This window comes from Psychromicrobium silvestre, from assembly GCF_013408295.1.
Classification (GTDB): domain Bacteria; phylum Actinomycetota; class Actinomycetes; order Actinomycetales; family Micrococcaceae; genus Renibacterium; species Renibacterium silvestre.
This window is the reverse complement of record NZ_JACBYQ010000001.1, coordinates 980,416-1,036,449: the sequence shown is the minus strand read 5'-3', so window position 1 is coordinate 1,036,449 and position 56,034 is coordinate 980,416. Positions and strand designations below refer to the sequence as shown.

52 protein-coding genes (2 of these 52 cut by a window edge) are annotated in these 56,034 nt (G+C 59.7%); 20 read left to right on the top strand and 32 right to left on the bottom strand.

All coding sequences use genetic code 11. The features are described 5' to 3' along the window. Both FHU41_RS04860 and FHU41_RS04855 read right to left on the bottom strand, forming a co-directional pair. Positions 1–1,716 carry the 5' portion of a primary-amine oxidase gene (locus FHU41_RS04860; protein WP_179388474.1) on the bottom strand. Its footprint begins 273 nt before the window's first position, so only the first 1,716 of its 1,989 coding nucleotides appear in the window; the start codon lies at positions 1,714–1,716; its stop codon lies beyond the left edge, outside the window. Between the two features lie 10 nt (positions 1,717–1,726). Beyond that, complete coding sequence (locus tag FHU41_RS04855; RefSeq protein ID WP_179388473.1) at positions 1,727–3,172, bottom strand: aldehyde dehydrogenase family protein; 1,446 nt, start codon at positions 3,170–3,172, stop codon at positions 1,727–1,729. Positions 3,173–3,426: 254 nt separating this feature from the next. Between FHU41_RS04855 and FHU41_RS04850 the strand changes: the two genes are divergently transcribed. Next, on the top strand, positions 3,427–4,947 hold the full coding sequence (locus FHU41_RS04850; RefSeq protein WP_179388472.1) for an APC family permease: 1,521 nt from the start codon (positions 3,427–3,429) through the stop codon (positions 4,945–4,947). A gap of 4 nt (positions 4,948–4,951) precedes the next feature. On the opposite strand, the gene FHU41_RS04845 is transcribed toward FHU41_RS04850, so the two are convergent. From FHU41_RS04845 to FHU41_RS04830, 4 genes are read right to left on the bottom strand one after another with little or no spacing between them, the layout of a single operon-like run. Next, on the bottom strand, positions 4,952–5,602 hold the full coding sequence (locus tag FHU41_RS04845) for a class I SAM-dependent DNA methyltransferase (RefSeq protein ID WP_179388471.1): 651 nt from the start codon (positions 5,600–5,602) through the stop codon (positions 4,952–4,954). Positions 5,603–5,616: 14 nt separating this feature from the next. Then, entirely contained in the window at positions 5,617–6,204 is a 588-nt protein-coding gene (locus FHU41_RS04840; RefSeq protein ID WP_179388470.1) for a GrpB family protein, read from the bottom strand. A 39-nt stretch (positions 6,205–6,243) separates the two neighbouring features. Further along, a complete protein-coding gene (locus tag FHU41_RS04835; protein ID WP_179388469.1) occupies positions 6,244–7,890 on the bottom strand; it encodes an amidohydrolase family protein in 1,647 nt (548 codons plus the stop codon). Continuing rightward, entirely contained in the window at positions 7,887–8,702 is an 816-nt protein-coding gene (locus FHU41_RS04830; protein WP_179388468.1) for a MoaF C-terminal domain-containing protein, read from the bottom strand. The genes FHU41_RS04835 and FHU41_RS04830 overlap by 4 nt, the downstream gene beginning before the upstream one ends. A 219-nt stretch (positions 8,703–8,921) precedes the next feature. On the opposite strand from FHU41_RS04830, the gene FHU41_RS04825 reads away from it, so the two are divergent. The 4 genes from FHU41_RS04825 to FHU41_RS04810 all read left to right on the top strand — a co-directional run bounded on the left by FHU41_RS04825 (position 8,922) and on the right by FHU41_RS04810 (position 13,158). Further along, positions 8,922–10,448, top strand: coding sequence for a GMC family oxidoreductase (locus FHU41_RS04825; RefSeq protein WP_179388467.1), 1,527 nt, complete (start codon positions 8,922–8,924; stop codon positions 10,446–10,448). 768 nt (positions 10,449–11,216) lie between these two features. Beyond that, entirely contained in the window at positions 11,217–11,672 is a 456-nt protein-coding gene (locus tag FHU41_RS04820) for a hypothetical protein (RefSeq protein ID WP_179388466.1), read from the top strand. Between the two features lie 769 nt (positions 11,673–12,441). Continuing rightward, entirely contained in the window at positions 12,442–12,744 is a 303-nt protein-coding gene (locus FHU41_RS04815) for a hypothetical protein (protein ID WP_179388465.1), read from the top strand. 3 nt (positions 12,745–12,747) lie between these two features. Further along, on the top strand, positions 12,748–13,158 hold the full coding sequence (locus FHU41_RS04810; RefSeq protein ID WP_343046244.1) for a MauE/DoxX family redox-associated membrane protein: 411 nt from the start codon (positions 12,748–12,750) through the stop codon (positions 13,156–13,158). A 340-nt stretch (positions 13,159–13,498) separates the two neighbouring features. Here FHU41_RS04810 and FHU41_RS04805 read toward each other — a convergent pair whose 3' ends face one another. The 7 genes from FHU41_RS04805 to FHU41_RS04775 all read right to left on the bottom strand — a co-directional run bounded on the left by FHU41_RS04805 (position 13,499) and on the right by FHU41_RS04775 (position 21,464). Beyond that, a complete protein-coding gene (locus tag FHU41_RS04805; RefSeq protein WP_218846940.1) occupies positions 13,499–13,990 on the bottom strand; it encodes a hypothetical protein in 492 nt (163 codons plus the stop codon). Next, positions 13,990–14,382 (bottom strand): hypothetical protein, encoded by a 393-nt coding sequence (locus FHU41_RS04800; RefSeq protein ID WP_179388462.1) that lies wholly within the window; start codon positions 14,380–14,382, stop codon positions 13,990–13,992. The genes FHU41_RS04805 and FHU41_RS04800 overlap by 1 nt, the downstream gene beginning before the upstream one ends. A 179-nt stretch (positions 14,383–14,561) precedes the next feature. Next, on the bottom strand, positions 14,562–16,442 hold the full coding sequence (locus FHU41_RS04795; RefSeq protein ID WP_179388461.1) for an alpha/beta hydrolase: 1,881 nt from the start codon (positions 16,440–16,442) through the stop codon (positions 14,562–14,564). A gap of 477 nt (positions 16,443–16,919) precedes the next feature. Continuing rightward, positions 16,920–17,621, bottom strand: coding sequence for an ABC transporter ATP-binding protein (locus FHU41_RS04790; RefSeq protein ID WP_179388460.1), 702 nt, complete (start codon positions 17,619–17,621; stop codon positions 16,920–16,922). Continuing rightward, positions 17,618–19,393, bottom strand: coding sequence for a branched-chain amino acid ABC transporter ATP-binding protein/permease (locus FHU41_RS04785; protein ID WP_179388459.1), 1,776 nt, complete (start codon positions 19,391–19,393; stop codon positions 17,618–17,620). Before FHU41_RS04785 ends, FHU41_RS04790 begins: the two co-directional genes overlap by 4 nt. Next, on the bottom strand, positions 19,380–20,237 hold the full coding sequence (locus tag FHU41_RS04780) for an ABC transporter permease subunit (protein ID WP_179388458.1): 858 nt from the start codon (positions 20,235–20,237) through the stop codon (positions 19,380–19,382). Before FHU41_RS04780 ends, FHU41_RS04785 begins: the two co-directional genes overlap by 14 nt. Positions 20,238–20,270: 33 nt before the next feature. Further along, a complete protein-coding gene (locus FHU41_RS04775; protein WP_179388457.1) occupies positions 20,271–21,464 on the bottom strand; it encodes an ABC transporter substrate-binding protein in 1,194 nt (397 codons plus the stop codon). 307 nt (positions 21,465–21,771) lie between these two features. On the opposite strand from FHU41_RS04775, the gene FHU41_RS04770 reads away from it, so the two are divergent. Both FHU41_RS04770 and FHU41_RS04765 read left to right on the top strand, forming a co-directional pair. Then, positions 21,772–22,548: a MoaF C-terminal domain-containing protein gene (locus FHU41_RS04770; RefSeq protein WP_179388456.1), complete on the top strand. Its 777-nt coding sequence runs from the start codon at positions 21,772–21,774 to the stop codon at positions 22,546–22,548. A 33-nt stretch (positions 22,549–22,581) separates the two neighbouring features. Further along, on the top strand, positions 22,582–22,986 hold the full coding sequence (locus FHU41_RS04765) for a nuclear transport factor 2 family protein (RefSeq protein ID WP_179388455.1): 405 nt from the start codon (positions 22,582–22,584) through the stop codon (positions 22,984–22,986). On the opposite strand, the gene FHU41_RS04760 is transcribed toward FHU41_RS04765, so the two are convergent. After that, the gene (locus FHU41_RS04760) at positions 22,965–23,930 is read right to left on the bottom strand and encodes an AraC-like ligand-binding domain-containing protein (RefSeq protein ID WP_179389132.1); all 966 of its coding nucleotides are present in this window, start codon (positions 23,928–23,930) and stop codon (positions 22,965–22,967) included. The genes FHU41_RS04765 and FHU41_RS04760 overlap by 22 nt on opposite strands. A gap of 254 nt (positions 23,931–24,184) precedes the next feature. Between FHU41_RS04760 and FHU41_RS04755 the strand changes: the two genes are divergently transcribed. Together FHU41_RS04755 and FHU41_RS04750 are read left to right on the top strand one after the other, a co-directional pair. Further along, positions 24,185–24,946 (top strand): SDR family oxidoreductase, encoded by a 762-nt coding sequence (locus tag FHU41_RS04755; protein ID WP_179388454.1) that lies wholly within the window; start codon positions 24,185–24,187, stop codon positions 24,944–24,946. A gap of 35 nt (positions 24,947–24,981) precedes the next feature. Beyond that, complete coding sequence (locus tag FHU41_RS04750; protein ID WP_179388453.1) at positions 24,982–25,809, top strand: SDR family NAD(P)-dependent oxidoreductase; 828 nt, start codon at positions 24,982–24,984, stop codon at positions 25,807–25,809. Between the two features lie 16 nt (positions 25,810–25,825). On the opposite strand, the gene FHU41_RS04745 is transcribed toward FHU41_RS04750, so the two are convergent. The 7 genes from FHU41_RS04745 to FHU41_RS04715 all read right to left on the bottom strand — a co-directional run bounded on the left by FHU41_RS04745 (position 25,826) and on the right by FHU41_RS04715 (position 34,032). Beyond that, positions 25,826–27,139, bottom strand: a complete 1,314-nt coding sequence (locus FHU41_RS04745) for an MFS transporter (protein WP_179388452.1) — start codon at positions 27,137–27,139, stop codon at positions 25,826–25,828. 76 nt (positions 27,140–27,215) lie between these two features. Further along, positions 27,216–28,301, bottom strand: a complete 1,086-nt coding sequence (gene hpaD, locus FHU41_RS04740) for a 3,4-dihydroxyphenylacetate 2,3-dioxygenase (protein WP_179388451.1) — start codon at positions 28,299–28,301, stop codon at positions 27,216–27,218. Continuing rightward, entirely contained in the window at positions 28,298–29,824 is a 1,527-nt protein-coding gene (hpaE, locus tag FHU41_RS04735) for a 5-carboxymethyl-2-hydroxymuconate semialdehyde dehydrogenase (RefSeq protein ID WP_179388450.1), read from the bottom strand. Before hpaE ends, hpaD begins: the two co-directional genes overlap by 4 nt. Next, positions 29,821–30,831: a 4-hydroxy-tetrahydrodipicolinate synthase gene (gene dapA, locus FHU41_RS04730; protein WP_179388449.1), complete on the bottom strand. Its 1,011-nt coding sequence runs from the start codon at positions 30,829–30,831 to the stop codon at positions 29,821–29,823. Before dapA ends, hpaE begins: the two co-directional genes overlap by 4 nt. Beyond that, positions 30,831–31,553 (bottom strand): GntR family transcriptional regulator, encoded by a 723-nt coding sequence (locus FHU41_RS04725; protein ID WP_179388448.1) that lies wholly within the window; start codon positions 31,551–31,553, stop codon positions 30,831–30,833. Before FHU41_RS04725 ends, dapA begins: the two co-directional genes overlap by 1 nt. Beyond that, the gene (locus FHU41_RS04720) at positions 31,526–32,998 is read right to left on the bottom strand and encodes a fumarylacetoacetate hydrolase family protein (protein ID WP_179389131.1); all 1,473 of its coding nucleotides are present in this window, start codon (positions 32,996–32,998) and stop codon (positions 31,526–31,528) included. The genes FHU41_RS04725 and FHU41_RS04720 overlap by 28 nt, the downstream gene beginning before the upstream one ends. A gap of 206 nt (positions 32,999–33,204) precedes the next feature. Then, positions 33,205–34,032, bottom strand: coding sequence for a serine/threonine-protein kinase (locus FHU41_RS04715; RefSeq protein WP_179388447.1), 828 nt, complete (start codon positions 34,030–34,032; stop codon positions 33,205–33,207). A gap of 197 nt (positions 34,033–34,229) precedes the next feature. On the opposite strand from FHU41_RS04715, the gene FHU41_RS04710 reads away from it, so the two are divergent. Then, positions 34,230–35,849: an alpha/beta hydrolase gene (locus tag FHU41_RS04710; protein WP_179388446.1), complete on the top strand. Its 1,620-nt coding sequence runs from the start codon at positions 34,230–34,232 to the stop codon at positions 35,847–35,849. A gap of 89 nt (positions 35,850–35,938) precedes the next feature. Then, on the top strand, positions 35,939–36,370 hold the full coding sequence (locus FHU41_RS04705; RefSeq protein ID WP_179388445.1) for an LppA family lipoprotein: 432 nt from the start codon (positions 35,939–35,941) through the stop codon (positions 36,368–36,370). Between the two features lie 30 nt (positions 36,371–36,400). Here FHU41_RS04705 and FHU41_RS04700 read toward each other — a convergent pair whose 3' ends face one another. The 5 genes from FHU41_RS04700 to FHU41_RS04680 all read right to left on the bottom strand — a co-directional run bounded on the left by FHU41_RS04700 (position 36,401) and on the right by FHU41_RS04680 (position 41,097). Beyond that, positions 36,401–37,198, bottom strand: coding sequence for an alpha/beta fold hydrolase (locus tag FHU41_RS04700; protein WP_179388444.1), 798 nt, complete (start codon positions 37,196–37,198; stop codon positions 36,401–36,403). Beyond that, complete coding sequence (locus FHU41_RS04695) at positions 37,198–37,527, bottom strand: biotin/lipoyl-containing protein (protein WP_179388443.1); 330 nt, start codon at positions 37,525–37,527, stop codon at positions 37,198–37,200. The genes FHU41_RS04700 and FHU41_RS04695 overlap by 1 nt, the downstream gene beginning before the upstream one ends. A 2-nt stretch (positions 37,528–37,529) precedes the next feature. Beyond that, positions 37,530–38,534 carry an alpha-ketoacid dehydrogenase subunit beta gene (locus tag FHU41_RS04690; protein ID WP_246279430.1) on the bottom strand — a complete coding sequence of 335 codons (1,005 nt, stop codon included), beginning with the start codon at positions 38,532–38,534 and terminating at the stop codon, positions 37,530–37,532. Further along, on the bottom strand, positions 38,527–39,609 hold the full coding sequence (locus tag FHU41_RS04685; protein ID WP_179388441.1) for a thiamine pyrophosphate-dependent enzyme: 1,083 nt from the start codon (positions 39,607–39,609) through the stop codon (positions 38,527–38,529). The genes FHU41_RS04690 and FHU41_RS04685 overlap by 8 nt, the downstream gene beginning before the upstream one ends. 87 nt (positions 39,610–39,696) lie before the next feature. Continuing rightward, positions 39,697–41,097: an amino acid permease gene (locus FHU41_RS04680; protein WP_179388440.1), complete on the bottom strand. Its 1,401-nt coding sequence runs from the start codon at positions 41,095–41,097 to the stop codon at positions 39,697–39,699. A 95-nt stretch (positions 41,098–41,192) separates the two neighbouring features. On the opposite strand from FHU41_RS04680, the gene FHU41_RS04675 reads away from it, so the two are divergent. The 6 genes from FHU41_RS04675 to FHU41_RS04650 all read left to right on the top strand — a co-directional run bounded on the left by FHU41_RS04675 (position 41,193) and on the right by FHU41_RS04650 (position 47,589). Beyond that, complete coding sequence (locus FHU41_RS04675) at positions 41,193–41,657, top strand: Lrp/AsnC ligand binding domain-containing protein (RefSeq protein ID WP_179388439.1); 465 nt, start codon at positions 41,193–41,195, stop codon at positions 41,655–41,657. 181 nt (positions 41,658–41,838) lie between these two features. After that, entirely contained in the window at positions 41,839–42,591 is a 753-nt protein-coding gene (locus FHU41_RS04670; RefSeq protein WP_179388438.1) for an NUDIX hydrolase, read from the top strand. Between the two features lie 51 nt (positions 42,592–42,642). Beyond that, positions 42,643–43,935: a quinolinate synthase NadA gene (gene nadA, locus FHU41_RS04665; protein ID WP_179388437.1), complete on the top strand. Its 1,293-nt coding sequence runs from the start codon at positions 42,643–42,645 to the stop codon at positions 43,933–43,935. Further along, on the top strand, positions 43,932–45,557 hold the full coding sequence (gene nadB / locus FHU41_RS04660) for an L-aspartate oxidase (RefSeq protein ID WP_179388436.1): 1,626 nt from the start codon (positions 43,932–43,934) through the stop codon (positions 45,555–45,557). Before nadA ends, nadB begins: the two co-directional genes overlap by 4 nt. Beyond that, positions 45,554–46,435 carry a carboxylating nicotinate-nucleotide diphosphorylase gene (nadC, locus tag FHU41_RS04655; RefSeq protein ID WP_179388435.1) on the top strand — a complete coding sequence of 294 codons (882 nt, stop codon included), beginning with the start codon at positions 45,554–45,556 and terminating at the stop codon, positions 46,433–46,435. The genes nadB and nadC overlap by 4 nt, the downstream gene beginning before the upstream one ends. Beyond that, a complete protein-coding gene (locus FHU41_RS04650; RefSeq protein ID WP_179388434.1) occupies positions 46,432–47,589 on the top strand; it encodes an aminotransferase class V-fold PLP-dependent enzyme in 1,158 nt (385 codons plus the stop codon). The genes nadC and FHU41_RS04650 overlap by 4 nt, the downstream gene beginning before the upstream one ends. Positions 47,590–47,622: 33 nt before the next feature. On the opposite strand, the gene FHU41_RS04645 is transcribed toward FHU41_RS04650, so the two are convergent. From FHU41_RS04645 to FHU41_RS04635, 3 genes are read right to left on the bottom strand one after another with little or no spacing between them, the layout of a single operon-like run. Then, positions 47,623–48,117: a GtrA family protein gene (locus FHU41_RS04645; RefSeq protein ID WP_179388433.1), complete on the bottom strand. Its 495-nt coding sequence runs from the start codon at positions 48,115–48,117 to the stop codon at positions 47,623–47,625. Positions 48,118–48,165: 48 nt separating this feature from the next. Beyond that, positions 48,166–48,807, bottom strand: a complete 642-nt coding sequence (locus FHU41_RS04640; RefSeq protein ID WP_179388432.1) for a DUF1684 domain-containing protein — start codon at positions 48,805–48,807, stop codon at positions 48,166–48,168. Beyond that, a complete protein-coding gene (locus FHU41_RS04635) occupies positions 48,800–49,726 on the bottom strand; it encodes a metallophosphoesterase (protein WP_179388431.1) in 927 nt (308 codons plus the stop codon). The genes FHU41_RS04640 and FHU41_RS04635 overlap by 8 nt, the downstream gene beginning before the upstream one ends. Positions 49,727–49,833: 107 nt before the next feature. On the opposite strand from FHU41_RS04635, the gene FHU41_RS04630 reads away from it, so the two are divergent. Then, on the top strand, positions 49,834–51,213 hold the full coding sequence (locus FHU41_RS04630; RefSeq protein WP_246279429.1) for a M20/M25/M40 family metallo-hydrolase: 1,380 nt from the start codon (positions 49,834–49,836) through the stop codon (positions 51,211–51,213). 10 nt (positions 51,214–51,223) lie between these two features. Beyond that, complete coding sequence (locus FHU41_RS04625) at positions 51,224–52,027, top strand: transglutaminase domain-containing protein (RefSeq protein WP_179388430.1); 804 nt, start codon at positions 51,224–51,226, stop codon at positions 52,025–52,027. A gap of 121 nt (positions 52,028–52,148) precedes the next feature. On the opposite strand, the gene FHU41_RS04620 is transcribed toward FHU41_RS04625, so the two are convergent. Both FHU41_RS04620 and FHU41_RS04615 read right to left on the bottom strand, forming a co-directional pair. Further along, positions 52,149–52,595, bottom strand: a complete 447-nt coding sequence (locus FHU41_RS04620) for a MarR family winged helix-turn-helix transcriptional regulator (protein ID WP_179388429.1) — start codon at positions 52,593–52,595, stop codon at positions 52,149–52,151. Next, positions 52,592–53,686 carry a CE1758 family FMN-dependent luciferase-like monooxygenase gene (locus FHU41_RS04615; RefSeq protein ID WP_179388428.1) on the bottom strand — a complete coding sequence of 365 codons (1,095 nt, stop codon included), beginning with the start codon at positions 53,684–53,686 and terminating at the stop codon, positions 52,592–52,594. Before FHU41_RS04615 ends, FHU41_RS04620 begins: the two co-directional genes overlap by 4 nt. Before the next feature lie 135 nt (positions 53,687–53,821). Here FHU41_RS04615 and FHU41_RS04610 point away from each other — a divergent pair, with 135 nt between their 5' ends. Next, positions 53,822–55,285: an MFS transporter gene (locus FHU41_RS04610; RefSeq protein WP_179388427.1), complete on the top strand. Its 1,464-nt coding sequence runs from the start codon at positions 53,822–53,824 to the stop codon at positions 55,283–55,285. A 35-nt stretch (positions 55,286–55,320) separates the two neighbouring features. On the opposite strand, the gene FHU41_RS04605 is transcribed toward FHU41_RS04610, so the two are convergent. Continuing rightward, positions 55,321–56,034, bottom strand: partial view of an efflux RND transporter permease subunit gene (locus FHU41_RS04605; RefSeq protein ID WP_179388426.1) — the 3' portion only. Its footprint extends 2,475 nt past the window's final position; 714 of the gene's 3,189 nt are visible here — the last part of the coding sequence; the start codon falls outside the window, past its right edge — the gene reads right to left on this strand; its stop codon occupies positions 55,321–55,323.

Here is a 56,034-nt window from a genome sequence, read left to right as displayed (position 1 = left end):
GCGTTCGGCCGGGTCGAATGGAGTCACCCAGAGGTGCTTGGTAGCGAAGGCGGCACGCTCGGCCACCGAAGAACCCGGCTGAGCCATCAGGGTAGGTCCGGGCTGCGGAATCAGATGGTACGACGTCGGCTGGCCAACTCGGTTGAGTCGGTTCGGGTTGGTCACGTACCAGGACCGGCCGACGGCGGTATCGGCCAGCCGGGACGCCTCGGACTCCCGGGCTAAAACGGTGCGCCGATGGGTGAAGGCATTGCCATAAGGATTCTCGGGCCCCATCGGAATTCCTACCACCTCGCCTTCCTCCACCGTGTTCTCCAAACCGTCGATAGCGACATCAAGTCGGGCGCAGAACAAGTGCTGATGCACCGGGGCAATCACGCCGGGAGCGACCTCCGGGGCGTGCCGATTGGGAACGCCTGGAAGGGTGGCTCCGGCGAAAACAATGCCGGTGGCCTTGGCTTCTACCTGAATAGTTCCATCCAGGTAGAAGTACCAGAAAAAGCCGTAATCGTAGTTTCCAATGGTGGCAAAGTAGGAGATCACCAATCGCCGGGACCGCCGCACCACGGAGTCTTGGCCCGGTTCGGTGTGCTTCCAGAGAATGCCGTAATCCTCCTCGTGCATGCAGATCACCTGCGGGATTTTCACCGGATTGCCGTGATCATCGGCGACAAAACCGTCGAAGTAGTGAATCACGCCCAGGCAATCACATCCCAGTTTGAGCGAATTCGCATTCTTGCCCAGCAGGTACTCACCGGCGTCGAAATAACTGATCCAGAACCGGGTATTAGTGGTGTCACCGTAAGGCACTACCATCTCCGGCACCGAGGCTCGGTAAAGCACCGAGCGATCTTCCTCGCCATCACGGAAGGTCACGGTGTTCAGCACCAAGCCTTCCTTGGCGTTGAAGCCGACGCGCAGTTTCCAGTTCTCCCAGCTGACCTGATTCCCATCCACCTGGAAGCTCGGGCCCTCCGGTTGGCTGATTTCGATCGGTTTGAGTGAGGTTCTGGCCGGGCCAGTGAATTCCGGGGTGTAATTCCCCTCGGCCGCAGGCACAGGAATATCACCGTCGTCCTCCACCCGAATCACCCGCCGCTCGGTGAGGTCAATATGCACAATGAGGCCCTCGACGGGATGCGCCCAGGGACTATCCCCTGGAAAGTTACGCATAAACGTTAGCGAGCGGACCACCCGCCGGCCCACCTCGTCTGCCCGGCCAAAGGAGCCCGGAGCCAGCGGGGCGGCAAAAGCATTCTCCAGCTCGGTCAACCCGCGCCGGGCCATCGCTGCCTGCCACTGCGGATCGGCCTTGACGATTTCGGCAGCCAGATCATATTCCTCGAAGAGGTATTGCGGCTGTCCATAAGGGTGTTCATGACTGTTCAGCGGAATCCAGGAAATCAGTTCCGCGGCGCTGACCGAGACCACGGCTTCGGCTGCGGCCCCGGTTGCGGTGTCCAGCACAGTCAGTACCAAACGGCGTTCGACGGCGTCTCCCGCGCGGTGGGAGAGTACCGTCGCCTTTTCCGGTTCCACCGGAAGTACCTGCGGGAAGCGACTGGTCTCGGTGAGCTTCCCGGCGTCTTGCAAGATTTGGCGCGCAGCCGAGATCTCGACCGCGCTCAGTGGATCGAGCGGATGCGGATGAGCCGAGGGATGCGCAACCGTTCCGGGCTGAACCGAAGTGGCGGAGTGACAGTGACAGTTTTCCATAGCGGTTCGCTCAGTATCCGTAGTGTAGCCAGACGGCCTTGGTCTCAGTGTAGGCATCGATGGCCTGCGGTCCCATTTCCCGGCCCCAGCCGCTGGCCTTGTAGCCGCCCCAAGGAGCGGCCATATCGGGAATGGGGGGCATATTGACGAACACAGCACCCGCTCGGATGCCATTGGCCAGGCGCTGGGAGGTGGCGATGTCCTTGGTCCATACCGTGGCGGCCAAGCCGTATTCGGTGTCATTGGCACGCGCGATCAGCGAATCCAACTCATCCGGTCCATCGTAGGAAAGTACCGAGAGAACTGGACCAAAGATTTCCTCGTGCACAATAGACATCTCATCGCTTACCCCGGCAAAAACCGTGGGCTGGAAGAAATAACCATCCCGGTCCGCGCGCTGCCCACCTGTGACAAGTTCGGCACCTTCCTTCCGGCCGGTTTCTACCAGGCGCTGAACATGACCCAGATGCTTTTCGGAGACCAGGGGACCAAGTTCGGTGCCCGCATCCAGGCCGGAACCGAGCTTCATACCGGATACCCCGCGAGCCAGTTTCTCGACGAATTCCTGTTCACGTTTCTTATCCACGTAAAAGCGGGTGTAAGCGGCGCAGACCTGGCCGCTATTGAGAAGGCCGCCGGCGAGATTCCCCGCCACCGCAGCATCAATATCGGCATCCGCAGCGATAATGCTGGGGGCCTTTCCACCCAGTTCCAGGGTGAGCCGCTTGAGATTGGACTCCGCGCTAGCCTTGGCAATCAACTTGCCGACCGCCGTCGAACCCGTATAGGAGAGGTGATCCACTCCGGGGTGAGCACTCAGCAATGCTCCGGTTTCACCGCCACCGGTCACCAGATTGATCACCCCGGGCGGGAAGCCAGCTTCTGCGGCCAGTTCAACCAGCCGAACGCTGCTCAACGAGGTGACCTCGGAGGGCTTGATCACCACGGTGTTCCCGGTGGCCAGAGCCGGTGCGAGCTTCCAGGCCAGGATCATCAGCGGGAAATTCCACGGCGTAATGAGGGCATTGACGCCGATCGGTTCCTTACGGGTGTAATGCAAGGTCTGCGGGAACGAGATGGGTGAGGTGGTGCCTTCGATCTTGGTCACCCAACCGGCGTAGTAACGGAAGTGCTCGGCCGAGCCGCGCACGCTCACCTCACGGGACACCCCCAGCGGCTGACCTTGATCGCGGGTTTCTAAGATAGCGAGTTCCTCGGCGTGGGCATCGATCAGATCCGCCAGCCGGAAGAGCAACGCTGCCCGCTGCACCGGCAGCAGATCCCGCCACTCGGATCCATTGAAGGCGCTGCGAGCCGCGGTCACGGCATCATTGACTTGCCCAGTCGAGGCCTGGGCTACCTGCTCAAAAACCTTGCCCTGAGCTGGATCATAACTTTCGAAGGCTGCTGAGTCGCCATCGACCCATTCGCCGCTGATGTAGAGCTTCGTTGCCACCTGACACTCCTCGTCTGATGCCGTACTTTCGGATGTCCTCCTTCAGTATTGTCGGCTCCGGCGCGGATGCTGTTGTCTGCTGGCGAAGGTGCCTTGACTGTGCGTGAACACCTCCTGAGGCGAAACTGCGCTTTGGGTCAAGAGTTCTTCGCCCTGTGGCAACAATTCTGGCTTCAAGCACCTAAGACTTGAGGCAGATGGAGGGCTTGCCTTTGCGCCGTTCATCGACAGACCCCTTTGGAGAATGGACGACGATGACAATTTCCACCGGTTCAGCCAGCCCCTCGAGCGGCACCGAGCCCGGCGGCACCTTGGCACGCAATTCACTCGGCGTTGCGGGCATCGTGTTCTTGGTGTTGGCCGCCGTCGCCCCGTTGACCGGCATTGTGGTGATCGCGACCTTGGGCATTGCGCTCGGCAACGGTGGCGGAATGCCGGTTTCGTTTCTGATTGTCACGGTCATTCTGTTGCTTTTCGCGGTGGGTTACGCACAAATGTCTAAGCAATTGGTCAGTGCCGGGGGCTTTTATGCCTTTGTGCTGAAGGGACTGGGCAGACCGGCAGCCATTATTGCCGGTTATATCGCGCTTCTGGGATACAACTGTTTCGTTGCCGGGGCAGTGGGTACCTCGGGCTTTTTTACCGCGAGCGTGTTGAAGGACCTCACCGGCTGGGATACTCCCTGGATTCTCTGGAGCCTGGTTTCCGCCGTTGCGGTGTTCTTGCTCAGCCGCCGGGGGATCGACGTTTCCGCCAAAATACTAGGTGTTTGTTTGGTGCTGGAGGTGACAATCTTGCTGGTCTTCGACCTGCGAGTCTTATCCAGTACCGGATTCAGCTTCGAAGTCTTCGCACCCGAGGTAGTCTTCTCCGGCTCGGCGGCTCTTGGTCTGTTGTTCGCAGCCAATGTCTTTATTGGCTTTGAGGCAACCGGGCTGTTCAGCGAGGAAGCTCGGAAGCCGTTGACCACCATTCCGCGGGCTACCTTTGTGGCGATTAGTTTTATTGGTGTTTTCGCGGCCCTCACCAGCTGGGCGATTGTGAGTGCCACCGGGGTGAAAGCAGCCCAAGGTGCAGCCCTGGATCATCTGGCTACCGGAGATCTGGTCTTCAGCCTGGCGCATGATTATTTGGGGGATGCGCTTACGAAAACCATGATGGTGTTGCTTTTGGTCTCGCTTTTTGCGGCGCTGTTGGCGCTGCACAACTCCACCACCAGGTATCTATTTGCCTTCGGCCGAGTTGGAATTCTGCCCAGATCGCTAGGCCGGACCCGGGGCAATTCCGGGGTTCCGCAACTGGCTAGCCTGGTGCAGATCTGTTTTGCGGTAGCAGTGGCCTTGCTCTACTTTGTGCTCGGACTCGATCCGATCGCGGCACTGACCGCCTCGATGACGGGGCTGGGCACCCTGGGGATTCTGACCCTGCAACTGCTGGCCGCCGTCGCTATTGTGGTCAGTTTCCGGCGGCAGGGCGATCGGCGGATCTGGCGCACCTTGGTGGCTCCGGGACTTGGCGCCCTGGGCTTATTCGGCATCGTTTTCCTGGTGGTGCAAAACTTTGGTTTAGTAGCCGGTTCGGACAGCGCGCTGGTGGCACTCCTGCCGCTACTGCTTCCGCTGTTGGCGATTGCTGGTGCGGTGGCCAGCTGGTGGCTGAGGCGCCATCGCCCCGAACTTTATGCGCAGCTGAATCGAGATCTCGATCGCGTCGCCGAGAGCCGCGTTGCCGAGGACCCGGCCGCGGACTCGGCCGCCGAGCAGCCACTGAGCTGAGCGGCTAAGCAGTAGGTAGCGTGGCGATCATAAAGCCCTGGGCTTCCTTGTCGATATTGCGGGCGGCCCGAAACACCTCGACGTCGAGGCTGAAGCCGGAGGCAAGCAGAGCCTTCCGGACCGAGTCCAATGTATGCAGCTGGACGCAATAGGAAACGTCGTGACCATAGGCGTGCGTAATGGCTCTTTGGCCCTGCCCAACCTTGAAACCTAGAAGCAGCGAGCCACCCGGACGCAGGACGCGTCGGAACTCTTGCATCATGGCGGCCAAGCCCTCGGCGGGAGTGTGGATGATGGAGTACCAGGAGAGGACTCCGTCGAAGGACCGATCCGGATAGGGCAGGTCATTGAGGTTCCCCACCTGGTATTGCTGGCTGGGGAAGCTCCGCCGCGCGATGCGGATCATTTCCGCGGACAGATCGATGCCGCTTAGATTCAGATCAAATCTCTCCAAGATGGCGGCCATCCTGCCGGCACCGCAGCCCGCGTCAAGGACGCTGCGATTCGTGGTTGAGCTCATCCGCTGGGCGAATTCTTCGAGCACCGCTAAGTCCAGAGCTGCCTCGTAACGCGCGTCCGGTAGCAGCTCGGCATAACTTTCCGCCACGGTGTTGTAGGCGTTCTCTACCGATGCATATGCTGGCGGGTTTCCCATCGCCCCAGGCTATGTCAGGCCTGCGAGTCAGCCGATGAGGGTAACCGGCGTGCCCGGTTTTTGATTGCCGTGATCACCTTGGTCTTAGCGTCGGCGTAGGCGTTCATATCCGCCCACTCCTGGCTAACTAGCTCGCGTTTGACCCGCTCGTACAGCGCCCGGTCTGTTTCATCGCTCCGAAGCCGGTGGCGCAGCAGCAGGTAGTCCTCCACCGCCGGATCGCCCGTGGGGAGCAGATGGACGTGCACGTCGCGTTCCGGGGTTCGAAGCATCCGGTGCCCTGGTTCACGGACTCGTAGTTGATAGCCAAGGGCCAGGAGCTGATCCAGATAGTTCTCTTCGGCGGTAATGTCCGCCACCGTGACGAGTACGTCAATAATCGGCTTAGCTCCAAGCCCCGGAACCGAGGTCGAGCCAATATGCTCAATCAGCTTCGCGGTACCCCCGAGCGCAGTGGCGATGCGATCCCGATGCTCCTGATATTGGACGGGCCAGGCAGGATTGTAGTCTTCGATGATCAGGGCACGCTTTTCAATACCGCCAATCAGCTCGGTCTCCGTAACATCGGGGCGTCGCTGGTTTTGCAGAGGTTCTTGAGGCATCAGAGCATCATAAGCAGCAAGTGTCCCGATTCTAAAGCCTCAACCCGCTTGAAACACCAGCTCCCCGGCAAACCAGGTCTGCAGGGTCTTGGTCTGTACCAGCTGCTCGGCAACCGTTTCGAAGGGATTGCGATCCAGCACCACGAAGTCCGCCGATTTACCCGGCTCCAGGGACCCGGTCAGTTCCTCTAAGTGCATCGCGTGAGCGGCTGCCGTGGTGTACACGGTAAGGGCTTCACTAAGATCCAGAGCCTGTTCCGGCCAGAGCGTGTCGGGAAAAACACCGCTCGGATCGGCGCGGGTCACCAGCCCCTGGATTCCCTCCCAGGGGTTCGGCGAGACGCTCACCGGCCAATCGGAGCCCCCGGCGAGTAGTGCTCCGGCATTGAGCAGGTCCCGGTTAGGTTGCATCCGAACGGCGCGTTCGGCCGGCAGCACGGTTTTGATCGCCTCCGCGATCACGCCCGGGAACCAGAGCGGAGGCGAGATATCCGCATGTACCCCCAAGGCGGCAAAACGGGGAATATCGTCGGGGTGTACAAACTGACCGTGCGCTATCTGATAGCTGGTCTCGGTAAAGCCCTCCGCACGCAGAACCTCGACGGCGTCCAGTACCAGACGTACCGCGGCGTCACCGGTGCAGTGGATCTTTGCGGAAAGGCCTTGTTCACCGGTGCGGCGTAACCAATCCAAGAGCTCCCCAGGCCCGAGTGTGGGGTGGCCTAAGAAGTGGTCGCCATGTTGCTGATCCGGAAGATAGGGTTCCAAGAAGGCGGCGGTACGTGAGGGCGGCACCCCGTCTAAGAAGATCTTCACAAAATCGGGCCGATGATGCAGGGAACGGAACTCTTCGCCGTGTTTGATCAGTTCGTTGCCCACCGGATCAGCCCCGAAAATGAAGTCATTGATCAACATCGAACTGACCACCCAGGCCTTGAGGCCCCCGGCCTCGTCCAACTGCTTGAGCGCGCGCATGGTGGGCAAAGAAGCCGCCGCGTCCTGAAAAGCGGTGATGCCGTGGGAGTGCAGGATCTCGATGCCGCGAGCGCTCGCCCTGGCCGAATCCTCCTGACTGAGTTGATCCACCGCAGCCCGGGCCTGTTCTACTAGCACTCCGGCGGCTTCAATCAGCACCCCGGTGGGGTTGCCTTGGGGGTCGCGGAGAATCTGGCCGCCGATGGGGTCGCTGGTGCTGCTATCGATGCCAGCCAAACGCAGCGCCGTCGAATTGGCCCAGCGGTTGTGCTTGCTGTCATCCGTTAGTAGTACCGGATGGCCTAGGCTGGCTGCATCCAATTGACTCAGCACTTCCGCGGAGGACAATTCGTTGAGCAGTCCGCTGCCCACGCTGCCGCCGAAGACCCAGGCGCCCTCGGGCAGTTGTTCGGCCCAAGCGGAAACGGCCGTCAGGACTTCCGGCAGGCTTGCGGTGGGTAGGAAGCTGCAATCGAAGAGGTCGGCGGCACCGGCCAGGAAATGGTGATTGTGGACATCGTGTAAGCCGGGCATCACAAAGGCGCCGTGTAGATCAATTCGCTCCGCCTCGCCGTCGTACCTTGCCTCACCGTCCAGGGACGCCTCATCTAGGCCAATAATCCGGCCCGCCGAAACGGTCAGTGAACTGGCCCAAGGTCGCCGGGGGTCCTGAGTCCAAATCCGGGCGTTGCCGAAGATCTGTACGCTCACGAGGCGTCCCACTGGGCGGGTTCGTAGGGCTCCGGATGTGAGGTAACTGAGATCAACTTGCCATAGGCTCCGAAGCTAAAATGCACGGCAACGGTGCCTGACTCATCCCAGCCGAAGAGCGCACCGTGCGATCTAATGTTGTTGACGTCGCGGTGATCGGCCACCGTAATGGAACCGCAGGGAATCACCTTCTCGCGCCAGCTGAACAAGTAAATGCCTGGGCGGATTTCGTAGACTGTGTTCTGGTCGGTGTCGGCTAGGCCGCGCTCCGGCCCGGCCAGGCATTGCCAGGTGTACCACTGCTCACTGAGGTAAATGTGTTCATAGGCATGAGTTTCGCTATAGACCCACTGCACCCGGCGACCGATTAAGGCACGGCTAGGGGCGATTTCCGCTCCGCTCGGTTGCCGTCCAGAAATCACTCCGGGCACAAACTTATGATCGACGGCGGTCTGCCCGGCAACTGTTTGGTCCGGGTAGACCAGTCGAGCGGCAACGAAAAGAGCTCGGCCGGTCTCCAGGTCCAGGAGCAGCGAACCGGAGAACTGCAGGGCATCGTGTTGCTGCCACTGCACGTAATAGAGTTCCGGTGCCACCGCAAAGACCTCGTGTTCATCGAGGCCACCCTGCTCACCGGCCTGCCAGCGCAGCCCCTCGGTGGTGAACTCGAAGTTCTGGATTCCCTGCGCTGAATCGATCTGGTAGCTTTGGCCGTTGAGGTCCGTCACCGGGCTTGCCTTATTGGCGTCGAAGCCGGGGGCCAAGCCATCCAGGGGTAACCAGGTTGAGGTATCGGAGACATTGAGAGTCATGCTCCGAGTCTGCCCCTTCAAGAACAAGCAGTCTTGTCTGTTACGGCAATCGCTTTGACGAGTAGCGAAGAGAATTCTGCTGCCGGCCCGGTGGCTGTTCACTCCCGGACAATAGCCATGCAGCAAGGGTCAATCCGGGAGGGTGGAAGGCATGCGAGGCTGTTAGGAGGATCGGCCGCCGGGTGGTGAGATGGCTAAACAGAAAGGTCAACGAGGACTATGACGCAGACAGTGCCACAACGGGTAATCGTGATCGGGGCGGGCTCCGCCGGATCGGTGCTGACCAGGCGGTTAGTGGACGCCGGTCATCGAGTGACCCTGCTGGAGGCAGGCGGGCCGGACAACAACCCAGCGATTCACGATCCTTCTCGGGCCGGTGAACTGTGGCATAGCGCGGAGGATTGGGATTACTACACCGTGCCGCAGCAACATGCGGCGGGCAGGCGATTGCATCTGCCCCGCGGCAAGGTGCTCGGTGGCTCGCATTCGCTCAATGCAATGATCTACGTCCGCTGCGCTCCGCAGGACTTTGACCATTGGGCGGCGCTTGGTAATGCGGGCTGGTCTTGGCAGGAAGTGCTGCCGATTTACCGGAAGATAGAGAATTTCGACGGCGGAGACTCGGCTTTGCGGGCCCGCGGCGGCTTACTAGACGTACGGGCCGATTATCCACTCAACCCCATCCAACAGTCGATTATCGAAGCGGCTGTACAGTTCGGCTTAGAACACAATCAGGATTACAACGGCGATCATCTCGACGGCGTTTCTCAGGTTCAGGTGACCATGCGGAATGGTCAGCGACTCAATACCTATCTGGCTTATCTGCAACCGGTCTTAGCGGCCGAGAACCTGGTGATCCGCACCGGCGCCCGCGCCTCCCGACTACTCCTGGACAAGGGACGAATCCGTGGGGTCGAGTATCTGCTCGACGGTGAGTTGCTGGTCGAGGAAGCCGATCAGGTGTTCCTCTGCGCCGGTGCCATTGATTCGCCCGCATTATTGATGCGTTCGGGGATTGGTCCGGCAGATGAACTTCGTGCGGTGGGCATTGAGCCCGTACAAGACTTGCCGGGCGTTGGCGAAAACCTCCATGACCACTTCCTCTCGCCGGTGATTTTTAGCACCGCTCGGCAGATCATCCCGCCGCAGCCGGGGGAGTCTCCGGCGCAGAGCCATCTATTCTGGCGAAGCCAGCCCGAACTGGAGGTGCCGGATACTCAGCCGATTAATTTCAGTGTGCCGATGTATCAGGAGGGGATGAGCGGGCCGGAGGCTGGGTTCTCTCTGATGGCCGGGCTGATTGGAACCAAGAGCCGGGGGAGCATCAAGCTCTCCGGACCGGCTTTGGACGATGAGCTGTTGATTGATCCCGCCGCGCTCGCCGATCCCGAGGATCTAAGCGTTTTGGTGGCTTCGGTGCGGCAATGCCGCGAGATTGGTCAGGCGGAGGCACTCGCGGAGGATTGGGGTGCGGTCGAGCTCTACCCGGGGCCGGATACCTCCGATGCAGAGCTTGAGCAGTACGTGCGCAGCACCGTGGTGACCTATCACCACCAAGTTGGCAGCTGCAAGATGGGCGTTGATCAACTCGCCGTGGTGGATCCGCAGTTACGGGTTTACGGCGTCGAAGGGCTACGGATCGCCGATGCCTCGATCATGCCGCAGGTGACCAGCGGGAACACCAATGCACCCGTGGTGATGATCGCGGAGAAGGCGGCTGAGTTGTTCTTAGGGTCTTTGGACTAAACAGCTGTCTGTGCATGAGTTTTCCTCGCTAGTAAATTATATCGGCGCTTCGCGTTTCCTCCGAGTTACCCACAAAATAGCTGGAAACGACCTATGACTGGCGCTGCTTTTCTGTGTGTTTGAATTTCCTATGGATAAGCATTGATCATGCTTTGAACTGGTGATATCTCAGTTGATTAGCAAAGAAGATTTAGAGATTGGGGTAGCTGCCATGCGAAGGTCTCTGAATGTATTGCTACTTATCGGTGCTGTGGGTGCAGCAGGAGCTGGGATTACAGCTGCAACAATAAACGCCCCTCACCCCATATCGACTGTGTCTGACGTGGTGCCCGCCTTCTCTGCGGCACAAGCGGCGACCGACAAGATTCCAAGTTCTGTTGTGGCAGCATTCACTGGAACTGGCGCTGATCTAGCCAGTGCGAGGCTTCTAGGATCCGGGGCCAACGCAAAATACTAGGAGGTTCCTCATGGTGCTGACGAAATCTGTATCCTCACGGTTAGCTCTGCAGGTGAGCCGCTGGGGCTTGGCTGCACTAAGATCAAAGGCTTTGAAACCTACGGTCTACGCGCGACGAATAAAGATCACTCCGAGCAGGCGTGGCTCGTCTCACCCAATGGCGTCGATAAAGCACTGAAGAGCAACGACGCAGTCTCAGCAAGTGGTGCCGGCGGCGAATGGAAGCAGCTCGCACCAAACTTCCTGATTCTCAGCCCAATACAAACTAAGAAGCTTCTCAGAACAATCCATTCAAAATATTGGGGGAATCTATGAAACTGACCAAGCGATTCAGCGTTCTCGTCATCACTGTGCTTTTCGCTCTGTTCGTTGTAGCCCCGACCGCGCAGGCTTACGGCGGCGGCACATGGCAGGCGCAACCAATCAATTGCAACATGGGTACGTTCAGCGGTTCGAGCAGTTGGTATTCAGGCAATCTTGCCCAGGCAGAAACCTCTGAGAGCGGCAATTTTTGCTGGACCGGCAACCAGCAAGTCTCTGCGGCGATCCACGACAACTACCGCAAGGGCTACAACTATTCCTACGGAGCTAATTACGTCTCCACGACCTATCCTGGTGTCGCTTACTACTCAACGTGGGCGGTTTTCATCAATGGGGCAACGCTCCAGCCAAGACCACATAGCTTGTCGCCAGATATCACCGGAGCTTCCAACGTCCCTGCTACTGATTGGTCTAATGACATGCGAAAAGGGTCACTGGCGGTCTAACCGCCGTCATTGCGTGCCTATTCTTCCTAGTGATGAGTTCCCCATCAGCGGGTGCGATGGGCACAAATACCTGGCAGATGACACCCTCGGACTGCAACACGGGCACAGTGAATGGCAGCAGCACCTAGGTTGCGACAACGGTCAATCACGGCAACATCAAGGCACAAACGACCGAGAGTGGCAATTTCTGCTGGAACGGCAACCACCAAGTGTATGCGGCTGTGCGGGACAACTACCGAAATGCCTATAGCCAGACCTACGGCGCAAACTCCGTCACAAGCTACTACCCCGTTGACACCTTCAACTCCACCTGGGGCGGCTTCCATGCTTGGGGAAATGCCCCCTCACAATCCACCTGAATCTCGGCCCGCGTCTAGCGACGCAACATGTCTTCTTTATTAATCAGTAGGTTGAAGAACTAGAGGAGAAGTAGATGAGCAAAGAAAAAATACCCGCATCGAGGCCGAGCCCCCGCCGTACCTTCATCAAAGGAATGGCTGGAACCTTGGGGGTAGGCGCAATCGCAGCTGCTGGGCTTGCCTCTGGCGCGGGATCAGCTGCTGCAGACCCAGCGCACCAGCACTGTGTGAGTACGAAGATGAAACTCATTAGGATGAGTTGCATCAAAGGTGTCTGGATCGAATATTACAAGTATTACTGCACAGTCTGCCTCGATACCTGCGGTGGTGAGCTCGCAGTTAACACTTGCGTTCGCTGCTAGTAGGTTCCTGGCTTATTCGACGACTAACTAAGACTTGGAGTGCATGTCATGAAACACGAAGTATTTCTTGAATACGTTGGTGACTCGCCGTCGGGAGTATCGCCTGATCCCTCAGACCCAACGATCACGAGCCTTGAGTTCGTCCTGGACCACCACGGCGGATATACCTTTGACTTTGAGTTCGCACACGGTGTCTCGATCCCTGTCTCACTTGAGCTGTTTAGGGGCAAGGACCCCAAAACTACCTTCATCCGTCTCGGTGTGAAATCTCAAGCAGAGAGTTCAACAGACCAGGCTAAGTGGGATGCCAAGATTCTGGCACAGCCTGGAAAATCCAGCAGACACAGCTAGCAAATGATTTTCGTTAGGGCTGGGCAGACAATCTATCTCGTTGTGACTCTGCTCTTTCCTGCGATTCAAAAGTTTCGTGCCCGACAGAAGCTATCGTTCTACTACGCGGCTTTGCTGAGAATGAACGAACGTCTTGCCCTCACGTTACTGAGTGCGCTGTGCGTGGTTGAAGGACTTCTTGCGGTACTGACGGCATTCTCAGCGCTACCCCTGCTGACAGGCAGCGCCCTTATCTGCCTGTTCCTGGGCTTCATCGGCTACAGACTGTATCTGATACGACGTTTCAGCGGAACCGCATCCTGTGGATGCAGCGCCGAGGTTGCAGAGACAACACGAGCAGAAAGCTTTGGCGGACTGGCTGCTATTGGCATCATGACTATGGGTGCCATTAGCTGGACGGTTATTTCGATGTAGAGATTAAGATTTATCGGAACTGGAGGAATTCCTTTGCCGAAGGCCAGGAGTCATCGGGATTCTGTGATAGCAACCAGAAGTGGAAAACTTCCTTCAGGAGGGACAAGGAAGATTCCCTAAGAATTGATCTACCTAACTATGAAAATTTGGGACTTATATCGCTGAGTACTCACCCTCAAGTGTTGTTGAGGTTTTCGGTGGTGGATAACAGAGGATTCATGCGGATGGGACTAGTTGCTTCCGGCGGGGTTGGGGACGCAGCGGCTGCGACCATCGACGGATGTCTTGAGGTCTCCGGTGTATAGGCCAATGGTGAGTCCATTTGGTCCCTGGGCGACCGTCATAACGAGTTCGCTGGTTGTGGTGGATTGGTCGAAGGTTTGCACGGTGTAGCCGTGGGATGTATAGAGTGCTTCAACTTTTTCGCGGAGTTTTTGTCGTTCGGCGAGACTGAGCGGGCTTCTGGATCGGTAACCGCCAAACTGTTTCCCGCTACCGGTGCCTTGGAAGTTGCAGTAGCCTCCGGCTGGAACGTCTTTGTTTTCCAGTCTCCTGGTGCGAGGGCTTGGATGGTGTCGAGGAGTCCGTAGAATTCCTTGCTGGCTTCTTCGGGCGTCATGGTTGCTCCCTTTCCATCATCAGGTTTCTCGGTGCTCGGAGTGGTCGAAGACATCGGATTGTTCTCGCTGGCGGGGGTTGAAATACACCCCGTGATCAGAGCCAGGGCGGCAAGAATCGAAAGAACAGCGGGTACCCATCGCCGGGGATTTGATGGTGTTGAGGTTTTCATTCGTGATGCACCGCAGCCCTCCTTCTGCTGGGAGAGGCTCATCATTGTCCTGTTGGGTTCGGGACGCAGCGACTTTGACCGTCGACGGAGGTGTTTTGGTCTCCGGTGTGTAGGCCGATGGTGAGTCCGTTTGGTCCCTGAGCGATGGTGAGGATGAGATTGTTTGAAGCGGTTGTTTGGTTGAAGGTTTGCACGGTGTAGCCGTGGGACGTGTAGAGTGCTTCGACTTTTTCGCGGAGGATTTGTCGTTCGGCGAGACTGAGCGGGCTTCTAGATCGGTAACCTGCGAACTGTTTTCCATCGGGGTCGCCGTGTCCTTGGTAGTCGCAGTAGCCTCCGGGTCGGTAGTCTTCGCTTTTCCAGTCTCCTGGTGCCATTGCTTGAATGGTGTCGAGGAGTCCGTAAAATTCCTTGCTGGCTTCTTCGGGTGTCATGGTTGCTCCCTTTCCATCATCGGGTTTCCCGGTGCTCGGATTTGTTTGAGAGTTTGAAGGAACTGGTGGGTTGTTTTCGCTGGGCGGGGCCGAGGCACATCCCGTGATCAGGGTCAGGGCGGCAAGAATCGAAAGAGCAGCGGGTACCCATCGCCGGGGGTTTGATGGTGCTGAGGTTTTCATTCGTGATCCACCACAGGCTTCCCGGAGTTTGTTAGCTTATCGGTCAGGCCCAGAGAGACATTGGCTTGATTGATGCTGGACTCGGTGTTGTAGGAGGCGTACCCGAGGTTGCCTCCGCTTTGGAGCCAGCCGTGGTTCTCGGTAGGTAGCCTAGCCGGCCCGCTACTACTGGAGGGTGTGCCCTCGGCGCCGATTTGGGTTGCTCCGTAGCTGGGCACCGGAACGCTGAAGGAGGGGCCTGAAGGAAGTTGTACCGTTCGATAATGCGTGCCCTCGATGTGGTCCCTGCCCTGGTTGCCGATCTCGGCCACGTTATCCGTAGCGAACTTTGTCCTATACACCTCGGCTCCGGGATTTAGGTGGAAGTCTTTGACACCTGTCACGCCGTGTAGAACACCGATATCAGCGTTCAGGTTGATGCTATCCACCGGCAAGCCCTGCACCGCTGCTGCCTGAGCTGTCAACGTACCGTAGGAGAGCGCGGAGATATTATTGCTTGCAGAGTTCCCCAGATTGCTTTGCACTGCGGCCAGGGCTTTGAGGTCTTTGCTGAGGAAGTCCCCGCCGGTCTGAGCATTGGAATCGTCAAAAACAGCTATCGCCGGTGCTGGCTCGAACGCTAACCATCCCACCACCGCTAATCGCGGCGGGACACCCGCCTTGGTCGGGATAGTGGCGTCTTTCGCCGCACCATACTGCTGACGATATTGGGTATCGGCGGCTTGGGTGAGAGAGAGCATGCTCTTAGCGACCGTGGTATCAACACCGGGGATTTGGTAGGTCGTGACCTTGGCCGCATCAAGATCACCCACACTAATAGCGGCTCCTGGCTGGTCAAGGTTCAAACTAATCAACTGCTTGACGCCGCCACTTTGCCCAGGTTTCATCGCTTCCCACAATTTCTGAATCCGATCCACATAGCCCGGTTTATCAAGCCAGGCTGGTCCGACCGGATTCAAGCCCTTCGCCAGATCACGTACATAGGTGTCGAGTTCTTTCTTCATCTTGGTCAGTATTGTTTGATTGGCTTTGTCTCTGGCAGTGTAGGAAACGCCTTGTAGGTTGCCGATGATTTCGGGGTAGGCATTGATAAGGAGTTGTTGGGTTTCCCCGACCGTGACTTTCCCAGTTTTCGGGTCCACTGTTTGGCCGAGTTTCGCCCACCACTTGGCAGTATCGGCAGGGTTATAGCCTTGTTTGCTCAGAAGGTCGTAGAGTTGGGTCTTGTTGGCCGGGTTGGTGAGCCAGGTACTGAGTTGGGTGGCGTTCATCGCCGTGATGTCGTTCAACCCGATCTGGCCTGGCAGTTTAGTGAACACGGCCATACCCGCCAGGATTGGGTGGGGTTTGACCACCAGCAACGCTTTTGCACTTGCGAGGACTTCCTCGAAAGCTTTATCTGTGTTGGTGCGGGTTTGGCTCAGTTCGTCCCATCCAGCCTCAATCCGGCGAAAGAGCACCTCAGCCTGACCCGCAAGATTCGTCATCGCCGCAGAAGCCATGTCTATTTCCGGATCGGCAGCACCTGCGGCCAACTGAGACATCACGTCCTGATGATCAGCTGTCATGACCCGAAGTTTCCGGGCCTCAGTTTCGATCTCAGATAACCCGTAGTCATAGACCCGCACCCCGGTCGCTGTCTCCCGGCAAGCCTGAGCTGGGTGCTCCAGATCAGGCAATACCGCGGCAATGCCTTCATGCAAAGCATTCGCGGCAGCACCTTCCCACACCCCGTGGGCTGGAACATCCCCAGCAACTCGTTGCAAATCAAAACGCCGAGCATCCCATTCCTCGGCTTGAGACATCAGCCGCTGAGCCAGTGTGGCCAGTCCTTCTTGGTCGCCATGTTCGGGATTCAACCGGTCCCACTGACTCATTCAGAACGCCTCCACGTTCATCAGCCTAGGACCAGTCAGTGATCCGGTGAGTGCTTGGTCCGCTGCTTCAAGCTCAGCCCCAGCAACATCAGTAAAAGACGCCAGTCCCCTCAAATTCGACCCCACCATTTCGGAACATGAGTGCAAGCTGTTCAGCAACCCAGCTAACTCGGAGTCAACAGAACCATCGCCCGCATCGACGGCCGACCCACCAACAGGTAACCCGGACGCTACAGTCACCATGACAGTACGCGCCGACCAAGCGGCGTGAGTGCTGAAAACCAACCCACCCATCGAATTATCCCTTCTAAATATTCCACACAGTGTACGAAATATTCGAGGAGTGCACAAGGGCTTCCAGCAGGGGCGAAGCCCGTTGCCGTAGCCTACTTGGGCTTTGGATCGGTGAGTACGCACGCAAAACGGGCGGGGTGTCGAGCGGTTTTCTCGCCCATCTACTTGCTCAAGAACATGCTGTCAGGAGCTGACGCCGAGATACGCACCATGCAGGAGCTTAGGATCGTCAAGCAGCGCCTTGGCAGCCCCCTGATAGGTGACCCTGCCGCCGGAGACCACCAGGGCGCCGTCGGCGATCTCTAGGGAGAGCTGAGCGAATTGCTCCACCATCAGCACCCCAACACCGGCTTCCGCGATATTCCGGATGATCGGAAGTAGCCGGAGGAACACCACGGGGGCGAGGCCCAGTGACATCTCGTCGATCAGCAGATACTTCGGCTTGGCCGCAAAAGCCCTGGCCAACACCACCATTTGTTGCTCTCCGCCGGAGAGCAAGCCGCTCGCGGAGTGCCGTCGTTTGGCCAATTCGGGGAAGAGCCCCAGCGCATTTTCCAGCTCCTCTGGCGACTTCGCGGTAAGTTCCAGGTTCTCCTGCACCGTGAGCGAGGGAAACACCGTGCGTCCTTGCTCCACGTGGACCAGGCCCAAGCGAGCCCGCTTAATCCGGGATAGCTTGCTCAACGGCACCTCATCGAGGGTGATACTCCCGGCGCTGTTCGTCACCACGCCGGAGACCGATTCCAGCAGACTGGTCTTACCGGCTCCGTTCGGCCCCACCAAGGCAAGTAGCTTGCCCGGCTCAACTCGGAGCGAAACTCCCGAGATCACCGGGCCGGAACCCCGGCTGACGGCAAGATTGTCCAGTATTAGCGCCTGTGTCATGTCGTCTCCAATTCACCCATATACGCGGCCATCACGGCAGGGTCGGAGAGCACCGACTCCTGATCGCCCGAGGCGATCACTTCGCCAAAGTTCAACACCACGAGCCGGCTACAGACCGCCCTGACCAGATCCAGATCGTGTTCGATCACGAGCAGGGAAGTGCCAAAGCGTTCGGGAACTCGGAGCAATTGCTGCCCGAAGGCTAGATGCTCCTCATGGGATAGACCCGCGGCCGGTTCGTCGAGCAGCAGGAGCTTAGGTTTGGCGGCAATATTGGCCGCCACCTCGATCAGCCTTCGGGTACCAACGTCCACCCGGGAAAGCTGCACACCGGGTGCAGGACAGCCGAAGAAATCCAGGATCTCTGCGATTTCCGATTCATTGGAACCGCCCCTGCTAATGAATCTGAGGTAGGCTCCCACGGTCAGGGTCGGGGGTACCCGATCCTGCTGGAAAGTTCGCCGCAAACCTCGCCGGGAACGCTGCACCGGTGATAGCCCGACGAGCGGGCTGCCGTCCAGCGAGATGCTGCCCTCGTGCTGCGGCAGGAAGCCGCTCAGCGCGTCCACCAAGGTGGACTTCCCGGCGCCATTGGGACCCATTAGCCCCGTGATTGAGCCGGCCGTCAAGCTCAACTGAACATCCTTGAGCGCGGAAACCTGACCAAAGGTGACGGAAAGGCCTTGCACGCTCAGCAAAGGTTTGGAATCTGGATCGACGACGACGGCCATCACCGGAGCACTTGGTCCGGTGAGGTTTGGGATGGGAGAGGATTCCGGAACAGACACCTTGTCGGTGAGCTTGGCCGGGAGCTTGCGTTGTTTGCGACGCCACCACCAGGAACGCAGGTCCTCACCCAGATTCGAGCCGGTGGTGAGTGACTGGATTCCGAGCAAGCCAAAGACCACAAACCCCCAATCCTGCGAAATGCCGAACTTCTTGAGCAGCTCCGGTACCAATACCCAGAGGATTCCGCCCAACACGGCCATATCGATCAAATAGGAGCCGGAAACAATGGCCAGAACATAGAGGGCCAGCGACTGGATGGTGGTGAAGCTAGTGGGGTAGACCAAGCCCACCTGACCGGAGAGCAAGGCTCCGCCAATACCGGCTAAGAAGGCGCTGGCCGCGAAGGCCGTCAGCTTGGCCACCGTCACGCTGGACCCAGCCGAGGCGGTGCCGCGTTCCGAAAAAGCTACTGATTTCCAGGCGCTACCCCAGGAACTCTTCTGCAGGAAAAAGACCAGCAGCGCGCACAACACCAGCACGATAATGGAGAAGAACAAATAACCGCGGTCACCATAAAAAGCGGCAGGCCTGGGTACCTGGACTCCACTGAGGGTGCCAGGAAACTGAATCTTACCCAGGGTGAGATCCGCGGCAGCGGCAAAACCGAGGGTCACCACGGCCAGGTTTACGCCACGCAAACGCAAGGCCGGTAGCCCGACGACGAGCCCGGCCACCGCTGCTGCCAAACCACCCAGCGGCAGCCAGAGAATGAGACCACCGGGGACTCCTGCCGTATTGAGCCAGGAGACCACCCAGGCGCCGATCGCCGCGAAGCTGAGTTGGCACAGCGCCATCATCCCGGCGCTTCCGGTCACCACGCCCAAGCCGAGCAGCGAGATCATCGCTACTACCGCCGTCGTACCTAAAAAGACTAGATAGCCGGGCAGGACATAGCTTAGTAGCCAGCCCAGCAGCACGCTGGCCACGGCGAACAGGATGGTCCGGCGTGGCCCGGCACGGAAGAGAACATTAGCGCGCAACATCCCAGACCTCCTTTCGTTGGGTCCACAGCAAGAAGGCAACAATGATCAGGAAAGGTACCCAGTTGCGCAGGATGGAAAGCTGTTCAAACTGCGCTAAAGCGCCCTGCAAGACGCCCAGAAGTAAACCGCCGAGCACCGCGAGGTCCAGCCTCTTGAAGCCACCCAGCAGTGCCGCAGCCGAGGCCGGGACGATGATAAAAGAAAGCGAGATCGGATCATTGGTCTGAGTAGGAGCCACGATGGAGATGGCCACCGTGCAGATCAGACCGGTGGCCACCCAGACAGCAACAGAGAGGCTTTTGGCCGGGACACCCAGGAGCTCTGCGGTAGTGGGTCGTTCGGAGAGCGCCCGCAGCCGGATTCCGATGCTGCTCTTGGTGAGCAGCAGCCGACAAGCCACCGCCACCACGACGGCCAGGATTACCATCACCACGGTGACCTGGGTGATCACCACCTCGCCAACCGAGAAGGCTGGACCGGCCAGCAAGGGCCGGAAATTCTTCGGCTTACTGCCGAAGACAATGAACGACAACGAGATCAGCAACAGCAGAGAGGCCACCGAAACCGCCGAACGGCGGCTGGTATCGGCTTCCGGAAGCCAGAGCGCTATTATCCAGCCGATTAGGCCGGAGAGTAGCGCGCCGACGGCGATCCCGCAGAGCGTCGCGGCCCATTGAGGTAGCCCCCATTCGGCGATCAGCACGGCGGAGTATGCACCGAACATGCCGATCGCCACCTGGGAAAAATTCACTACCCGGACCAGCCGGGACATCAAGGTCAGACAGACCGCGATGACCGCGTAGAGGCCTCCGGCGGCCAATCCGGCCAGGGCGCCTTGAAGCATGGGACTCCTTAGGGTGTGGCGGTGAGCTTCGGTCTATTTCTGTAAGAGCCAGTTATTCGCGGCTTTGACCCAGGCTCCGTTCTCCAGCTTGACCGGCCAAACCCCGGTGCTGGAGTTGTGCTTATCGGCGGTGCCGAAAACATAGGGAGTGCCCACCATGGGGTTGCTAATCGGCTTCATATCCTTGAGCGCCTGGGTCACCGAGGCTCGGGTGATATCACCGGAGATGCCCTGCAATACCTCGACAAAGTACTTCGCGGCTAGGTAACCACCCTGCGCGAAGGAGGTCAGCGGGATGTTCTTCGAGGTCATCAACTCGCGCCAGTCCTTATTGGCCGATTCATTCGGGTCTGTGTACGGCGCGAATTCGGCCGGAACATAGACTCCGTTGCCTACCTTGCCAGCGGCTTGTGCGAACTGCTCACTGTAGGTCGAGGTGAGGAACAGCCAGGTGACATCCGTGAAGCCTTGAGCCTCGGCAGCCTTGAGCATGCCCAGACCGTCCGGCTCGGTGGCGTTGATGTAGACAGCCTTGCAACCGGCGTTCTTCGCCTTGATCACTTGCGGGGTGTAGTCGGGGCTGCCGTAGGGCACGCTGTCATCGAGGAAGAGTAGGTCCTTGCCGGTCTTTTTCTTCCAGTTGTCGATGGCTGCCTTATAGGCAGGTCCGGTGGCTCCGGCGATCTCCAGGAAACCGCAGATCTTATCCAGGCCCAGAGTCTCTGAACCGTAGGTCAAGGTCATCTCGGTGTCCAAGAAGGGGCCGACGTTGACCGGGGAAACTGCGGGGGAGCTGAAGCAGGCCTGGTCCACTCCGGTGCCCTGAATGGAGAGGATCCCGTTCTGCTGGTAGTACTTGGCGTTCACATCGCAGTCCAAAAGACTAGCCGAACCGACAAGAGCAACCGCATTTTTGGATTCCACCACATCCCGTGCGGACTGCGCGGCCGTGGCCGGATCTCCCTTGTCATCGGTGATGGTGTAGTTGATTTTCCTACCCTTAATGCCGCCGGCGGCGTTCACCTGATCGAAGACGGCCTGTGCGGCCTGAGAGGCCTCGGGGAAGGTAGCTCCGCCGCTGAGCGCGTTCACCGAGCCGACCACAATGTCGCCACCGCTTGAGGTGTTATTGGCGGAATTATTGCTATTGGTATCCTCGCCGCAGGCGGCAAGCAAAAGGACGCCTGCCGCTGCCAAGGCGGCGAGCTGAATGGTGCGATTCTTCATCATCTAACCTCTCGAAGTTCGATGGAGCGTGGAGTGCGAAAGCTGGTGCCGCCGCCATGACTGTCACCCCCCCAGGGATAGTCACGGTCATAGCGAATACGACTCAGCGTAGGGTTACTGCGCTATGGAGCTCTTGTCTGCGGGTGAACAGCAGTTGTCCCTCCCGGCACATGTGTCCTCGATCACACCGTTCTTCCAAAATCGTCAACAGCTGTGCGCAGTTGACCAAGAAGACCGCTCACGATCGCTCCTAAGCTCGATTGAAGAAGAAGTGGTCTGGACTCGGAAAGCGAAGAAGGAGTAAAGGATGCAAGACGAAGAGTGGAAGAGCTACGAAGAGTTCGCCGACGGCATTGACACCTTTCGCTTGGCGAACGCCGATCTGAGCGGTAGCAGGCTCGACGTCGAGCTAGATTCGACCGGCTCGGTAGAGATTGATTTCCTCGACGCCAGCCGGGCTCGTTGGAAAGCGAGTCTTGGCGGGAACAGTTATCAGGCCGAGGCCGGAGACTACGACGCGGTGGAGGTCCGCTCCGGGGTGCTCTTCGTGAATCTGCCACTGGGCCTGAGTAGCGTCACCTTGGTGTTCTCGCGAAATACCGGCCGGGTGATTGTTACCGAGTCCAGAATCGGCGAGCGGCAAGAAGCCGGCGTTCCCCGAGTGCTGCAGAGCTTCCATGCCGCACAGTTGCGCGGGGTGGAAATCAGCGGAGCAGCCCCAGAACCGTCCCGGGATTTGATCGGGCAGCGAAATGTCTATCGTTACAGCCCCAGTCACCTCTATGAACACGTCTATATCTCCTCGCAGCGCTACGCTTGGCAGTGCCTGGAAGGTGTGCAACGTGGGCACGGAGATATGGATCTTTCCACGGTGTGGAAGCTGGAGGAGGGCCTTTACCTGTTCTGTTTCCGCGAGTTCCGGATCCCGGTGGCGAGCGTTTGGCTACATGATCTGGGCTATCAACTCCGCACCACCGGGGTATTCCTTGGGCTCAATGTCGAGGGCGGCGCTGAGCACTCGCGCGGTGGCGGACATATCTACCCGCTAGGCTCGGTACGCTATCCCGACGCCCAACCGGTTTAGACCCGTCCCTTCAACAACAGTAAAGGAAGAATAATGACAAGCAATCTGGAGATCGTCAGCGCACACTATGCGGCTTCGGCTCGCGGAGACTTGGCCGGTATGCTGGCCCCGCTTGCTGCGGATACCGCCTGGACGGAGGCAGCCGGGTTCCCCTGCGCAGGAACCTATATCGGTCCGGAAGCGGTGGCAGAGAATGTGTTTGCCGCGCTCGCCAAGGACTGGGACGGTTATGCCTTTGATCTGGAGCGATTGCTCGACGCCGGGGAACGGATTGTTGGGGTCGGCACCTATCGCGGTACGCACCGGGTGACCGGGAAGTCCTTTACCGCCAGGGTGGTACACCTGTGGTATCTGGAGGACGGCGTGGTGCGAACCTTCGAACAGGTGGTAGATAGCGTGCCGGTGGTCGAGGCCGCTCAGACGTTGCCGTTGCGGTAATTACTCGGGGATTCCCCGAAGGCCGTCCGGAAGATCCGGCTGAAATGTGCGGCATCGATAAACCCCCAGCGGGAAGCGATAGCCGCTACCGGACGGTGCTGATGAATGGGATCCCGCAGATCCCGGCGGCAGTGCTCCAGCCTCCGGGTGCGGATCCAATGTGCCACCGTTGTTCCTTCGGACTGGAACAAGTTATGCAGATGCCGGGTGGAGATGAAATGCTCCGTGGCGATGGCGGCCGGACTGAGCTCGGGATCGCCCAGGTGCACTTCGATGAAGTCCCGAATCTTGTTCACCAATGCGCGGTGTGGATTGTCCGAAGTCTCTCGACCGAGGTTGAGCTCGGCCGCGAACATCGTGGTGACCAGATCCAAGGCATTGTGCGCCATCCGCAGCCCACTGGCTCCGGAGAGCTGGTCGAGGTTCTCGGTGAGCTGCACCAAGAAGGGGCTAATCATCTTGCCTAGGCCGCTGTTCCCGGCCATTCGCACCGCCGTGAGCTGGCCCACGGTATCGACCGGTAACTCGATCAGATCGTGCGGGAACATCAGCACCATGGAGCGGAAGTCGTCGTCGAAAATCAGCGAATAGGGCCGGTGCGTATCGTAAACGGCAAGATCGCCCGGCACCAGAACTGCTTCCCGATTATCCTGGATCAGCATTCCGGTGCCAGAGATCTGCAGGGAGAGTTTGAAGTACATCCGATCCGAGCGAGAGATCAGGTGCGGAGTGCGGAAAACGGTATGACCCTTGGCCGTGACCTCGACAATGGACACCTCGTCGAGCACCCGAGAGCGCATTCTGCCCTGGAATTGATCCGGATTCTCGGTAGTTACATCCAACGGCACAAAGGATTCGGTGACCAGACGTTGCCACTGTGGAAAGTCTCGGGCGATGGAGGTGTGCACTCCGGATCCGCGCGAATCGGCCGGGCCAGCGGCCATCGGAGTTTCGGCAATCGAGGTCATGGCCTACCTTTCGGACAAAAGGGCAAAGCGCTGATCTGTTCCCGTGATCAGCATTCCCACACCCCAGTTCTGTAACGCAGATCACCTATCCATCAAAACTACTCCCTTCGGAGCCGCGGCTCCACTTCTTTGAGCCGCTGTGCCGGGATAGTCAACTGCTGTTCCCTCACGGGCAAAGCGCACTTCCGAGTCATTGGCAGGATGAAGGGACGTCTTGGGAAGGAGCAAAGGTGGAATTGGGTCTCACCGGGAAAACGGTGATCGTCTCTGGTGCCGCGTCCGGGATCGGCCGGGCTTGCGCCCGCGCCTTTGCCGAGGAAGGGGCAAATCTTGCCCTGATCGATATCGACGAGCGGGCCGGAAGCGCACTGGAGCGGGAACTGGCGGCCGCGGTGCCGTGCATCTTCATCTCCGCTGATATGACCAACGATATCGAGGTGGCGGCGGCAGTGGACTCGATTGCGGGTTCCTTTGGCGGCATCGATATAGCCATCGGATCTGCCGGTATCTCCGGCCCTTTCGGGCTGGGCTTCGAGGATATTTCCGCCGCCGAGTTTTCTCGGGTGATGGAGGTCAATGTGCTCGGTCAGTTTCTTTTGGCACGGCAGACCGCCAAGTACTTGCGTGCTTCCGATGCCGGTTCGCTGATCTTCATTGCCTCCGATTCGAGCTTCGTCGCGGCACCTGGGATGGTGCCCTACAACGCTTCGAAGGGCGCGGTGCTGCAACTCACCCGGGCGCTTTCGGTGGAATTGAGCCCGAGCGGGGTCAGGGTCAATTGCGTCTGCCCCTCCATCGTGGACACCCCGATGGCGCGCGCCGATCTGGATATTTCGCTGGATTCGCTGGATCTTATTGATTTTCCCGTGCAGCGCCCGGAGCAGGTGGCCAATCACGTCTTGTATCTGGCCTCTAGTTGCTCGGCTCCGGTGAACGGGACCAGCTTGGTCTCCGATTTCGGTTATCTGGCGAAATCTTCCTTTCCGGCTTGAACCCGTTATTTTTCCCCGAATACCCAGGAGCAATCATGAACACTCCCGCAGAACAGCCGCAGCAACTGCACGGCAAACATCACGGCAAGGTGGTGTTGATCACCGGTGGCGGCACCGGAATCGGTGCGGCAATCGCGCAGCGGCTCGCCCAAGAAGGAGCCCAGCTGGTGCTCGCCGGCCGACGACAGGCTCCGCTCGATGCGGTGGCCGGGCCGCTTTCGGCACTAGCCATCGTGGCCGATATGTCCGATTCCAAGCAGGCTCGTTCGGTCGTGCAGCAAGCCGTGGCTACCTATGGCCGGCTCGACGCCGTGGTGGCTAATGCGGGTGGGCATGGTTTTGCGGCGGTTGCCGATACCGATGACGAAGCCTGGCAGGCGAGCCTGACCGCCAACCTCGGCACCGCCTTCGTCACCCTGAGGGAAGCGCTCGGTCAGTTGATCGAGAACCGGGGGAGCGCCGTCGTCATCTCATCCCTGGCAGGCCTTTTCGCCGGACCCAAGGTGGCCGGCTATACCGTGGGCAAACACGCCCTGATTGGGCTGACCAAATCCCTGGCACGGGACTATGGACAGCACGGAGTGCGGGTCAACACACTCTGCCCGGGCTGGGTGAAGACGCCGATGGCGGACGCCGAAATGGATGAATTCGCCGCCGCCACCGGCATTGCCAGCAGGGAGGAAGGTTACCGCACGGTGACCGCCAATGTACCGCTGCGGCGGGCAGCAGAGCCCGCGGAGATGGCTTCCATCGTGAGCTTCCTGGCCTCCGAGGAAGCCTCCTATATCACCGGCGCCACCATCGTGGCAGATGGTGGCGCCCATGTGGTGGACCTGCCCACGGTGGCCTTTGAAGCGCTCTGATTACGCTTTCTTCGACCTATTCGACGCTTAGCGAGGCGCCTCTGGTTTCCTTGACCAGGCTGACTCCGATGATCGAGATGACACAGAGACCGATCATGTAGAGCGCGATGCTGCCGGACCATTTTGTGGTGTCCAGCAACCACTGAGAGAGCAGCGGCGCGAAGGCGCCGCCCAGGATCGCGCCGAGCGCATAGCCGATGGAGACCCCGGAGTAACGCACCTGGACCGGGAACATCTCGGCGTAGAGCGCTGACATCGGACCGTAGGAGAGACCCAGGCCGAAGCCCATCACCACCACGGCGAGCAGGAAAAGCCAGACATTGGTGGTGTCAATCAGCAAGAACATCGGGATCATCCAGACGATCAGTGCCAGATAGCCGATCTGGAAGGTACGCACCCGGCCGATTCGGTCCGAGAGAGAGCCACCGTACATTGAAAATGCCAGCCAACTCAGTGCCCCGACCATCACAATGACCAGCACCGTGCCGGTCTGCATTTTGAGGGTTTTGGTGGCGTAAGAGGAGAAGAACGCGATCAGCAGATAGCCCACCGCATTGTTGCCAATGAAAATCAGCGCGGTCAGGATGACCTGCTTGGTGTTGCCGCGGAACAGCTGGACGAGCGGCGCGGAGGACTCCCGACGGCGTTTGGCGAGTTCGGTGAAAACCGGGCTTTCTGCGACGGCTCGGCGGATCACATAGCCAATGGCGATCAACACCACCGAGATCAGAAACGGAATCCGCCAACCCCAAGCAAGATACTGTTCCTTGCCCATCGTGGCGTTCAGAATAAAGATCACCGAAGAAGCCAAAACCAGGCCGACCGGAACGCCAATCTGCGGATATGACCCCCAGATTCCGCGCTTGGCCGTCGGCGCGTGCTCCACGGCCATCAGGGCCGCGCCACCCCATTCGCCGCCTGCTGAGAAGCCTTGCAGAACCCGGAGCAGGGTGAGTAGCAGCGGAGCCCAGACGCCAATCTGAAGATAGGTGGGGAGTACGCCGATCAGGGCCGTTGAAGCGCCCATCATGATCAGCGTGAGCACCAGCATGGCTTTGCGCCCCACCCGATCACCCAAATGCCCTGCTACGATCGCGCCGAGTGGGCGGAACAGGAAGGAAATGCCCACTGAAGCCCAAGAAAATAACTGAGCGACCGGGGAATCGGCCGGGCCCAGCGGCGCGAAATAGAGCTGGGCGAAGACCAGCCCAGCGGCCTGGGCGTAAATGAAGAAGTCGTACCACTCAATGGTGGTGCCAACCAGGGTTCCGGCCAGCACCTTGCGGTCTGCCCCGGACATTCTTTTAGCAGTGATTGCGGTATTGCTCATCTGAACTCCTTTGTTCGTCTAGATGGAAAGGATCTGAAGCCCCAACCCGGCGTAGCGGCTTTCGGCAGGGCTTTCGCTAAAGCTGTTGCCCCAGTTTGAAACCGACTTCCTCACCGGGTTCTTCGGATTCACCGGCTTGGCGGGTGTAGGAGAAACCGTCCGCCCCAACGGTTACCGCCATTTCGGATTTATCTTCGCGGATCACCACGGGTTGTGGGTTTCCGTCGAGGTCCAGAACCGGTGAGGCCTCGGTGTACCAACTGGGCACGACTGGATTCCCCCACCAGTCGCGGCGCTGATTATCGTGTACATCCCAGGTGACAGTTGGATTGTCCGGGTCCCCGGTGTAGTAGTCCTGGGTATAGATCTCCACCCGGTGCCCATCGGGGTCCAGGATGTAGAGGTAGAAGGCATTGGACACTCCGTGCCTGCCGGGACCACGTTCGATCCGGTCCGAGATGCGCAGTGCACCCATCTTGTCGCAGATCTGAATAATGTTGTGCTTCTCGTGGGTGGAGAAGGCGATGTGATGCATTCGTGGGCCATCGCCCCCGGTCAGTGCGGTGTCGTGCACCGTCTGCTTACGGTACATCCAGGCAGCGTAGGTGACGCCGTCGGAATCCTTAATATCCTCGGAGACCTTGAAGCCCAGCTCCTCAAGATAGGCCCGGCCCTTCGGCACATCCGGGGTGACCTGGTTGAAGTGATCCAGCCGCACCAATTCACCGGCGTTGTAGAGGTCGTAGCGCTGGGTGAGCCGCTCCACGTGCTCGGTTTCGTAGAAGAACTCATAGGGGAAGCCCAGCGGGTCCTGCACCCGGACCGAGTCGCCGATGCCTTTGACGAAGCCATCACGACGGCGTTCAGTCCGGCAACCGCGCGCAGCGTACCAAGCCTCGGCGCGGTCCACATCCTCGGGAGTCCGCACCCGATAGGCAAAGGCCGCTGCCGCAGCCACCGGCCCCTTGCGGAGCACCAGATTGTGATGGATGAACTCCTCGAAGGATCGTAGGTAGATAGCCTCCTCGTCCTCCTCGGTGACATGCAGACCCAGCACATCGACGTAGAACGCACGTGAGGCGGCCAGATCGGTCACGACGAGTTCCAGATAGGCGCAACGGACAATATCCGGGGCCGGTAGTGGCTGAACAACGTTGTTCATCGGGTCTCTCCAAACTGTGTTGCCCCGAAACGGGGTGTGTGTACGGCACCGAGCGTGATGTGCACGGCTTGCTGATCGGTATAGAAGTCAATCGAACGGTAGCCACCCTCATGGCCCAGGCCGGAGGATTTCACCCCGCCGAAGGGAGTGCGTAGATCGCGAACATTATGTGAGTTGAGCCAGACCATGCCGGCCTCCACACTCTGCGCAAAGTTGTGTGCCCTGGTCAGGTCCTGGGTCCAGATATAAGCGGCCAGGCCGTACTTCACCCCATTGGCCAATTGCAGGGCTTCCTCGTCGGTATCGAAGGGGGTGATAGCCACCACCGGGCCGAAGATTTCCTCCTGGAAGATCCGAGCTTCGGGTGCCACATCCGCGAAGACCGTGGGGGAGACGTAGCTGCCGTTCTCCTGACCGGCGGGCAGGTTCTCCGGCCGTCCTCCACCGGCCAACAATCGGCCTTCGGACTTGCCGATTTCTACATAGGACATCACCTTGGCGTAGTGCTCCGGGTGCACCAAGGCGCCGACCTCGGTGGCCGGATCATGGGGATCACCCACCACGATGTTCTTGGCTCTGGCCGCATAGTGCTCGCAGAATTCGTCATAGATACCGCGCTGTACCAGAATGCGTGAACCGGCGGTGCAGCGTTCCCCGTTGAGCGAAAAGACGCCAAACAGGGTCGAATCAATGGCGGCATCCAGATCAGCATCCTCGAAAATCACTGCCGGGGACTTGCCGCCGAGCTCCATCGAGAGTCCCTTGAGGTTCGCGGCGGCATTGCGGAAGATGGTCTGGCCGGTAGTGGTCTCCCCGGTGAAGGAAATCAGCGGCACCTCCGGGTGCTTGACCAGTGCGTCTCCAGCCTCTTCGCCGAGGCCGTTGACCAAGTTGAATACGCCGTCGGGCAAGCCAGCGTCCTTGAAAATGGTTGCCCAGAGGCTGGCCGAAAGCGGGGTGAATTCGGCGGGCTTGAGCACCACGGTGTTTCCGGTGGCCAGCGCGGGTGCGAGCTTCCAGGATTCCAGCATGAACGGGGTATTCCAGGGTGTGATCAACCCGGCTACACCGATGGGCTTGCGGTTGACGTAGTTGATCTGCGCGCCCGGCACCTTCATGGCATCGTCGAACTGAGCCACGATGAGGTCCGCGAAGAACCTGAAGTTCTCTGCCGCCCGTAGCGCCTGGCCACGAGCCTGCTTGATCGGCAGACCGGTATCGAAGGTCTCCAGTTCGGCCAGCCGATCCTCCTGCGCCTCCACGGCGTCGGCGATCTTATTCAAGACGCTCGCTCGCTCCCGAGGTTTCATCTTCGGCCAAGGACCGTTCAGGAAGGCTTCCCGGGCTGCCGCGACAGCAGCGTCGATATCCTCTTTCTGCCCGGCGGCAGCCGTGGTGTAAGTGGTATTGGAAACCGGGTCCAGCACCTCGAAGGTTGCGCCGCTCAAAGAATCGACGAATTCCCCGTTGATATAGTGCTGAATCTTCTCCGGAAGATTCTCGGGTACGTAATGCTGGCTCATGCCCTTGCCTCCTGAGTGCTCGTCTGAACATTCTCCGAAGCGCTACCGACCGGGGTCAGATACTCTTTGCCCGCCTCCAGCAGCGATTCAATGGTTTTCAATCCCTTCTCGGTGGGCCGGATCAGTGGCGGTCGAACGTAGTCGGAAGCGATCAGACCCTGCCTGGCCATCAGCCATTTGGCCGGGGCTGGATTGGTCTCGGCGAAGAGCAGATCAACCAGCGGATGCACTCCGTAGTGGATGCGCTGAGCGGTCTCCAGATCACCTTCGATCCAGGCGTTGTACATATCTGCGGATGCTTTCGGGGCGATATTGGCCAATGCGGAGATGAAACCGACGCCCCCCAGCGCCATCAGTGGCAGGCAAAGTAGCTCGATGCCGCTCCAGACCAGCAGATCCTTACTCTTTCCTGCCCCCCGGGCAAGGTGCAGCACCCGGGAGAAGTGTTCAAAGTCCTTGGTGGTTTCCTTGATCCCCACGATGTTCTCGAAATCGCGGAACAACCTGGCCACCGTCTCCGGCGCGATGTCCACCGCGGTACGCGAGGGTACGTTGTAAATAATGAACGGCATTTGCGGGAATTCGCGGGCAATCGTGGCGTACCACTGATAGAGCGCTTCCTGGGTGGGCCTGGCGTAGTACGGGGTGATGATCATCGAAGCATCCACCCCGGCATCCACGGCCACCTGGGTCAGCTCCAGCGTTTCGGGCAGCTCAGCGGTGCCGGTACCGGCCAGGAAGGGCACCCGATTATCGACGGCGGCGGCTACCGTGCGGATGGCCTCGGCTCGCTCTGCCACGGACTGCGCACCGGGCTCGCCGGTAGAACCGCCAATGGTCACGCCGTGTGAACCGGAGGCGATCTGCCATTCGACCATAGCTCGCAAGGAATCGTGGTCAACGGCGCCCACTGTCCTGGGGTCGCTGGCATCTGAGTCGGTAAAGGGAGTGAACATAGCGGCAAAGGAGCCGCGCAAATGGGCGGCCGGATCAGAACGGAATTTCACTAGATGGTCTCCTTCGGTGCGGTCTGCAAATAGGCGTATAAAGTGGTGGTGCGGTGCGCGCGGGCGGCGCGTTCGACGTCGTCGGCACTGGCTTTGTTTTCAATCAGCCGGAGCAACTCATCGTGTTCTTGTACCGATTGGGCGGCCCGGCCGGGAATGTAATTGAAGGTTGAGCTGCGTAGCGCGTTCAGCCGGTTCCAGCCGCGATTGACCAGATCCAGCAGGTGCGGATTGGGGCATTGCCGGTACAGCACCTGATGGAAATCGTGGTTGAGCGCGGTGAACCGGACCGGGTCCAGATTCGCCAGGCTCTCCTTCATGGCCTCGTTCAGTCGGTGTGCCTCGGCGATCTCTTCTACACCCAAGCTAGGCAGCGAGAGTGCGGTCGCCGCCGCTTCGACAATGCTCAGAGTTTGCATGGTGTTGAAGTATTCAACCGGGTCAATGCCGATCACGGTGGCACCGACATTGCGCTCGAAACGGAGTAGTTGCTCTGCCTCCAAGCGTCGGATGGCCTCTCGAACCGGGACCACACTGACCCCGAGGTCCTCGGCGATCCGGCTAAGTACCAATCGGTGACCGGGGGAGTAACTACCGGAGAGAATTCGGTCCTTGAGCACCGCATAGGCGCGCTCAGACTTGCTACCGCTCTCGGCGTCTATCACGGTATTTAGCGCGCCGCCCAAGCCACTGCTCAAGACAGGGGGTTCTTCTGGGACCATGCCAGGTACTCCTGCTTCCATGAGGCGTTCATCGGGTAGAGCCCATCCACGCTGTGGCCTTCGCGAACCTTCGCGGCGATAAAGGCCTCTTCGTGTTCTTGTTGCAGAGAGTCATTCGCGAGTTCCTCGGCCAGGGCCGGTGGGATCACCAGGATGCCGTCGGCGTCGGCCACGATAATGTCGCCGGGTTGCACGGTGCTGCCGCCGCAGGCAATGGTTTCATCGACCGCCCAGGGCACGTGTTTTCGGCCTAACACGGCAGGATGCGGATTGGCGGCGTAGACCGGGATCTCCAACTCCGCCACCGCGGTGTAGTCGCGGACGCCGCCGTCGGTCACGATTCCGGCCGCACCGTTGTGCATGGCGCGCAGGGCCAAGATGTCGCCCAGGGTTCCGGTGCCCTTCTCGCCGCGAGCCTCCATCACCAGCACCTCACCCGCTTTGAGCGTGTCAATGGCTCGTTTCTGTGCGTTGTAGCCGCCGCCGAACTCCTTGAACAGGTCTTCTCGGTTCGGCACATAGCGCAGGGTCCGGGCGGTGCCGACCACTTTCTCACCGGGTCGGGTGGGAGTGAGACCGTCGATGGAGACATTATTGAAGCCTCGTTTGCGCAACTGAGAACTCAGTGTGGCGGTGGCTACCTTGCGCAGTTTGGCTTCAAGCTCTGACGTGAGTAACTTCTCCGGCTTTGCTACCTGTTCTGCTGCTGGAATGCCCCAGGCCTCGGCGTGCTGCAGCTCGTCGGTTTTTGGCTGGGCACCGAAATCCGCCAGCGGTACCGAGCTCTGCACGACGGCGGTGCGCAGCCTACCGGTGGACAGTTCTGTTGCGGACGGGTCGCCGGCGCTGACCTCGATTTCGACGACGTCACCCGGCACCGCAACGGAAGCCCCGGCAGGAGTGCCGGTCAGGATCACATCTCCCGGTTCCAGGGTGATCAACTGGCTCAGGTCCGCGATGAGTTGGCTGAAGGGGAAGAGCAGGGTGGTGGTGTCGTCGTCTTGGACCAGTTCACCGTTGAGCCAGGTCTGGATTCTTAGCTGCTGTGGGTCAAGATCGGCCGCGGGGAGTAGGGCAGGGCCGAGCGGGGTGAAACCGTCACCGCCCTTGGAGCGCAGATTCGAACCCTTATCGGCGTAGCGGAGGTCGTAGACGCCGAGGTCATTGCTGGCGGTTACCCATTGCACGTGTTTCCAGGCGTTTTCGGGGGAAACTCGGCGGGCTGGAGCGCCGATGATTAGGGCAATTTCCCCCTCGAATCCGAGTAACTCGCAACCCGCAGGCCGTTCAACCTGGCCGGAAAGGCTCAGCGAGCTGCTCGGCTTGAGGAAGTAGGAGGGGAGTTGTGGAGTTCGGCCGCGTTGGGCCGCACGGGAGGGGTAATTGATGTGCACGGCAATGACCTTGCCCGCGGAACGGAGGGTGGTTTCATCGGCCTGTCGCATCATTGCACTCCCAGTGATCTAAATCAGATATGAAATCGTATACGATTCAGAATACGGGCGTGATGCACGCCACGTCAAGACCCTCGCAAATTACCGCCGAGTGTGGAGATCTGCACCTTTTGAACCGGTTTTAACGTGCAGATCTCCACACTCGACGAGGGATTGGGGATTGGGGATGGGGAACGGGGTCGCGGGAGGTGGAGCGCTTAGCCTGCGTGCGCGGCCTGCCGGATTTGCAGCTCAAAGAGTGCTTCAGCGCATTCCGCAGCTTGCGGTCGTTCCGAGGGGTTCCGGGCAGTCATAGCAGTCAGCAACTCGGGCCAATACCCTTCCAATTCTTGTGGAATCGCCGGATCGTGAAGCAGCCTGGCGATGGAGGACTCCAGGGCCGAGCCGGGAAAGGCTTTGTCACCGCTTAGGCATTCCAGCAAGACCAAGCCCAAGGAATAGATATCGGCGCTGGAATGAACCGGCTCGCCGAGCGCTTGTTCTGGGCTCAAATAGCTGGCGGTACCAATCGTGAGCCCAGGGCTGGTGGCTTCGGCGGAATCGTGCAGCCGGGCGATGCCAAAATCGCACAGAATGGGAAGCTCGGAGCGTCCGAGCAGGATGTTGGCAGGCTTCACATCCCGATGCACCACTCCAGCGGAGTGTACGGCGAGCAACGCCTGAGCCAGTGCCCAACCCAGTTTCGCGACCCGGGGGGCCGCTAAGCCGCCGGAGGCTTCCGGCGCGACTAGTAGTTCTCGTAGGTCGCTTCCCTCGATCAGCTCCATCACCATAAACGCCCTGGGGCCATCCAGATCGGAATCGCACACGCCGCAGTCAAAAAGGCTGATCAGAAAGGGATGCTGTAATTTCGCCAGCGCTCGGAGTTCTTGCTCTTGTCGTTGAACGTCCGTCACATCCGCGGAAAAGATCTTCACCGCGACCTGGCGGCTCAGCTTCAGATCTTCGGCGCGGAACACGGCAGCAGCGGCTCCGACACCTATTCGGCGAATCAGTCGATAGCGCTCACACAAAACTCTATCCATTGCGTTCCTCAAAAGAGTGGGAAGTGAACACAGGGGGCTTTGCGCAATAGCTTATTCCCGCAAGGCTGAGCGGCCGGGTAAGAGCGATTTTCTGGCGAGTCTCATTAGCAGTAACTTCCTCGGGGAGAAGTCCCCATCGACAGTAGCCATTCGCCCGGCCTACGCTTTTTGCAGATAGCCGGACCAAGGGGCCAATAATGACAGATGAGATGCTCGGAGCGAATCCGGATGAGCTCAAAAGCCTTGCCAAGTACGTGGATGCCACTTCCGAGAACTTAGACAGGACCGCCAATACCTTGGACGCGGCGCTGAATAGCGGACTTCGCTGGCACGGCTCCGATGCCACTGACTTTAGACAGCAATGGGCGGGATCGATGCGGCCAGCTCTGCATCGCTCGGCTGCTATGTTGAGCAATCTTTCCAGAATTTTGGTCCGCAACGCCGATGAGCAGATCAAGACCAGTGCAGTGGATAGCGGTGGTGGGTCCGGAGGCGGCTCCGGCTCCCCAATCGGGCCACTTCCCGGACTACCGCCTGCCGACGCCGGTCCAAAGGCGGTCAATAAATGGTGGGATTCGCTCAGCCAGGACGAAAAGGATCGCTATATCAAGGAACATCCGGATCAGATTGGAAATCTCGACGGGGTACCCGCCAGCGCTCGCGATGCCGCCAATCGGCTCCGACTTGATAGCGAGGAAGCCCGGCTCAAGGCGGAGTTGTCCGGGCTTGCCCCGGGGGATAACGAGCGACGAGCGGAAATCAATCAAGCGCTTGGCACCATCGAGCAGATCAGGAAATCTGTCGAAAAGGTTGAGTCCAGTGGCGAGCAAGCCCAGGTGCTGCTCTTTGATGACTCACAGCACCCGCCGCGCGCCGCCGTCGGAGTTGGCAACGCGGATACGGCAAGCAATGTGGGGGTCTTCACTCCCGGCATCGGCTCGGAACCCGATACGAAGCTCAACGGCTACGTCAATGACATGCTGGCGCTAAAACGTCGCACCGATCGTCTCAATATGACGACGGGCAGTAATGACAGCACGGCGTTAATCGCTTGGATTGGTTATGACGCTCCGGCAGGCACGGACGATGGTTGGGTGCAAGTTGCCAAGGAGGCACCCGATCCCAGATATGGACAGCAAGGGGCCCCCGTATTGGCGCATTTCGCCGAGGGTTTGGACGCGGCTAACCCGGATTCAAACCTGACGGCGATTGGCCATTCCTACGGTTCTTTTGTGACCGGACTCGCCGTTCAAGAAACCAGTGTCTTTGACAATATGGTGGTCTTCGGTTCACCAGGTCTAGGTACCAGTGACGCCGATAATCTGCGGGTTCCGGACGGGCATAGTTTCGTGCTTGAGGCGAAGGACGATCCGATTGCGGATCTGGGCGCCTTCGGCGATGATCCTAATCAGCTCTCCGGAATAGACGATCTTTCTACCGCGAGCTCCTCGCATGGTTCCGCCTCCAGCGGGCATGGCCAATATCTTCAAACCGATTCCACCAGCCAATACAATATCGCCGCGGTGGTAGCCGGTCGGTCAGATTTGGCCGTCCATGGCGACAACTCTGGGGCTGGGGACGCCGTCCGCGGTTTGGTCGGCTTGGGTACCGGTGTCGACATCGCTCGCGGCGGCACCGAGGGAGCTATTGACGGCGCCTCGCACGGTGGCGATGTGGGGGAGGATATTGCAGGCACCCCGGGTCGGGTGGTCGGAACCGTCGTCGGCGGCACTGTTGGGGCGGTGGACGGCGCGGTAGATTCGGCCGTGAACGATGTCAAGGGTGTGGTCAAGGGGATCAAAGGACTCTTCGATTGACCCGGAAGCACTCCAAGATTTTTAGCACGGTACTATTCGGCATTGTCAGTGCATTGCTCTTAAGTAGTTGTTTCGGAAAGGCGGAGAACATGACCTCCCTAGATTTCACTTCTCGGCCCAGCCTCCAATCGGTGGTTGACCAGTATGACTCGATGCTCAAAGAGTTAGAAACCGAGCTCTCAAAAGCCTTCGCTGACGCTCAGTGGCGGGAGTTTCAGCAGGGTACCTCGATTGAGGTGGAGGTACCGCACGCTCCGGGGCCGGTGGTGAACTATTCCAGTGCGGCCTGGACCACTGAACTCTCATTACGCGGAGCTGATCGTGAAAAAGCGCTGAGCATTCTGAGCGAAACAGGCGAAAAATATGGTTTCGCTGCCCCAGAAACCCTTCAGAACAGTGATGATCATTGGGAAGTCACCGGCACCGACCAGTGGGGGGCGCGCTACGAATTTAGTAGCGGCAAGAATACCGTGCTGAGTTACCTCACCGGACTCCACCTTGAGCAAGAGCTACGGCACTAGCCATTTTGGCGCGGGCAGCCAAGCCCGAAGCTAGCGGCCCAGAAACTCGATGGCGGCGGCTTTGAAGGCTCGCGAAGTGATCGCATTTGCATGGCTTCGGGCCGGTAGCAGGAGTTGTTCCGCCGGAATGCTTCCGCCATGGCTCGCGATGATCTCGGCTAGCCGGGGCATCGTGAAGGCCAGCTCATCTCGATCGCCTGCCACCAGCAGCACTGGCATCTTTGGAATCGATTCTGCCGGGTCAAAGGGCTCGGTTTTGATCGCCCGAACCATGCTGAGCAGGGCAAACATATCGTTCTCCGGAACCAACATGGCCATCCGCATTAGCCCCGCCGTCGATTCATCGGAGATTTCCTCGCCAGAGGTCACCAGACGTTCGGCGGCTTCGAGGTCAAAGCTGGCCAAGGGGTCAATGGCCGCCGGGCCGCCGAGCACGAGTTTGTGTACCAACGCGGCCTGCGAGGCACCGAATTCCCAGGCCAACCGCGCGCCCAGGGAGTAACCAATCACGTCCACACCCGAGGTTGGGTCGGAGTCGTTCAGCGGGCGCACTCCGGAGTCGGAGAGCAATTGCAGGATTTCCGCTCGGATTCGACTCGGTGTGTACTCGTCGAGTTCCTCGGGGGCCACCGAGCCGCCGTGACCGGGCAGGTCCACCGCGATGACTCGGCGTCCGGCGGTTTCTAAGGCAGTCAGCCAGCCGGCCTGCGCCCAGTTGAGCTCGGTGGAGGAGGCAAAGCCGTGGATGAGTAGCACCGGACGCCCGGTGGTGGGTCCGTAGTGATAGGCGGTCAAGGTGGAGGAGCGGCCCTCCACCGAATGAGACATCAGTCCTCGTCCAGGTCGAGGGAGAGCTTGACCCGTCGCTTGGGGGTTTCCTCGCTGGGCACGGTGCCGACAATGCCGGCGGTATCGTCGGGGACTTCAAAGATAATCAGCGGATCGCCGACGTTAATAACGTCCCCCGGCGAACCAAAGATCCGCAGCACCTTCCCGGCCTGAGGGGAGGGTAATTCCACCGAGGACTTACTGGTCTCCACCTCCACCATGGGGGTGTTCCGCTCAATCTGATCACCCTCGGAGACCAGCCACTCCAGCACGGTCGCTTCGATCAAACCCTCACCCAGATCGGGGAGGGGAAAGGAAATCTCAGCCATCTCTAAGCTCCAAGCCTTTTATAGGTCAGCACCCTTTGGATGCCAAACAGAATGCGATCCACATTGGGAATGTATTCGTCTTCCAAGTCCCCTGAGGGATACGGTACGTCGAAGCCGGTAACTCGTTCAACTGGTGCCTTCAGAGTATCAAAGCAAGCCTGGCTGATCCGGGCTGCTATTTCGCCTCCTAAACCGGCGGTCAGCGGGGCTTCATGGACGACGACGGCGCGGCGCGTCTTGGCCACGGAACTCGCCACGGTGGCGGTATCCAGCGGTTTGAGCCAACGCAGATCCACCACCTCGACCTGAATACCATCCTCGGCAGCCAACTCAGCGACCTGTAGGCAGCGAGCCACCATAGCGCCGTAGGCAATGAGGGTGACGTGTTTACCCTCCCGGACCACCCTGGCTCCGGTGAGCTCGCCCGCCTGCTCTAGATCGACGTCGGACTTCTGCCAATACCGAGGCTTGGGTTCCATAAACATCACCGGGTCCGGCATCCTGGCAGCCAGCCGCATCAAGTGGTATGCCTGTTGCGGGTCTGCGGGGGAGACCACCTTGAGCCCTGGCACATGGGCGAGCATGGCTTCCAGACTCTCGGTGTGCATTTCGGGGGCGCGCAGGCCGCCGAAACTGGGGACTCGCAGCGTGATGGGCATCGGCATGGTGCCGCGACTGCGATAGTTCATCCGGCCGATCTGGCTGATGATTTGGTTCACCGCAGGATAGGCGAATCCGTCGAACTGCACCTCGGGGATCGGATGGTAACCGGCTAAGGCCAGGCCAACGCTCAGTCCCAGGATGCCGGATTCGGCTAAGGGAGTGTCAAAGACCCGGTCTGCTCCGAACTCGGCTTGCAAGCCGTCGGTGACCCGGAAAACACCACCCAGGGTGCCGACATCCTCACCGAGGATCAAGACCTTGGGGTCCGCACGCAGAGCATCTCCCAGGGCCAGGTTGAGAGCTTTTTGCATGGAGATTTGCGTGGGTACGGTGTTCTCAGGCATGTTCGCTCTCCTCGCGCCAAGACGCAGCCTGTTGTTGGAGCTCATCGGTGGGTTCCTGGTAGACAAAATCGAACATCTCTCGGCCGGGTCGGGCTTCCAGTGCGATCACGCCGGCTCGGATCTGTTCTTCCTCGGCTTTGGCTTGGGCAAGAGCCGAGGTAAAGAAAGCCTCATCGGCTACACCGGATTGGCGGAGCCGTTCGGCATAGCGCTCCACCGGGTCCAAGCCGCCCTCCTGCCGTTCTTCTTCCAGGCTGCGATAGCGACCGGGATCGTCGCTGGTGGAATGGGGTCCGCGACGATAGGTCATCGCTTCGATCAGCACCGGTCCACGCCCGGAGGCCGCATGCTCGCGGGCAGCTTTGGTTGCCGCATAGACAGCTTCCACGTCGTTGCCGTCCACCTGGATGGCGGGCATCCCATAACCTGCTGCCCGAGCGGCCACCGAACCACCGGCAACCTGCCGTTCGGTGGGCACCGAAATGGCCCAGCCATTGTTCTGCACAAAGAAGATCACCGGCGCCTTGAAGACACTGGCGAAGTTCATTGCCTCGTGTACATCGCCTTGGGAGGATGCGCCGTCGCCAAAGTAGCTGATCGCCACCCCGTAGTCCGGACGGTCATCTTCCCCATCGCCGCCATTGAGAGTCTGTCCGTGTGCCCAGCCCACCGCGTGTAGCACCGATCCTGCAACCACCGCCTGGATAGGAGCGAAACGGCTGGCCATCGGGTCATAAAGACCGCCGTGCCAACTGGCCTTGTGGGTAGACATGTAAGCCACCATGTCCACACCCCAGGCTCGGGCGACGCCGAGTTCCCGGTAGGTGGGGAAAATGAAGTCTCGCTTTCGGTCCAGGGCGAAGGTGCTGCCTACCTGGGCTGCCTCCTGACCGCGTTCCGGGGCATAGGCGGGCACGATGCCTTGCCGCTGCCAGCCGATGGCGGATGCATCTAGGTGCCGTACCGCTTCGAGCAAACAATAGAGTTCGCGTTGTTGCTCGGCACTGAGCACCGCCTCGGCAACCGGGAGAGTGGACGCTGTGGTGCGTCGCTCACTGCGCGCTGGGGTCGTCATGGTGTGAGCTTATTCACTGCTTCTACTGGCTGCAACAAGGCAAGGAAAGTTCGACAGTTTGGCAAAATTTGCCTAGCTGTTTGCTCATTAGCTAGGCAGATTGCTTAATGTTTCCGGCTCTGCTGTGGTCCGTGATCTGCGTAAGCCGATCCAATTGAGCAGCGCGATCAAGGCGGTGAGCGCGAAAGTACCGAGTACCTGGATTCGTACCGCGGAATCCAGGAAGCCCAGTAGCAGTATCCCCGCAATTAGCAGCATGGCTAGCCAGGACAGATAGGGAAAGCCCCACATCGGCACGGCAAGTTTTTCTCCGGCGGCATCGGCACGTCGACGCAAGATGAGCTGGGAAACAACCGTGGAGATCCACATCATCAGCGCCGTGGATCCCACCAATTGCAACAGAATGCTCAAAATATGCTCCGGGTCGATGAAGTTAAGGATTACCGTGACGAAGCCGAAGAGCACTGAGGCAAGCACGGCAGCCAGCGGAACCTTGCGTTCGGTGACCTTGCTGAGGAACTTCGGAGCCATTCCGCGCTCGCTGAGCGAGAAGATCATTCGTGAGGAGCCGTACAAATTCGCATTGAGTGCGGAGAGCACCGCTACCGCGATCACCAGGGTGGTCACTTCCTCTGCGTAGGGGAGATGCGCCGCTGCCAGCACTGAGGCAAAGGGGTTGGCCGTGGCCGGGGAATCCCAAGGGAGTACGGTGACCATAACAAGCACCGAACCGATGTAAAAGACCAGAATCCGCCAGACCACGGAGCGGATGGCTCGGCCAACGTTATGCTCGGCATTTTCCGTTTCGGCTGCAGCGATGGTTACCAACTCGGTGCCACCGAAGGCGAAGATGACGATCAGCAGGCCCGCGGCCATTCCCGCCCAACCGGTGGGCAGGAAGCCGCCGTGGCTGAAGAGATTAGCGAATCCAGGACCGGAATCGCTCGGAATCAGCCCGGTAATGAGCAGCACACCGACCACCAGGAAGATCACGATAACAGCGACCTTGAGAATAGCGAACCAGAACTCCAATTGCCCGAATTTTCCGACGCCAAGCAGGTTGATCACGGTAAAGAGCACCATGAAGGCCAGGGTGAGCAGCCACTGCGGGAGGAAACTCCACAAGCCACCCAGAATGGCCGCAGCTCCGGTGGCTTCGGCGGCAACAACGACGACGATCTGCACCCACCAGAGCCAGCCCACGGTAGCGCCGGCCACCCGTCCCATGGCTTTCTCCGCGTAGTAGGAGAAGGCGCCACTATTCGGATGCGCGGCAGCCATCTCGCCGAGCATCCGCATTACCAGGATCAGGATGGCGCCCGCGATTAAGAAGGAGATCAGTACCGCTGGCCCGGCAACGCCGATAGCCTTACCGGAGCCGATGAACAGGCCGGTGCCGATGGAGGAGCCAAGCGCCATCATGATCAATTGGCGTGATTTGAGACCTCGGCTGAGGGTTGCGGGTTTTTCCGTACTCGCGTTCGTCATTGAATGCCTTGCTTTCGGTGATTCTGCTGACCTTTGTCGTTGTGACCTCTACCATATTGTCAAGGTATTTACTTAGTGCACAGGAGACTTGCCCAGTGATTGATGCTTTGGATGCCAGAATTGTCAGACTCTACACCTTGGAACCTCGCATTTCGGTCCTGGAAGCTTCCCGGCAGCTCGGGATAGCAAGAGCCACCGTCTCCTCCCGGCTGGAAAAGCTTCAGGCTTCTGGTGCCATCCGGTCCTGGGCTCCAAGCCTTGATCCCGGAAGCTTTGGCTATCCGGTGCTGGCCTTCTGTTTTTTGACCATCGAGCAGCCCCATGGGCACGACCGGGTGGTGGATGCGCTGGTGGACATCCCGGAGATCATCGAGGTGCATACGGTGTCCGGGGAAAGTGATTTGCTAGTCAAGGTTGCCGCGCGATCCAATTCGGATCTGCAACGAGTGCTCGATGCGATGGCCGTTACCGAGGTGGTGGTGCGTTCCTCGACCGTGTTGGCGCTCAATACTCATTTCGAGGCTCGGACGCTTCCGCTCTTTGAGGCGGCCGCAAAGTAGTTTGGAATAGCTTTCGGGATAGCCCTCTGACTTGGCGATAGCCCAGTGTTGCGACAGTGAGCTATCGCGATGCTCGTGGACTATCCCGAGCGCTTAGTGGCTGTGCTCTTCGCGGAGTCATCGATTTTGAGTCCGTCGAGGAAAGGTCTACCATTAGTTATAGTCAATTTGACTATAACTAATGACGTTGGAGTCTGTTATCAATGCACAGCCAGCACTGCAGGCGGCAACAAGCTACCCTCGAGGTGCGAATGTTGCCGAGCGCTCCGCTGCGCCGCCGTCCTTGGCCATCTCCACGGTCATCTTCGCTCTCCGCCCCATCGAAGGCACCGACCGCTTGGCGCTCTGGCTGCCGTTGGTGCGCCGGATCCGTGAGCCCTTCAAGGATCAATGGGCTCTGCCAGGCGGGCCGCTGAGTCATCAGGAGTCCTTGCAAGATGCTGCTGGGCGGAATCTACAAGAAACCACCGGGCTTAAACCCAGGTTCCTAGAGCAGCTCTACGCCTTTGGCGGCTTACAGCGTTCGGCACAGAAAAACACCCAGCGCGTGGTCTCCATCGTTTACTGGGCGCTCGTGCAACCCCCGGAGGCGGCGCTGGCTACCGAATCGGATAATGTGCGCTGGGTCCGTGCCGACTGCCTAGAAGAACTGGCCTTCGATCACAACGAGATCGTCGAATACGCCCTCTGGCGCTTGCGCAACAAACTCGAATACGGCTCGCTTGCCTATCACTTTCTCGGTGAGCGTTTCACCCTGGCACAGGTCCGCGAAGTCTATGAGGCAGTGCTCAATAGGCAGCTCGATCCAGCGAACTTCCGTCGTCAACTCAAGGCGACGGTGGACATCGAAGAAACCGATGAGTACCTGCAAGGCGGAAAGCACCGTCCGCCCCGACTTTACCGATACACCGGGAACACCGAGACCTTCAATTAGCACCAACCCAGACGCAACATCTCACTAGTCGCACTATCTCAAGGGGATACCGTGAGTTCAGTCAATACCGCCATCCAGCTCTCCGTCCGAGGCGACTCATCCACGTCTACCTGTGGCACCGATCTGGCCCAAGGGCCGTGGGAATTTGACTTAGATGCCGCGCTTCAAGGAGTTCCCAGCTATGGTCCGGGTGCGTCGTTGGAGGACGTGGCACCTGCAACCACCCCGGTGCAAGGCCAGATCCCGCCAGAGTACAAGGACGCCTCGGACGCGGAACTGGACGCACGAATCATGGCAGCTAAAGCTACTCTCGGGGACAAAGTGGTGATCCTCGGACATTTCTACCAACGCGATGAGGTGATCAAATACGCCGACTTTGTTGGTGACTCCTTCCAACTCGCTAATGCGGCCAAGGCAAAGCAGGATGCCGAGGCCATCGTCTTCTGCGGGGTCCATTTCATGGCTGAGACTGCAGATATGCTTTCCACCCCCGAACAAGCCGTAATTCTGCCGAATCTGGCGGCCGGCTGCTCGATGGCCGATATGGCCGATATCGAATCGGTTGAAGCTTGCTGGGCGCAATTGGAGGAGGTCTACGGCGATCTGACAGCTACAGATGCGGAAGGCAAGGTTCCGGTGATTCCGGTGACCTATATGAATTCCTCTGCCGCGCTCAAGGGTTTCTGTGGTGAGCATGGTGGCATCGTTTGCACCTCATCGAACGCCAAGACCGTGCTGCAATGGGCCTTCCAAAGAGGGCGTCGGGTGCTCTTCTTCCCCGATCAGCACTTGGGTCGCAACACCGCGAAGGCGATGGGGGTGCCGCTGGAGCAGATGCCGATGTGGTCGCCCCGTAAGCCCTGGGGCGGCACCGATGAAAAGACTCTCCAGGACGCTCGCGTAATTCTGTGGCACGGCTTCTGCTCAGTGCACCGTCGATTCACGGTGGCGCAGATCGAACAAGCTCGGCTTAACCATCAGGGTGTCCGGGTGATCGTCCATCCGGAGTGCCCGATGCCGGTGGTCGACGCCGCGGACGAGTCTGGCTCCACCGATTACATTGTGAAGGCGATTCAAGCGGCCCCTGCGGGTAGCACCTTTGCCATTGGCACCGAGATTAACCTGGTCAATCGACTCGCCGCGGAGTATCCGCAGCACACGATCTTCTGCCTAGACCCGGTCATTTGCCCCTGCTCCACGATGTATCGAATCCATCCGGGATACCTGGCCTGGGTGCTGGAATCTCTGGTCGAAGGAACCGTGCAGAATCAGATCTCTGTGCCGGAGAGCACCGCGGTTCCCGCACGGGTGGCCCTTGAACGGATGCTTGCGGCCCGCCCATGAGAACGCCGAGGCGGGTCTTGGTGATCGGCAGCGGCTTGGCTGGGCTAACCGCTGCCCTACAGCTCGCCGAATCGAAAGCCGTTGAAGTAACCCTGGTGAGCAAAGCCGAGTTGGGGGAGAGTAATTCCCGTTATGCCCAGGGCGGCATTGCCGCGGTGCTGCCGGAACAATCAAAGCGCGCTCGACGTAGCGCTGGAGATTCTGTACCGGCCCATGTCCAGGACACCCTGATCGCCGGAGCGATGCTCAATAACCGTTTGGCCGTGCAGCAGATGTGTTCGGCCGCCTACGAGGTAGTCAACGCGCTGACCAGCCGCGGTGTCAGTTTCGATGTCACGGCGGACGGGTATTGGGCCCTTGGCCTAGAAGCGGCACACAGTTTTCCCCGCATCCTGCACAGCGGTGGGGACAGCACCGGAGCCGGAATTATCGAGGCGTTGGTCGAGCTCGTTCGCTCGGTCGCCACTATCGGGCACTTGGAGCTTCGGGAAAACACCACGCTGCTCAGGCTGCTCACCGAATCCGGCACCGTCACGGGTGCGGCCTTGCGTACCGCCGCGGGCGAGGTGGAGAATTTAGGGGCTGACGCCGTCGTACTGGCCACCGGGGGAGGCGGCCAGATTTATGCTCACACCACCAACCCCTCCGGAGCCACCGCCGATGGCCTGGCAGCCGCCTGGCAAGCCGGAGCGGTGCTACGGGACCTGGAATATTACCAATTTCACCCAACCCTGCTTGATGACCCGGAGCCCTTTATGATCTCTGAGGCGGTGCGCGGCGAGGGCGCGCTGCTGCGCAATGAACGCGGTGAGCGGTTTATGACGGCGGTGCACCCCGACGCCGAGCTGGCACCGAGGGATGTGGTCTCCCGCGGTATTGCCCGCGAGTTGGCAGGAGGTGGCAAGGTCTTCCTCGACGCCACCGGAATTGCCAGCAAGGATGGCCCCGGGTTCTTGTCCCGCAGATTTCCCGGCATCGATGCGCAGTTGCGGGCGAGGGGTTGGGAGTGGGAGCGCGAGCCGCTGCCGGTGATGCCCGGAGCCCACTACTGGATGGGTGGGGTGGCCACCGATTTATTGGGCCGGAGTTCGGTGCCCGGTCTTTACGCGGTGGGTGAGGTGGCTTGCACCGGGGCACACGGAGCCAACCGGCTGGCCTCGAATTCGCTACTCGAAGCGGCGGTCTTTGCTGCCCGTGCAGCTACCGCGATCCAAACCGCAATCCAATCCGAGACGGGGGAAGAGGCTGGGGAAGAGGCCGCGGGCTGGCCAAGTTTCCCGGCCGAGGGGCTCCGGCTTCGCCAGGGTGAACAGCAGGTTGAGCGCGAGGAACTCTCCGAGCTGATGATGGCTCAGGCTGGAGTGGTGCGAGATGCGCCTGGGCTGGAGCTAGCGGCCAAGCAGCTGGCGCAATGGTATTCCGACGATCCGCAGACGGCGCAATTGCTCACGGCAGCACAGCTACTGGTCAGCGCGGCGGCCAGCCATCGAGGTTCGGTGGGGGCACACTGGCGTTCCGACTATCCCGAACCGCTTACGGCGCAGAGCAGCGCAGCCGGCAGCATCGTCAACCTAGCCGCTACCGACTACCCGGGAACCTCCCGGCGAGAGGCCACCCAATGAACGAGATCCTTCCTTTAAGCGCCCGCCAGATCGAGACCGTGGTGCTGGCCGCGCTCGATGAAGATGCGCCCTTTGGCGATCTGACCTCGCAGCTCCTGATTCCGGAAGCGGCACAAGCCAACGCGAGCTTGGCCGCCAGGGAGGAAGGAGTGCTCAGCGGCAGCAAGGTCTTTGACGCCGCCATGCACCTCACCGATCCCTCGATCCGGGTCGAATGGGAGTATTCCGACGGCGAGCGGTTCCCCGCAGGGGCGCAACTGGCCCTGGTCAGTGGTCCGGCCAGGTCGGTGCTGACCGCGGAACGAGTAGGGCTCAACCTCTTGCAGCGGATGAGTGGGGTGGCGAGCCTGACCGCGCAGTATGTTGCCGCCGTCGCCGGTAGCAAGGCCAGAGTGGCGGATACTCGGAAAACCACTCCGGGTCTAAGGGCTTTGGAACGCTTCGCGGTGCGCTGCGGGGGTGGGCATAACCACCGCTACAGCCTTTCGGATGCGGTGATGGCAAAGGACAACCATCTAGCCGTGCTGAGCGGTGGGGACCCGAAAAAACTCACCGAAGCGCTGTCCTCGCTGCGATCCAGAGTTTCGCACACCACCCATATTGAGGTGGAGGTGGACCGGATTGAACAGATTGAAGCGGTGCTGGCCGCTGGGGTGGATACCATTATGCTGGACAATTTTGGGCTGCAGGAACTCCGCGAGGGTGTTGCTTTGATCGCCGGTCGCGCGCTGGTCGAGGCCAGTGGGAACGTCCGGTTAGGAACTATCGCGGAGATCGCAGGCACCGGGGTGGATATTATTTCGGTTGGCGCGCTGACGCATTCGGTGCGGGCTCTGGACCTGGGCTTGGATGTGCAACTGAGTAGTGAGTTAGGGTGATCTTTCTCGATGCCGCTGCGACCTCACCGGTCCGGAGAGAAGCCATCGAGGCGATGTTCCCCTATCTGACCGGTTCCTTCGGTAACCCCTCCAGCCATCACGGTTTGGGGGAGCAGGCCGCCCAAGCCTTGGCGGCGGCCAGGGCTTCTGTTGCCGAGGTGGTGCATTGCAGGCCGGGAGAGGTGGTCTTTACCTCCGGGGGCACCGAAGCGGACAACCTGGCCATCAAGGGCATTGCCTTGGCTCGTCGGCAGGCTAGGCCGGAGCGAAACAGGATTCTGCTGAGCGCCATTGAGCATCCTGCGGTCCGCGAGTCCGCCGAATATTTGGTTCGCTGGCACGGCTTTGAGTTGGACCTTGTCCCGGTTGATGGTGAAGGACAGCTGGACCATGAAGCCTTCGCAGCGTTACTAGGCCCCCGGGTGGCGGTGGCCAGCGTAATGTATGCCAATAACGAGATCGGGACCATTCAAGCGCTCTCCGAATTGGCGGCGCTCACCCGGGAGCATCGAATCCCGTTGCACAGCGACGGCGTGCAAGCCTCGGGCTGGCTCAACCTCGATATTACCGAACTAGGTCTTGAGGCGCTGAGCCTTTCCGGGCACAAATTCGGTGCCCCCAAAGGGATCGGGGCATTGATCCTGCGCTCGCAGACCATTGTCGAACCGGTGATTCATGGCGGAGGGCAACAGGGTGGCCTGCGCTCCGGAACCGAAAATGTGGCCTTTGCGGTAGCGATGGCGACGGCGATCAAACTGGCCGAAGCGGAGCGCGCCGAGGCGTTCGCGAGGGTTTCGGCGCTGCGTGACAAGTTCATTTCAACTGTACTGAGCAGGGTTCCTAGCGCTCAACTGACCGGCGCATCCGGGGCAACTCGGCTACCCTCGAACGCTTCCTTCTGCTTCCCAGAAACCCACGGTGAGTCTGTGCTCTTGGAATTGGAGCGACAATCGGTGCTTTGTTCATCTGGTTCTGCCTGCGCTGCGGGTTCGGCCGATCCTTCCGCGGTGTTACTTGCCATCGGTCTTCCGGAAGAACTGGCCCAGACGGCCGTCCGGTTCAGTTTCACCAGCTCGATAACCGAGCAGGAGCTGAACGATGCCGTTGGGGCGCTAGCCCGCGCGGTGGAGGGCCTGGCCCGCTACGGGCGTTAGAAGCACAAGATCCAAGCTACCCGGAAGCGGCCTTCAGGGCACCAGGACCTCGGATTCTTGCTGACGAACCCGGCGGAAGATCCAGTAGCGCAGTAGCAGGAATCTGGTTGCTGCAGCCAGTACATTGGCGATCGTAATGGTCACCACGTCCTCAAAGACCGAGGGGTCGGGGGTGATGGCGTGCAGCAACCACAGGCTTGAACTCGTCAAGGCGAGCGCCAGCAACATGACCCACAGCCCGCGTCGATGATCCGTCCACCAGTGCTTGCGGTCCTGAATACCCCAGCTATGCCGGCGATTGAGTTCGGTGTTCAGGATCGAGGTGAGCACTAGAGCCACTAGATTGGCCCACTGGGTTCCGGCGAACGGTCGAAGTGCCGCGAAGATAGCGAGCGAGGCCACCGTACAAATCGCGCCTACCACTAAGAAGCTGCCGATTTGCCGCCACAGTCCGTTTGCCGGTGTCCGCTGCAGGGCAGCTGGGCGGGGTTGCCGAAGCCTTAGCGGTTCGGTGGCTGTTTTGCTCATAACTCTTAAACTCTGACACTTTCCCGTGTCAGGACCAAATATCAGCCCTTAGAGCGCTGTGAGTTCACCCACGGGTACTTCCACACTCAATCGATTGGCAGGTCCCGGTAGTGGGCAGGCCCAGGATTCGTCATAGGCGCAGGAGGGGTTATAGGCGAAATTGAAATCAATCACCAAGCGTGGTTCCTCTTCCTCGGTGTACCCGAGCAAGGAACCCTTGATGCTGTCCAAGAGATAACGGCCTCCGCCGTAGCTGCCACCAGCCTTGCCTGCACCGGAATCCCGGAAAGGCAAGAAGATCCCTCCGCCGTAACCTTGATGCCGCCAGAGCGCCAAACTACCGAGAGTGGGAAGGTCCAAGGTGCCCAGGCATTCGAACTCAACCACCCCGTCCGTTCCGGTCTGCACTCGGTAGGTCTCGCCTCGTCGCTCGGCCGTTGGGCTGGCCTGAAAGCGGTACGCCGGATCGTAGCTCGCGATATTGAGCCCGGTGAAGGACGATTTGGCAGCCGCAGAGAGCGCGGAGGCTGGATGCTCCGCGAAAAGTCGATTGCGTTCCGCAATCCAGAAACTATGCGCGGCCTGCGGATCCTGCTCGTAGCGGGTACGCACCTCGGCGTAGAGCTCAAAGGTGCGCAGCCGCCAGTCGGCAACCTCCACGGCGTTCTGAGCCGATGCCCGCTCAGACATCGGAGCCAAGATCTACTTCGAGCTCACCGGGCTGGGCGGCGATCCGGCCAGAGATCTCAGCGACCTCTTCGGGGCTAAAATCGAAAACGGATTCCACCTCGGTGAGCTGCAAGGGCAAATGACGAACCCTGGCGGCCACTGCGGAGGCGGGAGCGGCGAATAAGGTGACTAATTGCGCGCCGCTGGTGCGTAGGGCCCGTTCGTGACCTTCCGGGGCGAGCACATCATTGACATTGACCACGCCCGGAGCCACCAGAACCGGAATTTGTTGATCACCGAGTATCAGCGAATCACCAAGTGCGTGGTGATAGTGGCCGGAGAGAATGAGCCGCACATCGCTGCCCCGCAACACCTCCATCAGATCCTCCGGGTTCTGCAATTCAATCCCGTCGTGTAGGGGAGTTACCGGCTCGATGGGTGGATGGTGGAGTACGAGCAGAGTGCCTGCTTCGGCCGGACTGCTGAGCTCCTCAGCCAGCCAATCCAATTGGCCTTCGTCCAGGAAACCGTGGGTCCGGCCGGGGATCGAAGTATCCAGAGTGAGCAGCCGGAAACCTCCTATCCTGCTGCTGCCATAGACAGGTAACTGGCCGCCGTCGGGCTCGCTTAATGCTCCCGGATGGCCATTGCCCAGAACTGCCCAGAAACCCGGCCGGTTATCGTGATTGCCCATCGCGTAAAGCACCTGGGCGCCGCGATGGGCGGCGTAGTCAGAGGCCAGCTCCTGCACCCGGCGGTAGGATTCCAAGCTGCCGTCATCGGAGATATCTCCGGAGATCACGAGCAGATCCAGGGCGTCCACCGGCACCAGACTTCGCAGCGCGCGCAGCAGGGCTTCGCCGGGATCCACTACCGACGAGTGCAGTCCCTTGGCCAAGAGATGAGTGTCCGTTAGGTGCAGAATACTCAGCGTGCTCATCTCAACATTCTCTCCTCTGGCACCGACAATTTTGGGATTAGAGGTCGAAGAAAGTCAACATAGCTAACAGAGTCGCTGTGTACCGGCTGCCGGGATACACTCCGGAGATGGCTTCAGTTGATCCGGTGGCAACTAACTCAACCCGTGTTGACCCTTTGACGGCGCGTGCCGCAGAGAACCTGACCGCTCTGATTGGTTTCCGCACGGTGTCCTACCCCGATCCGAGCCAGGAAGAAACCGAGCAGTTCGAGGGGCTCATCTCTGCGCTGGAACAGAGATATCCGCTTGTGCACGGCACCTTGGAGAGGGAGCGGGTGAACGCTCCCTCTTATGCTCAGCTCTTTCGCTGGCCGGGATCCAAACCGCAGGGCAGGCCCACCGTGCTGATGGCTCATTTGGATGTGGTCCCGGTAGATCCGGATGATCCTTGGAGCTACCCACCCTTTTCCGGAACCCAGGCGGACGGCTACCTCTGGGGCCGGGGTGCCCTGGACGATAAGGGAGCCGCGGTAGCCATCCTAGAGGCTGTTGAATCCTTGATCGCGGAGGGTTTTCGTCCGGTTGAGGACGTTTACCTTTCCTTCGGTACCGATGAGGAGGTTGGCGGCCGGGACGCCCTGGCCGCCGTCGAACTCCTCGCGGAACGTCGGGTGCGGCCGTGGCTGGTACTCGACGAAGGTGGTGCGGTTGCTGGCCAAGCCTTCCCCGGCGTGGAGCGAGAGGCCGCAATGATCGGAGTGGCCGAAAAGGGGCTGCTGACCGTGACCTTGACGGTGCAAGATCCCGGTGGACATTCCGCCACACCACCTAGACTCGGCTCCACCGCGCGGCTGGCTCGGGCGATCACCCGGCTGGAGCGCAAGCCCTTCCCCGTGCAACTGCACCCGGCGAGCGCCCGGATGCTTGAGGTCTTCGCCGCCGAGATGTCCGGGGCACAGCGTGAGGTGCTGGGTCGAGCTCGTAAATTGAGTTGGCCCCTGGCCAGGCTGCTGCCGATCTTCGGCGCGGAAGCAAGCGCCGTGGTTCGAACCACGACGGCGGTTACTCAGCTCAGTGGCAGCAAGGCCGCTAATGTGCTGGCGGCCACTGCCTCGGCTACCGTCAATTTAAGGATTGCCGTGGGCAGCACCGTGCAGGCCACGATCGATAGATTGCGCAAGGTGATTCGGGACCCCAAGGTGGAGTTGAAAATAGTGGAGAGCAGCGAGCCCTCGGCTGTTTCCAGCTCCGAAAATGATCAGTTCGCGGTGCTCGCCGAATGTGTCCGCGAGGTCTTTCCAGAGGCCTTGGTGGCACCGTATCTGATGATGGCGATGACTGATTCGCGGAGGTTCACTCGTATCAGTGACGCGGTCTATCGTTTTGTGCCGTTCAGGATGAGTGCTGCTGAACGTGGCACCCTGCACGCGGTTGATGAACGGCTTTCCCTCCAGACCTTGGGGGAAGGAGTCCGGTTCTACCGAACCCTGCTGCGCAAACTCACATAGAATATTTAGAGTGCAACGAACCGTCAGCTCTCGCCTGCTTTTTACCACTCAAGCCCAGACCTCGGTGGTGCTTTCGGTAGCAGTTGCGGACCGGGGCTACGACTCGGTGAGCGAGCAGATCACTCTGCAGGCCGGTGACCGAGCGGTGGAATATCGCGTGCTGGCGGACCAACATGGTGGCCGGCTTTTCGCCTTCGAGCTGGCCGAACCTAGCGAGGTGCTGCTGGAATATCGGGCGGTGGTCGACGGCGTGGCCGCACCGGAGTTGAGTAGCGAGACAGATTTGATCCGTTACGTTCGGCCAAGCCGGTACTGTGAATCGGATCGCTTACTCCCCACCGCCTATGCGGAGTTCCCTGGTTTGCGGGGGCTAGCACTGATCGATGCCGTACGTGCTTGGGTGGCAAGGGAACTGCGGTATGTGAGCGGCTCCTCCAGCCCAACCGATGGAGCGGTAGAGGCTTTATTGGCGCGGCGCGGGGTTTGCCGGGACTTTGCGCACCTGGCGGTCTCGCTGCTCCGAGCCAAGGATGTGCCGGCCAGAGTGGCGGCGGTTTACGCGCCGGGACTGACCCCGATGGATTTCCATGCGGTGGCGGAAGCCTGGGTGGAAGGCAACTGGTATGTCTTTGATGCCACCGGCTTGGCTCCGCGGGCTTCCATGCTGCGCATCGCCACCGGCAGGGACGCTTCGGATACTGCTTTTCTCTCCACCGTGGGCGGCAGCCTGACCTTGAAGGAGATCAGAGTCAGCGCGGTGGTGGAGGGGGATCTTCCCATCGAGGATTCCTCGGAGCTCTTAAGCCTCAGCTAGGGCTCTTCGCCCCCCCGCCCCGCCGCCCGCCCTTCGCCCCCCGAGCGCCCACCGCCGAGTGTGGAGATCTGCACGTTATAGACCTGTTTTAGCGTGCAGATCTCCACACTCGGCGAAGAACTTAGTCGGTCCCGTTGGCGGTGGCCTCGAGCTTATTGCTGAGCCTGATCAACTCGCGCATCTCCTGCTCGCTCAGGCTAGAGCTGAAGAGGCAATGAATGTCCTGAGCATGTTCCCTGCCAATGGTCTTCTGCAGCTCCCGGCCGGCCTGAGTCAGACCGATCTCCACCCCGCGCCTATCTTCCTCTGCGGCTCGGCGCTGGATCAACCCGCGGGCTTCAAGCCGCTCAACCAACCGGGACATGCTCGGCTGGGTGAGCAGTACGTTCCGGTTCAGCTCATTAAGCCGTACCCAGCCGCTCGGGCAGTTGGAGAGGGTGTACAAAACGTCGTATTCGCGGATGCTGATCTTCTTGAAGACCGGATCGCGTTGCAGGCGCTGTAATACCCGGACCTGGGCCCGGAAGAAGGATTCCCAGCTATCGACGCTGAGCTTGAGATCGCTCATACTTCAACAGTAGCGGCAACCAGCCTGGCCGCCTTCCGGGCCGCGAAAGTCGGCCCGTCCGGAACGTGCTTTGGCGTGCGCGCAGCGAACTCTCGACGCAGGGTCGGCAGCACATCGGAGGCGAACAGATCGAGCTGCTCCAGAACGGTTTTCAATGGCAGTCCGGCATGATCCACCAGGAAAAGCTGCCGCTGGTAGTCGCCGAAGAATTCGCGGAAACTCAAGGTTTTCTCGATCATTTCCTGGGGGCTACCCACTGTCAACGGGGTCTGCGAGGTGAAGTCCTCCATCGAGGGGCCGTGTCCGTAGACCGGTGCATTGTCGAAGTAGGGGCGGAATTCCCTGACCGCATCTTGTGAGTTCTTCCGGATGAAGAATTGGCCGCCCAAGCCGACTATTGCCTGATCAGCCTTGCCGTGCCCGTAGTGCTCATAGCGTTCGCGGTACAGGCTGATGAGCTGCTGATAGTGCTCTTTGGGCCAGAAAATATTGTTCGCGAAGAAACCGTCCCCGTGATAAGCGGCAATCTCGGCTACCTCCGGGGTGCGGATCGAGCCATGCCAGATAAAGGGGGCGACGTCGTCGAGCGGCCTGGGCGTGGAAGTGAAGCCATTGAGCGGGGTGCGGAAGCGGCCCTGCCAGGTGACTACCTCCTCATCCCAAAGCCTGCGCAGCAAGGCATAATTTTCCACCGTCAGTTCGACGCTATCCTGCATGCTCTTACCGAACCAGGGGTAGACCGGCGCGGTGTTTCCACGTCCTAGGATCAGATCGACTCGGCCATCGGCCAGATGCTGGAGCATGGCGAAATCTTCGGCGATCTTCACCGGATCGTTGGTAGTGATCAGCGTGGTGGACGTGGAGAGGATGATTCGCTCGGTCTGGGCTGCGATGTAGCCCAACATGGTGGTAGGTGAACTCGGAACGAAGGGACGGTTGTGGTGCTCTCCGGTGGCGAAGACATCCAAACCCACTTCTTCGGCATGCTTGGCGATGGTAACCATCGCTTTGATCCGCTCCTGCTCGGTGGGGGTGGTGTTGTTGGTGGGGTCTGTTGTAACGTCACCCACAGTGAAGATGCCGATTTGCACCGTTCGGTCCTCTTTTCAGAATCAACATGATAGATACGTTTGCATCTAATATTTGTTAGAACTGGACTCGTGCCGGTTGTATTCCCATAGCCGGGGGGCTTAACGGAAATCTCCGGAATAGCTGAGGGGAGTGCCATGCGGACGCAGGGCAAGAAGGCCACGATTTTGCTCTCGGGAGCTGGAGCAGTGGTGGGGTTCCTGTTTCTTGTCGAGCTCACCTCAGGGGTGCTGCAGGGCTACTACACGCCCTTGCTAACGGACATCGCTCGGCATTTGAACATCCGTGATGCAGATGTGAATTGGTTCGAGGCGGCGCAGCTCTTGGTCAGTGCCCTAGTGGTTCCGGTGCTGGCGAAGCTGGGGGATATGTTTGGTCATCGGCGAATCTTGCTGCTTTCCACCGCGCTCACCGCAGTTGCTTCTTGGGCTGTCGCCTTCGCCCCGGATTTCTGGACTTTTTTGATTGCTTGGGCACTGCAAGGTTTTTATGTGGTCTGGCTGCCCTTGGAAATTGCCTTGATCTACTCGCGCAGCCAGCAATCCGCAGATCCAGCCGCGCTCACCCGCAGGGCCGCAGGAATTTTGGTGGCAGGGCTTGAATTTGGTGTCATCCTGGGAGCGCTTATCGGTGGAAAGCTCGGTGAGGTGCTCAGCGGTAAGCTATGGCTCACCCTGATGATCCCAGCGATCTGTGTCAGCGCCTGCTTTTTGGTGATCTGGCGCGGAGTGCCGGAGTCTCCTTCCAGAACAGGTGGTCGGATCGACACCAAGGGATTCATTTTGATCACGTTGGCTTTGCTGCTGATGACGGCGGGTTTGACCTTCATGCGAATCGACGGACCAGGCACTTGGTGGGCTTGGCTGTCCATCGCTCTCGGTGTTGGGGGCCTACTCTACTTTGCCCGCTATGAACTACGACAGCCAGATCCGCTTGTAGATATTCGGCTATTCCGGCAGCCTTCAATGTGGCCAGTGCAACTCACGGCGTTTCTTTTCGGGGTTTCGGTGCTGGGCGCACAGGCACCTCTGTCCACCTTCGCGCAAACTCAGCCCTCGGAGGTGGGGTACGGTCTTGGCGTTGGCTCCGGGCAAGTTTCCCTGCTGATCGGGGTCTACGTGCTCGCCTTGCTCGCGGGAGCCTTGCTGTTTCCCTCGCTGGTGCGACTCAGCACACCCAGGGTCACCCTGATCGGGGCCGCCATCCTGGTCGGCGTGGGCTATTTATTGTTTCTGCCCTTCCACGATCAGCTGTGGCAAGTGATGCTCAATATGCTCATCGCTGGCCTCGGCTCCGGAGCCTTGGTGGCTGCCTTGCCTTCGGCAGCTGCGGCGGCCGCGCCGCTAACCCAGACCGGGATGGCGACTGGATTGACCAACGCCACCAAGACCCTGGGCGGCTCCTTCGCTTCCTGCATTTTTGGCATCGCCCTGGCCAGCCAAGCAGCCGGCGCCGTCAGTCACAGCACGGCGGGCTCGCTGAGTGGCTATTTGCTGGTCTGGACGATCTGCGGAATAACCGGAATTGTGGCTGCCGTGCTGTTGTTCTTCGTGCCCAAACTAGCTTTCGGTGGCACCCTGCCGGGCGTTCAGGAGGGCTAGGTCTCCGCCATTGCGTCTGGAATGCGGGGGAGCGATTAGCTACTGGCGCGTCTGCCGCGAACCTTGGGAATGGCGCCGGTTGTCCAGTCCTGGGAGGCGTCGAGCTGTCCCTTGATCTGAGGTATCACCTTTAGATCCTTGATCAGCTGACGGCGCTCCCTCCGGCCCTCAACCAGTCGGTAGAGCACGGGGACCAGGATCAAGGTCAGAACGGTCGAGGAGATCAGGCCGCCAATCACCACGACGGCGAGCGGCTGCGAGATGAAGCCGCCCCCGCCGGTCAATCCGAGAGCCATTGGGGTGAGCGCGAAAATCGTGGCCAGGGCGGTCATTAGAATCGGGCGCAAACGGTGCCGGGCACCGTATTCGATAGCGTCCGCAACGCTCATCCCCGACTTGCCCGGCGAGCTTCGTCTGGACTGATTGATCAGGTCGATCAGGACGATGGCATTCGTCACCACAATGCCCACCAGCATTAGCAGGCCGATCAGTGAGGGCAGTCCCAGCGGGATACCGGTTATCAGTAGCAGACCGATCGCGCCGGTTGCTGCGAAAGGAATCGAGACCAGCAACAGGAGCGGCTGGATAAGCGATTTGAAGGTGGCAACCATGATCACATAAACGATCGCAATAGCGGCTAGCAGCGCCAGGCCGAGTTGGCTAAAGGAATCGCGTTGCTGCGTGGTGGCACCGCCCAAGGTCGCGGTGGCACCGGCGGGCAAACTGAGCGAATCGAGCTTCTTCTGCAC

What these genes read in the sequence shown, in the direction of transcription:
- FHU41_RS04775 (WP_179388457.1), bottom strand. Translation starts at nt 21,464, where the DNA reads ATGAAGAATCGCACCATTCAGCTCGCCGCCTTGGCAGCGGCAGGCGTC.
- hpaE (WP_179388450.1), bottom strand. Translation starts at nt 29,824, where the DNA reads ATGAGCCAGCATTACGTACCCGAGAATCTTCCGGAGAAGATTCAGCAC.
- FHU41_RS04645 (WP_179388433.1), bottom strand. Translation starts at nt 48,117, where the DNA reads ATGAGCAAAACAGCCACCGAACCGCTAAGGCTTCGGCAACCCCGCCCA.
- FHU41_RS04750 (WP_179388453.1), top strand. Translation starts at nt 24,982, where the DNA reads ATGAACACTCCCGCAGAACAGCCGCAGCAACTGCACGGCAAACATCAC.
- FHU41_RS04640 (WP_179388432.1), bottom strand. Translation starts at nt 48,807, where the DNA reads ATGTCTGAGCGGGCATCGGCTCAGAACGCCGTGGAGGTTGCCGACTGG.
- FHU41_RS04805 (WP_218846940.1), bottom strand. Translation starts at nt 13,990, where the DNA reads ATGAGCCTCTCCCAGCAGAAGGAGGGCTGCGGTGCATCACGAATGAAA.
- FHU41_RS04710 (WP_179388446.1), top strand. Translation starts at nt 34,230, where the DNA reads ATGACAGATGAGATGCTCGGAGCGAATCCGGATGAGCTCAAAAGCCTT.
- FHU41_RS04610 (WP_179388427.1), top strand. Translation starts at nt 53,822, where the DNA reads ATGCGGACGCAGGGCAAGAAGGCCACGATTTTGCTCTCGGGAGCTGGA.
- FHU41_RS04705 (WP_179388445.1), top strand. Translation starts at nt 35,939, where the DNA reads ATGACCTCCCTAGATTTCACTTCTCGGCCCAGCCTCCAATCGGTGGTT.
- FHU41_RS04685 (WP_179388441.1), bottom strand. Translation starts at nt 39,609, where the DNA reads ATGACGACCCCAGCGCGCAGTGAGCGACGCACCACAGCGTCCACTCTC.
- nadB (WP_179388436.1), top strand. Translation starts at nt 43,932, where the DNA reads ATGAGAACGCCGAGGCGGGTCTTGGTGATCGGCAGCGGCTTGGCTGGG.
- FHU41_RS04670 (WP_179388438.1), top strand. Translation starts at nt 41,839, where the DNA reads ATGACGTTGGAGTCTGTTATCAATGCACAGCCAGCACTGCAGGCGGCA.
- FHU41_RS04825 (WP_179388467.1), top strand. Translation starts at nt 8,922, where the DNA reads ATGACGCAGACAGTGCCACAACGGGTAATCGTGATCGGGGCGGGCTCC.
- FHU41_RS04785 (WP_179388459.1), bottom strand. Translation starts at nt 19,393, where the DNA reads ATGTTGCGCGCTAATGTTCTCTTCCGTGCCGGGCCACGCCGGACCATC.
- FHU41_RS04630 (WP_246279429.1), top strand. Translation starts at nt 49,834, where the DNA reads ATGGCTTCAGTTGATCCGGTGGCAACTAACTCAACCCGTGTTGACCCT.
- FHU41_RS04680 (WP_179388440.1), bottom strand. Translation starts at nt 41,097, where the DNA reads ATGACGAACGCGAGTACGGAAAAACCCGCAACCCTCAGCCGAGGTCTC.
- FHU41_RS04770 (WP_179388456.1), top strand. Translation starts at nt 21,772, where the DNA reads ATGCAAGACGAAGAGTGGAAGAGCTACGAAGAGTTCGCCGACGGCATT.
- FHU41_RS04810 (WP_343046244.1), top strand. Translation starts at nt 12,748, where the DNA reads ATGATTTTCGTTAGGGCTGGGCAGACAATCTATCTCGTTGTGACTCTG.
- FHU41_RS04795 (WP_179388461.1), bottom strand. Translation starts at nt 16,442, where the DNA reads ATGAGTCAGTGGGACCGGTTGAATCCCGAACATGGCGACCAAGAAGGA.
- FHU41_RS04745 (WP_179388452.1), bottom strand. Translation starts at nt 27,139, where the DNA reads ATGAGCAATACCGCAATCACTGCTAAAAGAATGTCCGGGGCAGACCGC.
- FHU41_RS04845 (WP_179388471.1), bottom strand. Translation starts at nt 5,602, where the DNA reads ATGGGAAACCCGCCAGCATATGCATCGGTAGAGAACGCCTACAACACC.
- FHU41_RS04700 (WP_179388444.1), bottom strand. Translation starts at nt 37,198, where the DNA reads ATGTCTCATTCGGTGGAGGGCCGCTCCTCCACCTTGACCGCCTATCAC.
- FHU41_RS04820 (WP_179388466.1), top strand. Translation starts at nt 11,217, where the DNA reads ATGAAACTGACCAAGCGATTCAGCGTTCTCGTCATCACTGTGCTTTTC.
- FHU41_RS04720 (WP_179389131.1), bottom strand. Translation starts at nt 32,998, where the DNA reads ATGCGACAGGCCGATGAAACCACCCTCCGTTCCGCGGGCAAGGTCATT.
- FHU41_RS04690 (WP_246279430.1), bottom strand. Translation starts at nt 38,534, where the DNA reads ATGCCTGAGAACACCGTACCCACGCAAATCTCCATGCAAAAAGCTCTC.
- FHU41_RS04765 (WP_179388455.1), top strand. Translation starts at nt 22,582, where the DNA reads ATGACAAGCAATCTGGAGATCGTCAGCGCACACTATGCGGCTTCGGCT.
- FHU41_RS04760 (WP_179389132.1), bottom strand. Translation starts at nt 23,930, where the DNA reads ATGGCCGCTGGCCCGGCCGATTCGCGCGGATCCGGAGTGCACACCTCC.
- nadC (WP_179388435.1), top strand. Translation starts at nt 45,554, where the DNA reads ATGAACGAGATCCTTCCTTTAAGCGCCCGCCAGATCGAGACCGTGGTG.
- FHU41_RS04830 (WP_179388468.1), bottom strand. Translation starts at nt 8,702, where the DNA reads ATGACTCTCAATGTCTCCGATACCTCAACCTGGTTACCCCTGGATGGC.
- FHU41_RS04815 (WP_179388465.1), top strand. Translation starts at nt 12,442, where the DNA reads ATGAAACACGAAGTATTTCTTGAATACGTTGGTGACTCGCCGTCGGGA.
- FHU41_RS04850 (WP_179388472.1), top strand. Translation starts at nt 3,427, where the DNA reads ATGACAATTTCCACCGGTTCAGCCAGCCCCTCGAGCGGCACCGAGCCC.
- FHU41_RS04790 (WP_179388460.1), bottom strand. Translation starts at nt 17,621, where the DNA reads ATGACACAGGCGCTAATACTGGACAATCTTGCCGTCAGCCGGGGTTCC.
- FHU41_RS04800 (WP_179388462.1), bottom strand. Translation starts at nt 14,382, where the DNA reads ATGACACCCGAAGAAGCCAGCAAGGAATTTTACGGACTCCTCGACACC.
- FHU41_RS04780 (WP_179388458.1), bottom strand. Translation starts at nt 20,237, where the DNA reads ATGCTTCAAGGCGCCCTGGCCGGATTGGCCGCCGGAGGCCTCTACGCG.
- FHU41_RS04840 (WP_179388470.1), bottom strand. Translation starts at nt 6,204, where the DNA reads ATGCCTCAAGAACCTCTGCAAAACCAGCGACGCCCCGATGTTACGGAG.
- hpaD (WP_179388451.1), bottom strand. Translation starts at nt 28,301, where the DNA reads ATGAACAACGTTGTTCAGCCACTACCGGCCCCGGATATTGTCCGTTGC.
- FHU41_RS04620 (WP_179388429.1), bottom strand. Translation starts at nt 52,595, where the DNA reads ATGAGCGATCTCAAGCTCAGCGTCGATAGCTGGGAATCCTTCTTCCGG.
- FHU41_RS04725 (WP_179388448.1), bottom strand. Translation starts at nt 31,553, where the DNA reads ATGGTCCCAGAAGAACCCCCTGTCTTGAGCAGTGGCTTGGGCGGCGCG.
- FHU41_RS04715 (WP_179388447.1), bottom strand. Translation starts at nt 34,032, where the DNA reads ATGGATAGAGTTTTGTGTGAGCGCTATCGACTGATTCGCCGAATAGGT.
- FHU41_RS04695 (WP_179388443.1), bottom strand. Translation starts at nt 37,527, where the DNA reads ATGGCTGAGATTTCCTTTCCCCTCCCCGATCTGGGTGAGGGTTTGATC.
- FHU41_RS04635 (WP_179388431.1), bottom strand. Translation starts at nt 49,726, where the DNA reads ATGAGCACGCTGAGTATTCTGCACCTAACGGACACTCATCTCTTGGCC.